At 71.7% G+C, this 41765-nt stretch carries 41 protein-coding genes and 4 pseudogenes; 22 read left to right on the top strand and 23 right to left on the bottom strand.

Annotation, left to right across the window (positions count from 1 at the left end):
• The 3 genes from IF20_RS37750 to gcl all read right to left on the bottom strand — a co-directional run.
• A partial coding sequence (locus IF20_RS37750) for an NAD(P)-binding domain-containing protein (protein WP_234426652.1) occupies positions 1-106 on the bottom strand: 106 nt, incomplete at its 3' end.
• A 53-nt stretch (positions 107-159) separates the two neighbouring features.
• Positions 160-984, bottom strand: a complete 825-nt coding sequence (locus IF20_RS14300; protein WP_052865507.1) for a TIM barrel protein — start codon at positions 982-984, stop codon at positions 160-162.
• Between the two features lie 109 nt (positions 985-1093).
• On the bottom strand, positions 1094-2881 hold the full coding sequence (gcl, locus tag IF20_RS14295) for a glyoxylate carboligase (protein WP_110944149.1): 1788 nt from the start codon (positions 2879-2881) through the stop codon (positions 1094-1096).
• Positions 2882-3348: 467 nt separating this feature from the next.
• On the opposite strand from gcl, the gene IF20_RS14290 reads away from it, so the two are divergent.
• Entirely contained in the window at positions 3349-3882 is a 534-nt protein-coding gene (locus IF20_RS14290; protein ID WP_052865505.1) for a hypothetical protein, read from the top strand.
• 132 nt (positions 3883-4014) lie between these two features.
• On the opposite strand, the gene IF20_RS14285 is transcribed toward IF20_RS14290, so the two are convergent.
• Positions 4015-5244 carry an acyl-CoA dehydrogenase family protein gene (locus IF20_RS14285; RefSeq protein ID WP_052865504.1) on the bottom strand — a complete coding sequence of 410 codons (1230 nt, stop codon included), beginning with the start codon at positions 5242-5244 and terminating at the stop codon, positions 4015-4017.
• A 149-nt stretch (positions 5245-5393) separates the two neighbouring features.
• Between IF20_RS14285 and IF20_RS14280 the strand changes: the two genes are divergently transcribed.
• Complete coding sequence (locus IF20_RS14280; RefSeq protein WP_052865503.1) at positions 5394-6035, top strand: TetR family transcriptional regulator; 642 nt, start codon at positions 5394-5396, stop codon at positions 6033-6035.
• Between the two features lie 202 nt (positions 6036-6237).
• On the opposite strand, the gene def is transcribed toward IF20_RS14280, so the two are convergent.
• Entirely contained in the window at positions 6238-6786 is a 549-nt protein-coding gene (gene def / locus IF20_RS14275; RefSeq protein WP_052865502.1) for a peptide deformylase, read from the bottom strand.
• A gap of 255 nt (positions 6787-7041) precedes the next feature.
• Between def and IF20_RS14270 the strand changes: the two genes are divergently transcribed.
• The 5 genes from IF20_RS14270 to IF20_RS39170 all read left to right on the top strand — a co-directional run bounded on the left by IF20_RS14270 (position 7042) and on the right by IF20_RS39170 (position 11999).
• The gene (locus IF20_RS14270) at positions 7042-8280 is read left to right on the top strand and encodes a MurT ligase domain-containing protein (protein WP_052865501.1); all 1239 of its coding nucleotides are present in this window, start codon (positions 7042-7044) and stop codon (positions 8278-8280) included.
• A 31-nt stretch (positions 8281-8311) separates the two neighbouring features.
• Positions 8312-9040: a type 1 glutamine amidotransferase gene (locus IF20_RS14265; protein ID WP_052865500.1), complete on the top strand. Its 729-nt coding sequence runs from the start codon at positions 8312-8314 to the stop codon at positions 9038-9040.
• A gap of 487 nt (positions 9041-9527) precedes the next feature.
• Positions 9528-10553, top strand: a complete 1026-nt coding sequence (locus IF20_RS14260) for a 6-phosphofructokinase (protein WP_052865499.1) — start codon at positions 9528-9530, stop codon at positions 10551-10553.
• Between the two features lie 176 nt (positions 10554-10729).
• The gene (locus tag IF20_RS14255) at positions 10730-11692 is read left to right on the top strand and encodes a cytochrome c oxidase assembly protein (RefSeq protein WP_052865498.1); all 963 of its coding nucleotides are present in this window, start codon (positions 10730-10732) and stop codon (positions 11690-11692) included.
• 148 nt (positions 11693-11840) lie between these two features.
• Positions 11841-11999 carry a hypothetical protein gene (locus IF20_RS39170; RefSeq protein ID WP_199896595.1) on the top strand — a complete coding sequence of 53 codons (159 nt, stop codon included), beginning with the start codon at positions 11841-11843 and terminating at the stop codon, positions 11997-11999.
• A gap of 33 nt (positions 12000-12032) precedes the next feature.
• Here IF20_RS39170 and IF20_RS14250 read toward each other — a convergent pair whose 3' ends face one another.
• Positions 12033-13385, bottom strand: coding sequence for a cytochrome P450 (locus tag IF20_RS14250; protein WP_052865497.1), 1353 nt, complete (start codon positions 13383-13385; stop codon positions 12033-12035).
• 198 nt (positions 13386-13583) lie between these two features.
• Here IF20_RS14250 and IF20_RS14245 point away from each other — a divergent pair.
• Together IF20_RS14245 and IF20_RS37745 are read left to right on the top strand one after the other, a co-directional pair.
• Positions 13584-13763: pseudogene (locus IF20_RS14245) on the top strand (tRNA (adenosine(37)-N6)-threonylcarbamoyltransferase complex transferase subunit TsaD); the annotation flags it as partial.
• A 113-nt stretch (positions 13764-13876) separates the two neighbouring features.
• A pseudogene (locus IF20_RS37745) lies at positions 13877-15332 on the top strand (alanine--tRNA ligase-related protein).
• 148 nt (positions 15333-15480) lie between these two features.
• Here IF20_RS37745 and gntA read toward each other — a convergent pair.
• Positions 15481-16185 (bottom strand): guanitoxin biosynthesis heme-dependent pre-guanitoxin N-hydroxylase GntA, encoded by a 705-nt coding sequence (gntA, locus tag IF20_RS14230; RefSeq protein WP_052865493.1) that lies wholly within the window; start codon positions 16183-16185, stop codon positions 15481-15483.
• Positions 16186-16669: 484 nt separating this feature from the next.
• Here gntA and IF20_RS14225 point away from each other — a divergent pair, with 484 nt between their 5' ends.
• Positions 16670-17080 (top strand): SRPBCC family protein, encoded by a 411-nt coding sequence (locus IF20_RS14225; protein WP_052865492.1) that lies wholly within the window; start codon positions 16670-16672, stop codon positions 17078-17080.
• Between the two features lie 51 nt (positions 17081-17131).
• Complete coding sequence (locus IF20_RS14220; protein ID WP_052865491.1) at positions 17132-17557, top strand: DUF2267 domain-containing protein; 426 nt, start codon at positions 17132-17134, stop codon at positions 17555-17557.
• 98 nt (positions 17558-17655) lie between these two features.
• Here the strand turns inward: IF20_RS14220 and IF20_RS14215 are convergent, their stop codons facing one another.
• Positions 17656-18693 carry an alpha/beta fold hydrolase gene (locus tag IF20_RS14215; protein WP_052865490.1) on the bottom strand — a complete coding sequence of 346 codons (1038 nt, stop codon included), beginning with the start codon at positions 18691-18693 and terminating at the stop codon, positions 17656-17658.
• A gap of 227 nt (positions 18694-18920) precedes the next feature.
• Between IF20_RS14215 and IF20_RS14210 the strand changes: the two genes are divergently transcribed.
• Positions 18921-20591, top strand: a complete 1671-nt coding sequence (locus tag IF20_RS14210) for an NAD-dependent malic enzyme (protein WP_052865489.1) — start codon at positions 18921-18923, stop codon at positions 20589-20591.
• A gap of 135 nt (positions 20592-20726) precedes the next feature.
• A complete protein-coding gene (locus tag IF20_RS14205) occupies positions 20727-21005 on the top strand; it encodes a DUF6355 family natural product biosynthesis protein (protein WP_052865488.1) in 279 nt (92 codons plus the stop codon).
• Positions 21006-21098: 93 nt separating this feature from the next.
• On the opposite strand, the gene IF20_RS14200 is transcribed toward IF20_RS14205, so the two are convergent.
• Positions 21099-21737 carry a LysE family translocator gene (locus IF20_RS14200; RefSeq protein WP_052865487.1) on the bottom strand — a complete coding sequence of 213 codons (639 nt, stop codon included), beginning with the start codon at positions 21735-21737 and terminating at the stop codon, positions 21099-21101.
• Positions 21738-21759: 22 nt separating this feature from the next.
• The gene (locus IF20_RS14195) at positions 21760-22218 is read right to left on the bottom strand and encodes a nuclear transport factor 2 family protein (protein ID WP_052865486.1); all 459 of its coding nucleotides are present in this window, start codon (positions 22216-22218) and stop codon (positions 21760-21762) included.
• Between the two features lie 130 nt (positions 22219-22348).
• Between IF20_RS14195 and IF20_RS14190 the strand changes: the two genes are divergently transcribed.
• Positions 22349-22924 (top strand): TetR/AcrR family transcriptional regulator, encoded by a 576-nt coding sequence (locus IF20_RS14190; RefSeq protein ID WP_052865485.1) that lies wholly within the window; start codon positions 22349-22351, stop codon positions 22922-22924.
• 159 nt (positions 22925-23083) lie between these two features.
• Here the strand turns inward: IF20_RS14190 and IF20_RS14185 are convergent, their stop codons facing one another.
• Complete coding sequence (locus IF20_RS14185) at positions 23084-23701, bottom strand: TetR/AcrR family transcriptional regulator (RefSeq protein ID WP_052865484.1); 618 nt, start codon at positions 23699-23701, stop codon at positions 23084-23086.
• 148 nt (positions 23702-23849) lie between these two features.
• Between IF20_RS14185 and IF20_RS14180 the strand changes: the two genes are divergently transcribed.
• Both IF20_RS14180 and IF20_RS14175 read left to right on the top strand, forming a co-directional pair.
• Positions 23850-24779 (top strand): alpha/beta fold hydrolase, encoded by a 930-nt coding sequence (locus IF20_RS14180; protein ID WP_052865483.1) that lies wholly within the window; start codon positions 23850-23852, stop codon positions 24777-24779.
• A gap of 218 nt (positions 24780-24997) precedes the next feature.
• Entirely contained in the window at positions 24998-26278 is a 1281-nt protein-coding gene (locus IF20_RS14175; RefSeq protein ID WP_052865482.1) for a glycoside hydrolase family 16 protein, read from the top strand.
• 109 nt (positions 26279-26387) lie between these two features.
• Here the strand turns inward: IF20_RS14175 and IF20_RS14170 are convergent, their stop codons facing one another.
• A complete protein-coding gene (locus IF20_RS14170) occupies positions 26388-27104 on the bottom strand; it encodes an alpha/beta hydrolase (protein WP_110944148.1) in 717 nt (238 codons plus the stop codon).
• 147 nt (positions 27105-27251) lie between these two features.
• On the opposite strand from IF20_RS14170, the gene IF20_RS14165 reads away from it, so the two are divergent.
• Positions 27252-27647 carry a tautomerase family protein gene (locus IF20_RS14165; protein ID WP_052865481.1) on the top strand — a complete coding sequence of 132 codons (396 nt, stop codon included), beginning with the start codon at positions 27252-27254 and terminating at the stop codon, positions 27645-27647.
• Positions 27648-28147: 500 nt separating this feature from the next.
• Here IF20_RS14165 and IF20_RS37735 read toward each other — a convergent pair.
• The 3 genes and pseudogenes from IF20_RS37735 to IF20_RS14150 all read right to left on the bottom strand — a co-directional run.
• Positions 28148-28375 (bottom strand): annotated as a pseudogene (locus IF20_RS37735) (MBL fold metallo-hydrolase); the annotation flags it as partial.
• Positions 28360-28668, bottom strand: coding sequence for a hypothetical protein (locus IF20_RS14155; protein ID WP_052865479.1), 309 nt, complete (start codon positions 28666-28668; stop codon positions 28360-28362). The gene IF20_RS14155 and the pseudogene IF20_RS37735, both read right to left, overlap by 16 nt.
• A 13-nt stretch (positions 28669-28681) precedes the next feature.
• A complete protein-coding gene (locus IF20_RS14150; protein ID WP_052865478.1) occupies positions 28682-30340 on the bottom strand; it encodes a catalase in 1659 nt (552 codons plus the stop codon).
• Between the two features lie 495 nt (positions 30341-30835).
• On the opposite strand from IF20_RS14150, the gene IF20_RS14145 reads away from it, so the two are divergent.
• Positions 30836-31426 (top strand): TetR/AcrR family transcriptional regulator, encoded by a 591-nt coding sequence (locus IF20_RS14145; RefSeq protein WP_052865477.1) that lies wholly within the window; start codon positions 30836-30838, stop codon positions 31424-31426.
• A gap of 169 nt (positions 31427-31595) precedes the next feature.
• Positions 31596-32093, top strand: a pseudogene (locus IF20_RS37730) (lysophospholipid acyltransferase family protein); the annotation flags it as partial.
• A 56-nt stretch (positions 32094-32149) separates the two neighbouring features.
• On the opposite strand, the gene IF20_RS14135 reads toward IF20_RS37730, so the two are convergent.
• The 7 genes from IF20_RS14135 to IF20_RS14105 all read right to left on the bottom strand — a co-directional run bounded on the left by IF20_RS14135 (position 32150) and on the right by IF20_RS14105 (position 38528).
• Positions 32150-33730 carry an alpha/beta hydrolase gene (locus IF20_RS14135; RefSeq protein WP_052865475.1) on the bottom strand — a complete coding sequence of 527 codons (1581 nt, stop codon included), beginning with the start codon at positions 33728-33730 and terminating at the stop codon, positions 32150-32152.
• Between the two features lie 135 nt (positions 33731-33865).
• Positions 33866-34702: an urease accessory protein UreD gene (locus IF20_RS14130; RefSeq protein ID WP_052865541.1), complete on the bottom strand. Its 837-nt coding sequence runs from the start codon at positions 34700-34702 to the stop codon at positions 33866-33868.
• Positions 34699-35415, bottom strand: coding sequence for an urease accessory protein UreG (gene ureG / locus IF20_RS14125; protein WP_052865474.1), 717 nt, complete (start codon positions 35413-35415; stop codon positions 34699-34701). The genes IF20_RS14130 and ureG overlap by 4 nt, the downstream gene beginning before the upstream one ends.
• A 52-nt stretch (positions 35416-35467) precedes the next feature.
• Positions 35468-36142: an urease accessory protein UreF gene (locus tag IF20_RS14120; RefSeq protein ID WP_052865473.1), complete on the bottom strand. Its 675-nt coding sequence runs from the start codon at positions 36140-36142 to the stop codon at positions 35468-35470.
• 40 nt (positions 36143-36182) lie between these two features.
• Positions 36183-37904, bottom strand: coding sequence for an urease subunit alpha (locus tag IF20_RS14115; RefSeq protein WP_052865472.1), 1722 nt, complete (start codon positions 37902-37904; stop codon positions 36183-36185).
• Positions 37897-38208 (bottom strand): urease subunit beta, encoded by a 312-nt coding sequence (locus IF20_RS14110; protein ID WP_052865471.1) that lies wholly within the window; start codon positions 38206-38208, stop codon positions 37897-37899. The genes IF20_RS14115 and IF20_RS14110 overlap by 8 nt, the downstream gene beginning before the upstream one ends.
• Before the next feature lie 17 nt (positions 38209-38225).
• Positions 38226-38528 carry an urease subunit gamma gene (locus IF20_RS14105; protein ID WP_030608360.1) on the bottom strand — a complete coding sequence of 101 codons (303 nt, stop codon included), beginning with the start codon at positions 38526-38528 and terminating at the stop codon, positions 38226-38228.
• Positions 38529-38966: 438 nt separating this feature from the next.
• Between IF20_RS14105 and IF20_RS14100 the strand changes: the two genes are divergently transcribed.
• On the top strand, positions 38967-39914 hold the full coding sequence (locus IF20_RS14100) for a M28 family metallopeptidase (RefSeq protein WP_052865470.1): 948 nt from the start codon (positions 38967-38969) through the stop codon (positions 39912-39914).
• 145 nt (positions 39915-40059) lie between these two features.
• Here the strand turns inward: IF20_RS14100 and IF20_RS14095 are convergent, their stop codons facing one another.
• Entirely contained in the window at positions 40060-40374 is a 315-nt protein-coding gene (locus IF20_RS14095; protein WP_052865469.1) for a type II toxin-antitoxin system Phd/YefM family antitoxin, read from the bottom strand.
• Between the two features lie 65 nt (positions 40375-40439).
• On the opposite strand from IF20_RS14095, the gene IF20_RS14090 reads away from it, so the two are divergent.
• Positions 40440-41087 (top strand): ATP-dependent Clp protease proteolytic subunit, encoded by a 648-nt coding sequence (locus tag IF20_RS14090; protein WP_052865468.1) that lies wholly within the window; start codon positions 40440-40442, stop codon positions 41085-41087.
• A gap of 4 nt (positions 41088-41091) precedes the next feature.
• Positions 41092-41406: a hypothetical protein gene (locus IF20_RS14085; RefSeq protein ID WP_052865467.1), complete on the top strand. Its 315-nt coding sequence runs from the start codon at positions 41092-41094 to the stop codon at positions 41404-41406.
• Positions 41407-41765 lie beyond the last annotated feature (359 nt).

Here is a 41765-nt window from a genome sequence, read left to right as displayed (position 1 = left end):
CCAGGGTGTAGCCGGTGACGGAGTAGCCGGCCTTGATCAGGTTCTCCGCCATCGGGGAGCCCATGATGCCCAGACCGATCCACGCAACCTTGGGAAGAGCGCTCATTGAGGTGCGCAGTCCTTTCTCGTATGGGGTGTTGGGGTAAGGAGGAGGCAGGTTCAGGCGCCGCGCAGCCAGCCGAAGGACTCGTGGCTCGGCCGGTCGCCGGGCTTGTACTCCAGGCCGACCCAGCCGTCGTAACCCGCCTTCTTCAGCCGGCCGAGCAGGTCGGCGAAGTCCAGCTCACCGGTGCCGGGCGCGCCGCGGCCGGGGTTGTCGGCGATCTGCACGTGCCCGGTCTTCTCGGTGTACTTCTCGATGACCTCGCCCAGGTCCTCGCCGTTCATGGCCAGGTGGTACAGGTCCATCAGGAACTTCGCGTTACCCAGCCCCGTGGCCGCGTTGACCTTGTCGACGACCTCGATGGCCTTGGGCGCCGAGACGATCGGGCACAGCGGCGACTCGGGCTGGTTGAGCGCCTCGATCAGCAGCGTCGCGCCGACGCGGTCGGCGGCCCGCGCGGCGAGTACCAGGTTCTCCAGCGCCAGGGTGTCCTGGACCTGCGGGTCGACGCCCTCGACGCGGTTGCCGTAGAGCGCGTTGAGCGCCTTGCAGCCCATCGTGCGGGCGAACTCGGCGGCGACGTCGATGTTCGCGCGGAACTTCTCCGACTCCTCGCCGGGGACGGAGAGCGCGCCGCGGTCCGGGCCCGGCAGCCGGCCGGCGTAGAAGTTCAGCCCGACCAGCTGCGTGCCCGCGTCGTTCAGCGCGTCCCGCAGCGCGTCCAGCTCGGACTGCGCGGGCACCGGCGCGTCGACCCACGGCCACCACAGCTCGACCGCGGTGAAGCCGGCGGCGGCAGCCGCCGCGGGCCGCTCCAGCAGCGGGAGCTCGGTGAAGAGGATCGACAGATTGACGTTGAAACGGGTGTCGGTGAAGCCCATGAGGGGTGGGTTCCTTCCGGTGTGAACGGTACGGAGGCTTACGGGTGCGGGCGGCCCGCACCCGGGTACGGGTCTCCCGCCCGCGGCGCGTACGGGAGACCCGTCGCCGTCAGCTCTTCAGCGGCGCGATCGCGCTCGGCGCGTGCCACGGCTCGGTCGCGATCTCCTCGAACTCGGTGACATCGCTGATGTCCGCGGTCTTGCTCATCGAGATGTTGGTGATCCGCTCCAGGATCGCCTCGACGACGACCGGCACCCGGTGCTCGGCGGCCAGCTTCTTGGCCTGCTCGAAGGCGGCGCCCAGCTCGGCCGGGTCGGTGACGCGGATGGCCTTGCAGCCCAGACCCTCGGCGACCTTGACGTGGTCGACGCCGTAGACGCCCAGCTCCGGCGAGTTGATGTTCTCGAACTCCAGGTTGACCTGGAAGTTGATGTCCAGGCCGATCTGCGCCTGGCGGATCAGGCCCAGGTAGGAGTTGTTGACCAGGACGTGGACGTACGGGATGCGGTGCTGGGCACCGACCGCCAGCTCCTCGATCATGAACTGGAAGTCGTAGTCACCGGAGAGCGCCACGACCTGCGCGTCCGGGTCGGCGGTGGCGACACCGAGCGCGGCCGGGATGGTCCAGCCCAGCGGGCCCGCCTGGCCGCAGTTGATCCAGTGGCGCGGCTTGTAGACGTGCAGCATCTGCGCGCCGGCGATCTGGGAGAGGCCGATGGTGGAGACGTACCGGGTGTCGGCCCCGAACGCCTTGTTCATCTCCTCGTAGACGCGCTGCGGCTTCATCGGGATGTTGTCGAAGTGCGTACGGCGCTGCAGCGTGGCCTTGCGCTCCTGGGTGGCGGCGGCCCACTCGCCGCGGTCGGGCAGCTTGCCCGCGGCCTTCATCTCCTTCGCCACCTCGACGAAGAGCTCCAGCGCGGCCTTGGCGTCGGAGGCGATGCCGTAGTCCGGGGCGAAGATCTTGCCGATCTGGGTGGGCTCGATGTCGACGTGGACGAACTTGCGGCCCTTGCGGTAGACGTCGAGCTTGTAGCCGGTGTGGCGGTTGGCCCAGCGGTTGCCGATGCCGAGGACGAAGTCGGACGCCAGGAAGTTCTCGTTGCCGTAGCGGTGCGAGGTCTGCAGACCCACCATGCCGGCGTTGAGCTCGTGGTCGTCGGGGAGAACGCCCCAGCCCATCAGCGTCGGGATGACCGGGGTGCCGGTCAGCTCGGCGAACTCCACGAAGAGGTCGGAGGCGTCGGCGTTGATGACGCCGCCGCCCGCGATCAGCACGGGCCGCTCGGCCTCGTTCAGCATCGAGAGGGCCTTCTCGATCTGGGCGCGGGTCGCGGCGGGCTTGTAGACGGGGAGCGGCTCGTACGTCTCCGGGTCGAACTCGATCTCGGTCTGCTGGACGTCGATCGGCAGGTCGATCAGGACGGGGCCGGGCCGCCCCGACCGCATCAGGTGGAAGGCCTGCTGGAAGACGCCGGGGACCTGCGCGGCCTCCAGGACGGTGGTCGCGGCCTTGGTGACCGGCTTGGCGATCGAGGCGATGTCGACGGCCTGGAAGTCCTCCTTGTGGATCACGTGGGTCGGCGCCTGGCCGGTGATGCACAGGATCGGGATCGAGTCGCCGATCGCGGAGTAGAGGCCGGTGATCATGTCGGTGCCGGCGGGGCCGGACGTACCGATGCAGACACCGATGTTGCCGGGGTGGGTACGGGTGTACCCCTCGGCCATGTGCGAGGCGCCCTCCACGTGGCGGGCGAGCGTGTGCTGGATGCCGCCGCCGGCCTTCAGGGCCGCGTAGAAGGGGTTGATCGCCGCACCCGGCACGCCGAAGGCGTTCGTCACGCCCTCGCGCTTGAGGATCTCCACTGCCGCACGCGCGGCGGTCATACGAGGCATCGAGTACTCCTGCGTTCCTGCGTCGGCCTGACAAGGGCGGGCTCTCGTACTCCCGAGGGACGTCCCGAAGAACGTCCCGAAGGACATTCCGAAGGGCATTCCGAAGGACCGGAGAGCCGCGCTTTCCGCATTACGGAAACTAAGTTTTGCTTGATGGAATGAGAAGGTAGAGCGCGACGATCCAGCCGTCAAGGGCCGACCTCGACAGGACCGGGAGGGGCGCAGGTGGGGGTGAGAGCGAGAGGGCCGCCTCGAACGGTGGCGGTCGGGTGGCTTTGACGACGCCGAGTTCGCGATTGCCGACTTCGGCGAGGCTGCCGGCTTCTCGCGGGAGGCGGGGTCCCAGGCGCCGGACTTCGGTGGCGTGGCCCGGGACCGTGCGCAGCAGCACGAGGCGCTCCGGGAAGCGGTGCGGGAGGGGCGGATGGCGCCCGGCATCGCCGCCGCACTCAGCGATCCGCAGACCGGTGACCGGTGACCGGCTGCTGTGCCACGGCTTCGAGGTGGTGACGGACCTCGCCGAGCTGCGCGGTGCCGGCGCCGGCACGTATCGACGTCCCGCCCACCTCACCGACCGGGAACTGTCGGCACGTATCGACGTCTCGGAACGGTGGTACTGCCTGCAGCTGTACCGCAAGCTCCTGGTGGAAGGCTCGGCCCGGCACCGGTCCTACAGGTGTGGGGGTCGCGCTTCCCCGAGCTCCGCAGCGGAGCCTAGGTACGGCCGTGGAGCGGGAACACAAGATCTCCGTCGCGCGGGGCTCGAAACACGGGTCGCGGCCAAGGACTGCATCGACCTCGCCGCGCTGCACGCGCGGCTGGGCGACCGCGCGGACCGGTACATCTCGCAGTATGTGAACGGCGTCGCCACGCAGATCCGGAAGGCACCGCCGGAGCGCTTCGCCGGCGAGCTCGCCGACCGGCTCGCCCGGGGCCGGGAGATCCACCAACGTCCCCCCGCACCGCAGGTCCAGCCGGAGCCAGGGGGGTTGGGTCGGTAGACATCGGGAGAGCCGGGCCAGCCGTACAACGGCGCCGGGCGGCACCGCACACAGGCGAATCGCCCTTCCGCATGGCCGGAAGGGCGATTCTTCGATACCCCGCGCTACGCGGGCCGTCGCACGGCGGACGTGTTACCGGATCGGCATGCCCGCCAGCGTGCGCGCGATGACCAGGCGCTGGATCTCGCTGGTGCCTTCGAAGATCGTGTAGATCGCGGCGTCGCGGTGCATGCGCTCGACCGGGTACTCGCGGGTGAAGCCGTTGCCGCCGAGGATCTGGATGGCCTGGCCGGTGACCTTCTTGGCGGTCTCACTCGCGAAGAGCTTGGACTGGGAACCCTCGGCCGCCGTGAAGGGCTTGCCGTTGACCGCCATCCAGGAGGCGCGCCAGACCAGCAGCCGAGCCGCGTCGATCGAGGTGCGCATGTCGGCGAGCTGGAAGGCGACGCCCTGGTTGTCGATGATCGGGCGGCCGAACTGCTCGCGGGTCTTCGCGTACTCCAGGGCCTCCTCGTACGCGGCGCGGGCGGTGCCCACGGCCATCGCGCCGACGGCCGGGCGGGAGGCCTCGAAGGTGGCCATCGCGGCGTTCTTCACGCGCTCGCCGCCGCCGGCCTTGGCGCGCTCCCGGGCGCGGGCGAGGCGCTCGTCGAGCTTCTCCTTGCCGCCGAGCAGGCAGCTGCCGGGGATCCGTACGTCCTCCAGGACGACCTCGGCGGTGTGCGAGGCGCGGATGCCGTGCTTCTGGAACTTCTGGCCCTGTGACAGGCCCGGGGTGTTCGGCGGGACGATGAAGGAGGCGTGCCCCTTGGAGCCGAGCTCGGGGTCGACGACCGCGACGACGACGTGGACGTTGGCGATGCCGCCGTTGGTCGCCCAGGTCTTGGTGCCGTTCAGGACCCACTCGTCCTTGGCCTCGTCGTAGACCGCACGCGTGCGCATCGAGGCGACGTCGGAGCCGGCGTCCGGCTCCGAGGAGCAGAAGGCGGCGACCTTGACGTCGTTCACGTCGCCGTACATCTGCGGGATCCAGGTGCCGATCTGCTCCTCGGTGCCGTTGGCGAGGACACCGACGGCGGCCAGGCCGGTGCCGACGATCGACAGGGCGATGCCCGCGTCGCCCCAGAACAGCTCCTCCATGGCCATGGGTATGCCGAGGCCGGTGGGGTCGAAGTACTGCTGCGCGTAGAAGTCGAGGGAGTAGATTCCGATCTTGGCCGCTTCCTGGATGACCGGCCAGGGGGTCTCCTCGCGCTCGTCCCACTCGGCGGCGGCGGGGCGCATGACGTCCGCGGCGAACCCGTGGATCCAGTCCCGGACTTCCTTCTGCTCGTCGTTGAGTTCCATGATGAACTCGGCCATGACCCCTCCAGCAGTACGTTACTTGCGGTAACAGCAGTGTGTTACTCGCCAGTAAGGGATGTCAACCTCAGCGACCGATATCTCCCGTCCGATGGCAGGGTGTTACGTTGCGCGAACAGCACGAATTCACCAGGGCGGGGAGCCGGACGATGGAAATGACACAGGAGAGCCGCCGTACGGCCAGTGAGCGCCGACGACGCGAGCTGCTGGAGGCCGCGGACCGCGTGGTCCTCCGCGACGGACCCGAGGCGTCCATGAACGCCATCGCGGCCGAGGCCGGGATCACCAAGCCGATCCTCTACCGGCACTTCGGCGACAAGGGCGGCCTCTACCGCGCACTCGCCGTACGCCACACCGATGCCCTCCTGGCCGGACTGCGCGCCGCGCTGGACTCCCCCGTACCGCGAAGGGACCGGGTCGAGGCCACGCTCGACACCTACCTCGCGGCCATCGAGGCCCGGCCCCAGGTGTACCGCTTCCTGATGCACCCGTCCGACGAGGGCCAGACCGGCGACCGCGGCTTCGACGTCGGCCGGCACTCCGCGCCGCTGCTGCGCCGCCTCGGCGAGGAGCTCGCGCAGGTGATCGCCGAGCGGGTGGACCTGGGGCCGGCCGGCGGCGAGCTGGCGCGGGTGTGGGGACACGGCATCGTCGGGATGATGCACGCGGCCGGCGACTGGTGGCTGCGGGAACAGCCGTGTTCGCGAGCGCAACTGGTACAGCATCTCGCGGATCTGCTCTGGGGACGCCTCGCGGCGGCAGGCGACCGGCCGGGCGGCCCGGGGTTCTAGCGCCGGCACGGAACCGTCGGCACGGAACCCGGGACCGGAGGCGACGTTTCCCTCCCGGGCCCCGGCCGGCGTGACGTTTCGCTTCCCGGCCCCCCTTGTACTGGGGAACGCTCCGGCAACTGGCATGGTGCCCGGGCTGCTGCGCGGCCCTCCCAGCTTCGGGCAGCCCGCCCGGCTGTGGGGCGGCCCGCCCACACGCCAGCTACGCGCCGCCCGCCGCCCACGGTGCCTTCGCCGCCGCCCGCAGGGCTCGGCGGCGGCGCAGGCCGGTGAGGTGGTCCACGTAGAGGCCGCCGTCCAGGTGGTCGCACTCGTGCTGCAGGCAGCGGGCGAAGAAGCCGGTACCCGCGATCCGGCAGGGCTCCCCGGCCAGCGTGACGCCCTCGACGACCGCCTCGTCGTGACGCGGCGTACCGGCCTCGATACCGGGCAGCGACAGGCACCCCTCAGGGCCGCGGACGAGCTCGCCGCCCACCGCCACCAGCCGCGGATTGACCACGTGCCCGAGGTGGCGCACGTCCTCGTCGTCCGGGCAGTCGTAGACGAACACCCGCCGGTCCACGCCGATCTGGTTCGCGGCGAGGCCGACACCCCGGGCCGCGTACATCGTCGCGAACATGTCCTCCACCAGCCGGGCCAGCTCGGGCCCGAAGTCGGTGACCTCCTCGCACGGCGCGTGCAGGGTCGGGTCGCCGAGCAGCCGCATCGGGCGGACGCGGCCGGAACTGCCGGGGAGAGAGCGGTGTCGCATGCCGGAAAGGGTACGTTCCGGCCGACGACCAGCCACGTTCCGGTCCCTGCCGGCGGAACCGCCGGACCGCGCCGAACGTCGTCCGAACGGTAACCTTCACACTTCCTCACGGGTGGTCTGGTTCGGGCTGCGGCGCGGAAATCGATAGGCTGATCCCCAACCACAGCCTCCCGGCCGGCCGGGCCGGTACGGAGGGGCGTTCCACCGGCGGCCCAGGGGGCAGGAGGGCGCCGGATGCAAGGAGGATCTAGGACGATGGCAGGCAACACGGACCCGCTGTCGCCGCGGGCCAAGCTGGCCGTGACGGCGGGCAGGGCCGCGGCGGCGGCATCGCGCGCGGTGGGCCGCGGCAGCGGCTCGGTGATCGGTGGCAAGGTCGCGCTCCGGCTCGACCCCGACCTGCTGGCCCGGCTCGCGACCCACCTGGACGTGGTCCTGGTGTCCGCGACCAACGGCAAGACCACCACCACGCGGCTGATCGCGGAAGCACTGCGCGCCAGCGGCCCGGTGGTCTCCAACGCGCTCGGCGCGAACATGCCGGCCGGCATCACCTCGGCACTGGCCGGGGGTTCGGACGCGAAGTACGGCGTCATCGAGGTCGACGAGAAGTACCTCTCGACCGTCGCCCGCGACGTCACCCCCAAGGCCATCGCGCTGCTCAACCTTTCGCGTGACCAGCTCGACCGCGCCGCCGAGACCCGCATGCTCGCGGAGAAGTGGCGCGAGGGGCTGGCCGGCTCCAAGGCGCTCGTCGTCGCCAACGCCGACGACCCGCTGATCGTCTGGGCGGCCTCCTCGTCCGCCAACGTCGTCTGGGTCGCGGCCGGCCAGGAGTGGAAGGACGACGCCTGGTCCTGCCCGTCCTGCGGCGGTGTGATGCAGCGCCCCGGCGACGACTGGTTCTGCGGCGAGTGCGGCTTCCGCCGCCCGACGCCCAGCTGGGCGCTCTCCGGCGACCACGTACTGGACCCGCACGGCTCGGCCTGGCCGATCAAGCTCCAGCTGCCCGGGCGTGCCAACAAGGCCAACGCCACCACCTCGGCCGCGGTCGCCGCCGCGTTCGGCGTGCCGCCGCAGATCGCCCTGGAGCGGATGTACTCGGTCCAGGCGGTCGCCGGCCGGTACGACGTGGTCCCGTTCATGCAGCGCGAGCTGCGACTGCTGCTCGCGAAGAACCCGGCTGGCTGGCTGGAGACGTTCTCGCTGATCGACCCGCCGCCGACCCCGGTGATCCTGTCCGTCAACGCCCGCGGCGCCGACGGCACGGACACCTCCTGGCTCTGGGACGTCGACTACACCCGGCTCGCCGGCCACCCGATCTTCGTGATCGGCGACCGCAAGCTGGACCTGGCCGTCCGGCTGGAGGTCGCGGGCCTGGACTTCCAGGTGTGCGAGGACGTCGACGAGGCCGTACGGCAGGCACCGCCCGGCCGCATCGAGGTCATCGCGAACTACACCGCCTTCCAGGACCTGCGCCGCCGCGTGGGCAACTGACCGGATCCGCGACGGACAAGGACGAGCAAGCATGAGTGAGAACAGCCTGCGTCTGGTGTGGATCTACCCGGACCTGCTGAGCACGTACGGGGACCAGGGCAACGCCCTGGTGGTGGAGCGCCGCGCGCGACAGCGCCGGCTGGACGTCCAGCGCCTGGACGTCCGCTCCGACCAGCAGATCCCCACCTCGGGCGACATCTATCTGATCGGCGGCGGCGAGGACCGGCCGCAGCGCCTGGCGGCCGAGCGGCTGCGCCGGGACGGCGGCCTGAACCGGGCGGTCGCCAACGGCGCGATCGTCTTCTCGGTTTGCGCCGGCTACCAGATCCTGGGCCACGAGTTCATCAACGACCTGGGCGAGCGCGAGCAGGGCCTCGGGCTGCTGGACGTGGTGAGCACCCGCGGCGAGGGCGAGCGGTGCGTCGGCGACGTACTGGCCGACATCGACCCGAGCCTCAACCTCCCGCCGCTGACCGGCTTCGAGAACCACCAGGGCGTCACGCACCTCGGCCAGACCGCCCGGCCGTTCGCGAAGGTACGGTTCGGCAACGGCAACGGCGTGGGTGACGGCTACGAGGGCGCGTGGAACGACACGGTCTTCGGTACGTACATGCACGGCCCTGTCATGGCACGTAATCCGCACATCGCCGACCTGCTGATCAAGCTGGCGCTGGACGTGAACGCGCTGCCGCCGGTGAACGACCACTGGTACGAGGCGCTGCGCCAGGAGCGGATCGCCGCGGCGACGCAGCCGGCGTAGGACGCGCACCGGGGAACGGGAACGGCGCGGGAACGGCTCCCCGGCGCAACGTTTCGGCACACGGCCCCCCTTGCCTGACCAACGGGCGAGGGGGGTTCGACGTGCCTGGGGGAAGTTCGGTGTCCCTGAGGGGGGCGACGTGCCTGGCGGGTCGACGTGCCTAGGGGTCGGCGCGCCTGGGTGGGGGCGGCGTTCCTGGGGGGGCGGCGTTCCTGGGGGGCTAAAAGTTGTCCCCCAGGCGCATCGTTTCGCCACCTGGGCCCCCCTTGTACCGGGGAACGGTTACGGGGTGTGGGAGGTGCCCGGTGGCGCCTGTGAGAGCGGGGGCGGTGCGCGGGTGGCCGGATGTGGGCTCGTTTGTGCGGCCGCGATTTCGAACTGCGGGCGGACCGCGCGCTGGGGGCCCCGGCGCTTGTAGGGTGACCCACATCCCAACCGGACGACGGGGTCCGGTCATCCGGTTGAGTTGCAGAGGTTTCTACGAGCAATGCGTATTGGTGTACTCACCTCCGGAGGCGACTGCCCCGGTCTGAACGCCGTCATCCGCTCCGTCGTGCACCGCGCCGTCGCCGACCACGGTGACGACGTCATCGGGTTCCACGACGGCTGGCGCGGCCTCCTGGAATGCGACTACCGCAAGCTCGACCTCGACGCGGTGGGCGGCATCCTGGCCCGCGGCGGCACCATCCTCGGCTCCTCCCGCGTGCAGCCCGCGCACCTGCGGGACGGCGTCGAGCGGGCCCGCGGCCACGTCGCCGACCTCGGCCTGGACGCGATCATCCCGATCGGCGGCGAGGGCACGCTCAAGGCGGCGCGGCTGCTGTCGGACGCCGGGCTGCCGATCGTCGGCGTGCCGAAGACCATCGACAACGACATCGCGTCGACCGACCTGACCTTCGGGTTCGACACGGCGGTGGGCGTGGCCACCGAGGCGCTGGACCGCCTCAAGACCACCGCCGAGTCGCACCAGCGGGTGCTGATCGTGGAGGTCATGGGCCGGCACACCGGATGGATCGCGCTGCACTCCGGCATGGCGGCCGGCGCGCACGCCGTCGTCGTGCCCGAGCGGCCCTTCGACATCGGGGAGCTGTCGGCGCGGGTCGCGGCGCGTTTCGACGCCGGCAAGAAGTTCGCCATCGTGGTCGTCGCGGAGGGCGCGAAGCCGCGTGCGGGATCGATGGACTTCGAGGTCGGCGGCAAGGACATGTACGGCCACGAGCGGTTCGCGGGCGTCGCCCGGCAGCTGGCCGTCGAGCTGGAGGACCGGCTCGGCAAGGAGGCCCGTGCGGTGATCCTGGGGCACGTGCAGCGCGGCGGCACCCCCACCGCGTACGACCGTGTGCTCGCGACGCGCTTCGGCTGGCACGCGGTGGAGGCGGCGCACCGCGGCGACTTCGGGATGATGACCGCGCTGCGCGGTACGGACATCACGCTGGTGCCGCTGGCGGAGGCCGTGGAGACGCTGAAGACCGTGCCGGGCGACCGGTACGCGGAAGCCGAGTGGGTGCTCTGAGCCGAGGGCCTGTTACGGGCGGCGGGCGTGCCGGGCAGCACGCCGGTCCGCGCAGCCGCCGCGGCGGGTATGCGTGCAGGTGGTTGCCCGTCGTACGAGTCGCCCCCGGTCACCGTTCGTGCCGGGGGCGGCTCTAGTCTGGTCGCGGAGCATTGGTGCGAATCAGGAGCGAGCGGATGGATCACAGCGGGCACGGCATGATGATGGATCTGCCGCCGTTCACGCTGGGGCGCGGGCTGGAATTCGGCGGTGACGCCTTCTTCCTCGTCGGCTGCCTGCTGGGGCTGGCGCTGTACGGCTGGGCCGTGCTGCGGCTGCGGCGGCGCGGTGACAGCTGGCCGGTGGGCCGGATCGTGGCCTGGGTCGTGGGTGTGCTGACCGTCGCGCTGGTGATGTGCACGAAGCTGAACGACTACGGCATGGCCATGTTCAGTGTGCACATGGTGCAGCACATGGTGATCAGCATGCTGTCGCCGATCCTGTTGCTGCTCGGCGCGCCGGTGACGCTGACGCTGCGGGCGCTGCCGACCGCGGGGCGCGGTCACAAGGGTCCGCGCGAGCTGCTGGTGGCGCTGCTGCACAGCCGGTACATGCGGGTCATCACGCATCCGGCGTTCACGATTCCGCTGTTCATCGCGAGCTTGTATGCGCTGTACTTCACGCCGCTGTTCGACTTCCTGATGGAGTCGCGGGCCGGGCACATCGCGATGATGGTGCACTTCCTGGCCGTGGGCCTGGTGTTCTTCTGGCCGATCATGGGGGTGGACCCGGGTCCGCACCGGCCGGGTTACGTGATGCGGATGCTGGAGCTGTTCGCGGGGATGCCGTTCCACGCGTTCTTCGGTATCGCGTTGATGATGGCGTCGGAGACGATGGTGACGACGTTCCAGCACCCGCCGGCTTCGCTGGGGATCGATGCGCTGTCGGATCAGCAGGCGGCGGGCGGTATCGCCTGGGCGTTCAGTGAGATTCCGTCGGTGCTGGTGCTGATCGCGCTGGTCTTCCAGTGGTACACGACGGAGAAGCGGCAGTCGGTGCGGAAGGACCGGGCGGCGGACCGGGACGGTGACAAGGAGCTGGCGGCGTACAACGCGTATCTTGCGTCGCTGAACGCGCGCAGTCAGGGCAGCCAAAGCTGAGGGCAGCCTGAGGGCGGCCCGGTCGGGTACCGGGCGAGCGTGGCGGAATGCCGCGAGAGCTGGCGGCAGGGGCCGCGGCCGGGGAACATGTTCCCAAGGTCGCGGCCCGTGGCATATCCGTGCCCGGGCTGCCGTGAGGAGGTCCAGCATGCCCGGATCGGCCAAGGCAATGGCGGGGTGCACGGTGGGCGGGTTGGTCCTGGCCACGGCTTACACGGTGGCGTTGGGCAGCAGTGGTTGGCTGTGGTTCGCGTGGGTGGTGCTGGCGCTGGTGACGGTCGGGGTGGTGGCCGGCAAGCGCTGGTGAGCCCGTGTGCGGCTCGCCCGGCGGGCGCCGGGGTCAGTGGCGGCGCAGCGTGGCGTGCACGGGTGCGGCCGGCTGGAGGAGCAGGCCGACGCGCGGGGCCGGGTCGATGGGTGCGGCGTCGATGCTCCAGCGCTGGGCGAGGGTGGCGAGCAGCAGTACGGCCTCGACCTGGGCGAAGCGGGCGCCGAGGCAGGCGCGCTGGCCGCCGCCGAAGGGGTACCAGGCGTGGTGGGGGCCGGCGTCGGGCGCTTCCGGGTCCCAGCGTTCGGGGCGGAAGCGGGTGGGGTCGGGGAACCAGCGCGGGTCGCGGTGGGTGGCCCACTGGCTGCACCATACGACGGTGCCGGCGGGGATGCGGGTGCCGGCGATTGCGGCGCCGTCGCGGGCGACGGCGGGGATGAGCCAGGCGGGCGGGTAGAGCCGGAGGGCTTCCTTGACGATCTGGCGGGTCCACTGCAGGCGGTCGTAGTCGTCGATGTCGGGTGGGCGTCCGGCGAGGACCTGGTCGAGTTCGGCGGTGAGCCGTCGGCGGGCTTCGGGCGCGCGGGAGAGCAGGTACCAGATCCAGGTCAGGGCGGTCGAGGTGGTTTCGTGGCCGGCGGCCCAGAGGGTGGTGGCCTCGTCGCGGACTTCCTTGGCGGTCAGTGGCCGGCCTTCTTCGTCGTGGGCGGCGAGGAGCCTGCTCAGCAGGTCGTCGCGGTCCGCGGTGTCGCCGGATCGCTGTCGGGCGCGGATGAGGCGGTGCACTTCGGCGTCGATGGTGGCGACGGCGCGGAGGAGGCGGCGGCGGCCGGGGGTGTGGATCCAGTCGGGCAGGAAGAAGCTCATGTTCCGCAGTTCGACGCCGATGGCGTGCTCGGCCTCGGCCATCGCCTCGCCGAGCGCCGAGGCGCGGTCGCCCAGGTCGTTGCCGAAGAAGGTGCGCACCACGATGCGCTGGGTGATCAGCGTCATCTGCTGCCGTACGTCGATGCGGTCGCCGTCCTGCCACTCGTCGGCCGCGGCCCGCGCGCACTCGACCATGGCCGCGGCGTAGGCGCGGACCTGGCGGGGGCGGACGGCGGGCTGAACCAGGGAGCGTTTGCGGCGCCAGTCGCTGCCCTTGCTGAGGATGAGGCTGCTGCCGACGAGTTGTTTGATGGCCCAGCCGATCTCCAGCAGCTCGAAGGTGCCTTCCCTGGCGGCGAGGAATTCCGCGATGTGTTCGGGGTGGCAGAGGAAGAGGCTGCGTTTGGGGCCGAGGGACCAGGTGACCGCGTCCCCGAAGTCGTCGCGCAGCCGGACGAGGAAGCCGAGGGGGTCGCGGCCGAAGGCGGGGAGGTTGCCGAGCAGGGGCAGGCCGCGGGGTCCGGGGACGGGTTCGAGGGGGACGGTGGACACGGGCATGGGAACTCCCGGAACACGAGGAGGCGCGGAGGGGTGGGGACCGGTCCGCTGCGCTTGCGGGCAGTTGCGCAAGGATTACCCCATTAATCATGTTTTCCACACGGATGCATCCGTCCGTGCTCTCGCGCCGGAGGGGGACGCGCAGGTACCTTATTGCACATTGATTGCAATTACATGAACTATGCGAAAGAGGCTGTCGTGGGCTCTCCGGTGGTGCTCGGGATCGAGTCGTCGTGCGATGAGACCGGCGCGGGGCTGGTGCGGGAGGGGCGGCTGCTGGGCCACGCCGTGGCGTCGAGCGTGGCCGACCACGCCCGGTTCGGCGGAGTGGTGCCGGAGATCGCGGCGCGGGCGCACGTGCACTCCTTCACGCCGGTCGCGCCCGCGCGAGCGGCCTGACCCCGGCGGCCGGCCCGCCCGACCGGCACGCCGCCACCCGTTCGTCCGTCGGCCCCGACCGCCCCTCGGACCCACCCACCGGAGCAGCGACCTTGCGTACCGCCGACATCCGCAGCCGCTTCCTCGACCACTTCGCCGCGCGCGGCCACACGGTCGTGCCCAGCGCTCCCCTGCCCACCCCGGACCCGACGCTGCTCTTCGTCAACGCCGGCATGGTGCCCTTCAAGGCGTACCTGACGGGCACGACCGCTCCCCCGTGGCCACGGGCCACCAGCGTGCAGAGGTGCGTCCGCACGCGCGACATCGAGGAGGTCGGCAGGACCACCCGGCACGGCTCGTTCTTCCAGATGAACGGCAACTTCTCCTTCGGCGACCACTTCAAGGAGGAGGCCATCGGGTACGCCTGGGAACTGTCCACCACCGCGCCTGCCGACGGCGGCTTCGGCCTGGACCCGGACCGCATCTGGGTCACCGTCCACCACTCCGACGCCGAGGCGCGTGTCCTGTGGCGGCGGATCGCCGGCCTGCCGGACGAGCGGATCGTGGCCCGCGGTGACGCGGACAACTTCTGGTCCATGGGCGTGCCGGGGCCCTGCGGGCCGTCCTCCGAGCTGTTCTACGACCGTGGCCCGGCCTTCGGCCCCGAGGGCGGCCCGGCCGTCGACGAGGACCGGTTCGCAGTCCGGCTCGTACAACCGCCCCGGCTGTCTGCGCCTGGATTTCCCCTGGCGCGGCGCCCTCTCCCCCGCCGTGCGCGGCGAGGTGGAGGAGGTCGCGAACCGGGCGCTCCGCCGGGACCTGCCCGTGGAGGTGAAGTGGATGTCGCTCCCGCGGGCCAAGGAGCTGGGGGCGCTGGCCCTGTTCGACGAGGTGTACGGGGACAGCGTCCGCGTCGTGGAGATCGGCGGGGCCTGGTCGCGCGAGCTGTGCGGCGGCACCCATGTCACGCACGCTTCCCAGGTCGGCACCGTCGCGGTGACGTCGGAGGGCTCGGTCGGCGCCGGGCTGCGGCGGCTGGAGGCCGCGGTGGGCCTCGAGGGCTTCGCGTACCTCGCGCGCGAGCGGGACCTGGTCGCGGGGATCGCCGAGCAGCTGGGCGCCCCGCGCGCCGAGCTGCCCGACCGGATCGCGGGTCTGCTGGCGCGGCTCAAGGCCGCCGACCGGGAGAACGCCCGGCTCAGGCGGCAGGCCGTCGTGCAGCGCGCTGCCGAACTGTCGGCCGGTGCGGTGGACGCGGCCGGGGTGCGGGTCGTGACCGCCACCGCCGAGGGCGGCACGGACGAGGCACGGGCCCTGGCCACGGCCGTACGCGACCGGCTTCCGGCGGCGGTGCCGGGCGTGGCCGGCGTCGGTACGGCTGCCGGGGTGGTCGTCCTCGCGCTGAACAAGGCCGCCCGGGAGGCGGGCCTGGACGCGTCCGCGCTGGTCAAGCGGCTCCTGAACGGCCGTGGCGGGGGATCGGGCGAGCTGGCGCAGGGCGGCGGCCTGCCCGCCGGGCGCCTGGCCGGCACGCTGGCGGAGCTGCCCCGCCTCGTCGGCGACCGCTGAGCCGGCGGCGGGCCGTACCGCTGATCGGCGGCCGGCCGCGTCGACGGCTGCCGATCAGCGATACGGCTGGCCGCCAGGGGGTCGGCCGCCGGGGTGTCGAGTGTTCCGCCCGGCGGCCGGCTCCGTTTCGGCAGTCTGCTTACAGGGCTTACGGGGCCGAGGCCGTCGTCAGCTCGCGTTCCTCCGTGTGCGGACGCGCGCTTTCCCGGGCAGCGAAGGGGCACTGCCAATCGGCGGGCTTGGGACGGCCGGAGTAACGGCGGGCCTCGGAGAGCTGCTCGTACTCGTACAGATTCGGATTGATATCGCCCTGCAGCTTGATGTCCTGCTTGCGAATCTTGTCCGCGAGGCGATCCCACATCCCGGCGCCCTTGATGGCGGCGAACTGCTCGTGGGAATTGAAGGCCAGCATCGGGAAGGGCGGCCGGCGACCCCAGCGGACGTGCGTCTCATGGAGGCCGATCACGAAGAAGGGATGGCCGGCCACGGAGAACCCGAACTCACCGGACTGCGGATCGGACGAATAGCCCTCGGCCCAGCGATGGCTTTCCGCGTCCTGTTCGTGGAGCAGCTGCAGCTGTTGCCAGAGCAGCTCTTCGAACCGCAGCTCATCGACTCCGCGAGGTTCCTCGAAGGTCGCGATGAAGCTGGTGAAGGTCCGGGCGCTCCAGTCCGCGCCGTCGACGAATTCAGAGAGGTCGTACGCCATCAGCCGGGCGGCTTCCTCGGTTCCCATCCGGTCGTAGTGCCGGTGCGTGATACCGCCCCGCCGCCAGGCCGAACGGCCTGCCAGGCAGGCGAACCGATCGCCCAGTATGAACTCCTCGACCTCGCCACGCGCATCCGCGGTCATGGCCAGCCTTCCTTCCAATTACGTGCCTCCTCGAAGGGAGATCGCTCCTCCTGTGCGTGTGAAAGCGCCCACCCCCTACCGGCGGCTCCCGGGATCCGCGGGCGGCGGCAAGTCGTCGCCGCACGCGGGCAGGACCGAGACCGCTGAGAACGGGGAAGGGTCGCTGAGTGATTGTGACGGCCAAAGGCCGGTCTGTGAAAATCCGCGCGGAAATTGCCGGCGACGATTCGCTCACATCTCGGGACGACCACGGCTTTTCACGGACGGTGAGCGGACGATTCGGGAGCGACGGACGGGCGAACGGCGGATGGCCGCGTCCTTTCCTGCGGCCGTCCCGCGGCGTCCTGCGGCGTTCTGCCGCGCGAACGGGTGGTTGTGCGGCGCCGCGCGGTCTCGCGGGGCAGGCGTTCCGAGGGGGAGTTCCGGTACGGGGATCCGTGGAACCCGTGCCACGTCCCGGACGACACGAGAGGAGAGGTGCGGCATGAGTGAGTACGAGCGTGCGCGCACGATGCCGGCGCTGCCGGAGCACGTCTTCGACCAGGTGAGCGACGTGTCCCGGCTGGACGCCTGGCTGCCGGCCGAGCTGCACGTACGGGAGGAGCAGCTGCCGGCGGTGACGGTGCACGAGGACCACACCGGGCAGGACGCGTCCGCGCTGTTCCGGGCCGAGAAGGACCAGCAGCGGGTGGAGTGGGGCACCCGGGAGGACGGCAGCTACGCCGGCTGGCTCCAGGTCTCCGGGATCGGCAGCGGCGCGAGCGAGGTGACGATCCACCTGTCCTTCTTCGAGGAGGCCCACGACCCGGGCGAGGAGGCCGTGCACGCCGCGCTGGACCGGAGTCTGGAGCGGCTGGCGGAGCAGGTACGGCTCCGCGTGGACGACGCGGGCTGACGCGCAGCGCGAGTGAAGAGAAGCGAAGAGAGCGAAGAGAGGCAGACCAGCATGCGGCACGAGGAATTCCTGCGGGTGGTGCAGACGGGCGCCGCGCTCCCGGACCGCGCGGCGGCGGAGCGTGCGGTACGGGCGACCCTGGAGACGCTCGCGGAGCGGGTGCCGGACGGTCTCGCGGAGCACCTGGCGGCCCAGCTCCCGCACGAGCTCGGCGAGCACGTCCGGCGGGTGGTCGCCGCGCACGAAGGCGGCCCCGAGGGGCATCACACGGCGGAGCGGTTCGACCTGACGGCCTTCGCCGCACGCATCTCCTGGCGCGGTGGGGTCCCGGAGGACGTCGCGCTGCGGGAGGCGAGCGCGGTCTTCGAGGCCCTCGACGCGGCCCTGGCGCCCGAGCTCTCGGAGAAGCTCGGGAGCGTCCTGCCGCCCGACATCCGCGAGCTGCTGCCGGAGAGCCGGGCGGACGACTCCCCGTAAGGCCGCGGGCCGCCGGGGGCCGGACGACTCCCCGTAAGGCCGCGGGCCGCCGGGGGCCGGACGGCTTCCCGTAAGGCCGCGGGGACGCGGCGGGCGGGTCAGGTGGCGCTGCGCTCGCTCTCGCTCTGGAGCTCCTGCTCGACGGCGCGGTTGCGGGCGTCGTCCGGCCGCCCGACGGTGCTGCCGGGGCGGCCCGCCCTGAGCAGCTCGCGCCAGCGCTCGGGGCTCCAGTCGGCCGGCCGGGTCGTTTCGAGGAAGTGCTCCACCGTGGTTAGGAACCGGGCCGGATCGGCGGTGAAGGGGAAGTGCCCGGCGCCCTCGAAGATCTCCAGTCGGCTGCCGGGCATGGCGGCGTGCGCGCGGTGGGCGTGCCGTACCGGTATCACGCCGTCCCGCGCGCCCCACAGCAGCAGTGTCGGCATGCCCTGGGTCAGGTAGCAGCGGTCCAGCATGGTGATGACCTGGCCCCGCCAGTCCACCACGGCGCGCAGGGTGCGGACGAACGCGTTGCGGGACGCCGCGTCCGGCAACGCGTCGACCAGCCGCATCAGGACCGGCGCGTCCCGGCCGAGGTCCGTGCCGAGCGCCCCGAGCAGGGTGAGGACCAGCCGGGTCTGGCACCGCATGCCCGGCAGGCCGAGGACCGAGAGCAGCGCGGCCGCCACCGGCATCGACGCCACCCGCAGGACGGGGGTGACCTCCCGGCCCACTCCCCCGGCGCTGACCAGCACCAGGCGCTCGGTGCGCTCCGGGAACTGGTACGCGAACTGCATGGCCACGCCGCCCCCGAGCGAGTGCCCGACGAGGCTCGCCCGGTCGATGCCGAGCACGCCGAGCAGGTCGCGGATGCCGTTGGCGTAGGCGGCCACGGAGTAGTCGGCGCGGGGCTTGTCCGAGGCGCCGTGGCCGAGCAGGTCGGGGGCGATGACCGTGTGGCTGCGGGCCAGCGCCGGGATGATGCCGGCCCAGGTCGCCGAGGAGTCGCCGATGCCGTGGACGAGGACGACGGCGGGTCCGCGGCCCGCGTAGCGGTAGGCGCGGCGGTAACCGTGCACCACGTGGTAGCGCAGCTCCACGTCGTCGTGGGCGGTGGCGTGCAGGCGCCCCGCGCGGGGCGGACGCGGTCCGAGGGCCACGGGCGTACCTCCCCCAGGCAGCCGACAGGGTCCGCGTACGAGCGTAGGAGCTGTCGCGCCCCCGCACCGTTACCGGAGCATTTCGCTTCCGCCTCGGCGCACGGCCCGCTGCGGTGCGGGCCGGTGCCTCCGGCGGGATACTGGGCAGTGCGCGTGCGCGGCGGTACGCGCCGGGCGGCGTACGTGGCGGAGGGGCGGCGAGGGCACAGCGAGCGAGGTGAGATCGGATGGCCGGACTGCCATGGGTGATGAGCGACCCCTTGACCAACCACGGAACGGCCTTCACCCGTGCGGAACGCGAACGGCACGGCCTGGTGGGGCGGCTGCCGGACGGCGTGCTCACGCTGGACCAGCAGGCGCGGCGCGCGTACGGGCAGTTGCGGCGGCAACCCACCGACCTGGCGGCCCACATCTACCTGGAGCAGCTGCACGACCGCAACGAAGTGCTCTACCACCGGCTGCTGATGGACCACCTCGAAGAGCTGCTGCCGATCGTCTACGACCCGACCGTGGGGCAGGCGATCAAGGACTACAGCCATGAGTACCGGCGTCCGCGAGGGGTGTTCCTGTCCATCGATCGTCCGCAGGACGTCCGCCGTTCGTTCGAGGCGCTGCACCTGTCGGCGGACGACGTGGACATGGTCGTGGTGACGGATGCGGAGCAGATCCTGGGCATCGGCGACTGGGGCGTACACGGCGTCCAGATCTCGATCGGCAAGCTCGCGGTCTGCACCGCGGCGGCCGGCCTCGACCCCGGACGCTGCCTGCCGGTCGTGCTGGACGTCGGCACCGACAACGCCGCGCTGCTCAACGACCCGCTCTACCTGGGCGTACGCCACAGCCGGGTACGGGGCGAGCGCTACGACCGGTTCGTGGCCGACTACGTGCGGACCGTCGCCGAGCTGTATCCGCACGCCCTGCTGCACTTCGAGGACTTCGGGCCCGGCAACGCCCGCCGCATCCTGGAGACCTACGGCACGCGTCACCGCATGTTCAACGACGACATGCAGGGCACCGGCGCCATCACGCTCGCGGCGACCCTGTCGGCGCTGGAGGTGACCGGCGTCCCGCTCCGCGACCAGCGGGTCGTGGTGTTCGGCGCGGGCACGGCGGGCGTCGGCATCGCCGACCAGCTGCGCGCGGCCATGGTCCGCGACGGCCTGGACGAGGACACGGCGGTCCGGCGCTTCTGGCTCGTCGACAAGCCGGGGCTGCTGCGGGACGACATGCCGGACCTGCGCGACTACCAGCGGGAGTACGCACGGCCCGCCGCCGAGGCGGCCGATCTGTCCGAGGACGGCCGCGTGGACCTGCTGACGACCGTGCGGCACGCCCGTCCGACGCTCCTCGTCGGCACCTCGACGGTCCGCGGCGCCTTCACCCGCGAGGTGGTGGAGGCGATGGCACGCCACGTCGAGCGGCCGGTCGTGCTGCCGCTGTCCAATCCCACCGAGCGTATCGAGGTGCTCCCCTCCGAGCTGCTGTCCTGGACCGACGGCAGGGCGCTGACCGCGGTCGGCGTCCCGGTCGAGCCGGTGGAGGTGGGCGGGGTGCGGCACGTCATCGGCCAGGCCAACAACGCGCTCGTCTACCCCGGCATCGCCCTCGGCGTGCTGGTCTCGCGGGCCGAGCGGGTGACGCCGGGGATGCTGCGGGCCGCCGCCGAGGCGGTCGCGGGGCAGGTCGCGACGGGCGAGCCGGGCGCCCCGCTGCTGCCGGAGGTGTCGAACCTGCGGGCTTCTTCGGCGACGGTGGCGGTGGCGGTGGTCCGTGCGGCCGCCGAGGACGGGGTGGCCACGGTGGTGCCGGACGATCTCGTCCAGGCCGTGCAGGACGCGATGTGGCAGCCGGAGTACGCCCCGCTGCCCGACGCGCCCGACCGGGGATGTGACGAATAGCTGTGCACGATCTGATGGTTCGCCTCACTCGTCCGGGCGAGATCGACTGACACCCTCGCCCGAACGGCGCGACGCTCCTCACACGGCCGAGCCACCGCTGCTCGGCCCTGGACCCTCTGAACAAGGAGTTCCGTCATGAGCGTTCGCCGTTTCCTGACCGGTGCCGTCGGCGCCGCGGCCCTCGTCCTCGGCATGACCGTCTCGACCGCCCCCGGCGCGGCCGCCGATCCCTGCGGTTTCTACGAGACCGGCAGCGACGCGTACTACAACCACTGCACCGACGACGGCTCGCACGTGGTCATCGAGGTGGAGGTGTGGGGCCCCAACTACGAGCGCTGTGTGGTGCCGGGCGTGACCTGGCTGGGCTCCGCCGACGAGATCGACGGCGCGCACTACGTCGGCCGTACCTGCTGATCCGGCGGGCGGCGGGGCCGGCCGGCGGGCGCCGCCGGCCGGCCCCGGCCTCCCACCCCGGTGCCGAGGTACGGCAGAGGCGGCGTGCGGGGTTCAGTCCTTGCGGCCCGTCACGGCGACGGTGACGCCGAGGCCGATCATGGTGAGCCCGCCCGCGCCGCCGACCGCCGCGAGCCGCCGCGGCGAGCGGGCGAACCAGCTTCGCGCCGCGGCGGCGCCCAGCCCCCACACGCTGTCGGAGGCCACCGCGATGGCGTTGAAGACCAGCCCGAGCAGCAGCATCTGCGCCTGGACGTGCCCCTGCCCGCGCTCCACGAACTGCGGCAGGACGGCGGCGAAGAACACGATCGTCTTCGGGTTGGCCACGCCGACCGCGAACCCCTCCGCCAGCGTGCGCAGGCTGCCGTGCGCGGCCGCGTCGGCGGCGAACACGGTCGAGAGGGAGCGTCGCCCGCGCACCGCCTTCACGCCGAGGTACACCAGGTACGCGGCGCCCACGAGTTTCAGGGCCGTGAAGACGAGGACCGAGCGCTCCACCAGCGCGCCGACCCCGAAGGCCACGGCCACCACGAGGACGTACGCACCGAGCGTGTTCCCCACGACGGTGGTCAGCGCGGCGCGCCGCCCCTGCGCCAGCGCCCGCCCGACCACGAACAGCACGCTGGGGCCGGGCACCACGATCAGCAGCAACGACATGAGCGCGAAGGCCAGCAACCGGTCGGTGGACATCATGCCCCCATGCAAGCAGCGCCGGTCACCAGAGCGGTAGGGGATTTCGCTCGCCCGCCGGCCGGGGGCCGGTCAGCCGCCGCTCCGCCGCGCTGATCCGGACGTCGTTGATGCTCGCCTCCCGGCGGCTCATCAGCCCGTCCGGGGCGAACTCCCACAGCTCGTTGCCGTACGCGCGCCACCACTGGCCCGCCGCGTCCCGGCACTCGTACTGGAAGCGGACCGCGATCCGGTCGCCCTCGTAGGCCCACAGTTCCTTGCGCAGTACGTAGTCCAGCTCCCGGGCCCACTTCTCCCGCAGGAAGGCCGTGACCTCGGCCCGCCCGGTGAGGTGCCGGTCCCGGTTCCGCCAGACGGTGTCCTCGGTGTAGGCGAGCGCGACGCGTTCGGGATCGCGGGTGTTCCAGGCGTCCTCGGCGGCCTGCACCTTCTGGCGCGCGGTCCGCTCGTCGAACGGCGGGAACGGGGGCCGGGCTGCTGTCATGGCGGTCTCCTGACGTCGTGCCTGCTCACCTCGCGGAGAACGTTCGTTCTCCGCGTCTCGGCTATCCTAGAGAACGCACGTTCTCGCGGCTAGGGGACGGGGACACGTGACGGGGACACGAGGAGACGCCGTGCATCATGACGAGGCCCGCACCCGGCTGCTCGACGCCGCCGATCGGCTGTTCTACGAGCGTGGCGTGCAGGCCGTCGGCATGGACGAACTCCGCGCCGCCGCCGGAGTGTCACTGAAGCGGCTGTACCAATGCTTCCCCGCCAAGCGCGAGCTGGTGGAGGCGTATCTGCGGCGCCGCGACGAGCGCTGGCGCGCGGCCCTGGCCGAGTACGTCGCCGCGCACGCGGCCACACCGGCGGACCGGGTGCTCGCGGTGTTCGACTGGCTGGCGGAGTGGTTCGCCGGGCCCGGTTTCCGCGGCTGCGCCTTCGTCAACGCGTACGGCGAGCTGGGTGCCGTCTCGGACGGCGTGGCCGCGGCCGCGCACGACCACAAGTACGCCGTCCGCGGATACACGACCGGCCTCGCGGCCGCCCTGGGGGCCGCCGAACCGGAGGTGCTGGGCGGGCAGTTGGCCCTGCTGATCGACGGCGCGATCACCACGGCCGCCCTCAACGGCGACCCGACGGCAGCCCACCTCGCCCGGGACGCCGCCGCGGCCCTCCTCGCGACCGCAACACCCGCCGGCTCCTAGGGCGCGAGGGTCCCGCCCGGCGGCGTCACCGGTGTCACCGGTGCCACTCTCGACGAGCTCCATACCGATGTCCGGGTGCGCGATGCCGCCGCTTTCGAAGGCCCAGGCATCAGGACCTTCATCACGGCGGTGTCGTTGCGCCCCTGTCACCGGGGCACTTCAGGCGCCGTCCCGCGCGGCCGGGAAGATCCGGTCGAGTTGGTGGTCGAGGACGGCGGTGGCGGACCGCGGGCTGCGCTGGCCTACGAGGACGCTGGTGCCGAGCCCGGCGGACAGGGCGAGCAGACCGATCGCCTCCATCCGTGCGTCCAGGCCCGCCGGCGTGCACCCGGCGTCCCGCGCCTGCTGGAGCAGGTCGGCCACCATGTCCTCCGCGGCGTCGGGGTTCTTCATGAACGGCTGGGCGGCGAGGGCTTCGTCGGTCACGGCGAGCACGGCGTACGAGGTGTAGAGGAGGTGGAAGGTGCGGCTCTCCTCGTCGGTCGGCAGTGCGGCCTTCAGCAGCGCCTCGACCGTCGCGCGCGGCCCGGCGTCCGCTCCGGCGGCCCGGACCCGCGCCGCGACCCGTGCGCCGAACCCGTCGACCAGGTACTGCAGCCCGTGGAGCAGCAGCTTCTCCTTGGTCTCGAAGTAGTACTGCACCAGCCGCAGGGACACTCCCGCCTCCGCGGCCACGTCGCGCATCCCCACGGCGTGCAGTCCGCGCCGCCCGGCGACCCGGACGAGGGCCGCGGCGATCTCGGTGCGTCGCATGTCGTGGTCCACGCGTTTGGGCATTGCCGCGCCTCCGCTCGCTGATGTGTCCGGCTGCCGTCGCACGGCGGGCCGCACCGGAGCGGGCCCGCCGTTTTTGATGATACGCCTGTACCACCATCGTGGTACGGTCGTATCACGAAAACCGGAGACGCCCCGGAGGTGGCCGACCATGCCCGAGATCACGACCCGCACCCCGAAGGACGTCGGCCGCTACGTGAACGACGCGCTGCGCGACCGCTACTTCGCCGCCTGCGACGCGGTGTACGCGATGGGAGCGCGGCCACTGGCGGAGACGGACGTGGAGACGGCCTTCGGCACCACGCATGTGTACCGGTACGGCCCCGCGGACCCCGCCGCGCAGGCCCGCACCCCGATCGTCCTGGTGCACGGCGCGGGCGGCTGCTCCGCCATGTGGTACCCCAACACCCCCGCGCTGAGCGCCGATCGCCCCGTCTACGCGATCGACACCCCCGGCGACCCGGGCCGCAGCGTGCAGCGCGCGCCCCTGCACCGGCCGGAGCGGGCCGCGCAGTGGCTGGACGAGGCCCTGGCCGGGCTCGAGCTGGACCGGGTGCACCTCGTCGGCGCCTCCTACGGCGGCTGGCTCGCCCTGAACCAGGCGCACCGCGCGCCCGGCCGGCTGGCCTCGGTCACCCTGCTCGACCCGGGCGGCCTGGAGAAGGTGGGGCTGCGCTTCTTCGCCTGGATCTTCGCCAGCCTCTTCGCGACCTTCGCGCCCAAGGCGCTCCGCCCGCGGCTGGCCGCCTGGCTGGAGCAGCCGGTCCTCGTCGTGCCCGAGCTGCGCGCGATGGTCAGGGCCGGCGTCCGAGCCCACCGGATACGTCGTCCGGCCCCGCTGCCGCTGACCGAGGACGAACTCCGCACCATCCGTACCCCGCTCCTCCTCCTGCTGGGCAGGCGGAGCCTCCTCGTGCATCCGCGGCGGCAGGTCGAGCGCGTGCCGCGGCTGGTGCCGGGAGCCTGTGCCGAGATCATCGCGGACACCGGCCACGGGCCGCAGATCGATCACGCGGAGCAGATCAACGCCCGCATGCTCGCCTTCATGGACACCACCGACCGGCGACCGGCGGCGGAGTAACGGGCCCGCGTTCGGGGCCACTTCTTCGAGAGCGCTCTCACCAACTTATTGACAGGCTCGCGCCAACAGCGCTTCACTTCCCGAAGGCAAGACAGGTCCGGACCAGCTCGGCCCGCACCCACCCGCACCGGTCGGCGCCCCGCGCGCCCCTCGCCACGGCCGCGCTCCCGTCCGGCTGTTGCGGCCCCCCTCCCCGCCCCACACCCCGAGGGAGTCAGATGTCCATACGCGTGCCCCTACGCAGACACCGGCGCTCCGCCCGCGGTACGGCACTGGCCGTCGCCGCACTCACCGCCGCGCTGAGCTGGGCACCCGGTGTCGCCACCGCGGCACCACCACCGGCCGAACACACCGCCGCCACCCAGGCCGCGACGTTCGAGGACAACTTCGACGGCCCGGCCGGCTCGGCCGTCGACGGCAGCAAGTGGCAGATGGAGACCGGCGACAACGTCAGCAACCACGAGCGCCAGTACTACACCGCCGGCAACGCCAACGCCGCCCTGAACGGCCAGGGACAGCTGGTCATCACCGCGCGCAAGGAAAACCCCAACAACTACCAGTGTTGGTACGGCCGTTGTGAGTACACCTCGGCCCGGCTCAACACCTCCGGGAAATACACCGCGCAGTACGGCCACGTCGAGGCGCGGATGAAGGTGCCGCGCGGCCAGGGCATGTGGCCCGCGTTCTGGATGCTCGGCAACGACCTCGGCCAGGTCGGCTGGCCGAACAGCGGCGAGATCGACATCATGGAGAACGTCGGCTTCGAGCCCGGTACGGTGCACGGCACCATCCACGGCCCCGGCTACTCCGGCAGCGGCGGCATCGGCGCCGGCTACACCCTCCCGAACGGGCAGGCCTTCGCCGACGCCTTCCACACCTTCGCCATCGACTGGGCGCCGGACTCGATCACCTGGTCCGTGGACGGCAACGTCTACCAGCGCCGCACCCCCGCCGACCTGGGCGGCAAGCAGTGGGCGTTCAACAAGCCGTTCTTCCTGATCCTCAACCTCGCCGTGGGCGGTTACTGGCCGGGCGACCCCGACGGGTCGACCTCCTTCCCCCAGCAGCTGATCGTCGACCACGTCAAGGTCACCACCTCCGACAGCGCCGGCGCCACGGGCACCTTCCGCGGGCTGTCCGGCAAGTGCCTGGACGTGGCGAACGCCGCCACCGCCAACGGGACCAAGGTGCAGCTCGCCAACTGCAACGGCAACGCCGCGCAGCGCTGGACGACGGGCAGCGACAGCACCGTACGGGCGCTCGGCAAGTGCCTCGACGCCGCCAGCGCCGGCACGGCCGACGGCACCCGCGTACAGCTGTGGGACTGCAACGGCACGGGCGCGCAGCGGTGGTCGTACAACGCGTCGACCAACGACCTGGTCAACCTGCCCGCCAACAAGTGCCTGGACGTCGTCGGCAACAACCCGGCGGACGGCACGCCGACCCAGCTGTGGACGTGCACGGGCGGCGCCAACCAGAAGTGGTCGCTGGTGCCGTGAGCGAGCGGCCGCCGACGCCATGAGCGGCTGACGCGCTACCGCGTACGACTGTAGGAAGCTGACGCGCTGCCGCGTACGACTGTTGAAGACAGTGGTACGCGGCAGCGCGTCACCATTCCAGCGGGTCGGCGTTGCCCGTACCGCCGGACAGCCGGTCCGCCACCCTCGGCGGCAGCGGCTCCGTGCCGAGGAGGCCCGTGACGAGCGAGACGGTGAGCCGGTGCCAGTCGCCGGCTCTGCGCAGCATCGGGTGGTCGCCGCCGCGCATCGTCACAGTGCACGGCCGGGCGCCGGCCTCGGCGGCCCGCGCGGCGAACCGCCAGGAGTCGTGCGGGTCGGTCGTGCGGTCCCGGTCACCGTGCACGAGGACCAGCCGGCGGCCGTCGAGATGCGCCACCGGCTCGCCCTCGGGGCACCAGGGGGCGAGGGCCACGACGGACCGCACGAGTGGATGCCCGGCGGCCCGCAGCGCCGCGCGGCCGCCCATGGAGTGCCCGACCAGGACGACGGGCACCTCCCCCACCCGCTGGACCAGCTCCTCCAGCGCGCGCCGGGCGTCCAGCGCCGCGTCCTCCCGGTCACCGTTCCAGCCGCGGTGGCGGTACCGCACCTGCCCCACGAACACCCCGTCGCCCGCCGTCACCCGCTCGATGGCCCAGGTGAACGGGCGCATGCGGGCACCGGCCAGGTTGCCCCGGCGGGGCGCGCCGAGCCCTTCCTCGCGCCCGCCGTGGAGCAGGAGCACGGCGGCCGTCACCGTCCGTGCCGCGGCGTCCCGCGTCATGAGCGCGGAACCCGTCCCGCGCACCCCCGTTTCCTGCACCATTCCGCCTCGCCTCGCTCTTCGGCATCTGTCGGCGAGTCCTGCCCACATCGGCCGCGCCTCAAGCGGGGCAGGCCGCCCACCTTCTGTAACTACTAGTATGTACGGCGCTGGTGCAGATCCGGCATTCCCCGTCCCGAGGAGACTCCCATGCCACTGGTCCGTATCGACGCGATGGGCACCGCCGGCGCACGCCTGGACGCGCTCGGCCGCGCCGTGCACGACGCCCTGGTGGAAACGGCGGGCTTCCCGCCCGACGACCGCTTCCAGATCCTGACCGGTCACGACGGCACGCGCAGCACACTCCGCTACGACGACCACCTCGGCGTGCACCGCGACGAGGGCATCGTCTACGTCGCCCTCACCATGCGCGCGGGACGCACCGTCGAGCAGAAGACGGCGTTGTACCGGCGCATCGCCGAACTGGCCCAGGAGTACGCCGGTACGGAGCCGCGGAACGTGTTCATCACCCTCACGGAGAACGGACCGGCCGACTGGTCACTCGGCAACGGCGAGGCCCAGTACGTCTCTTCCGCACCCTCGTAGCTCGCGAGCCCGGCGCCGGCCCCGGCAGCCGGCCTCCGGGCAACCGGTCAGGACGCGTCGGCGAGCCGGCCGCGGAGCATGGACTCCATCACCGCCAGGTAGCGGTCCGTGCGCCGGCGGCCGAGGACGAACGGGTTCGGCCCGCCGGGGTCGGTGCGGAGCTGCTCGGCGCGCTGGAGACCGTGGTCGTTGGGGTGGTTGGAGAGTTCCACGTCGGCGCCCGCCCGGCGCGTCCGGTGCCGGAAGGTCCGGAGCGACGTCAGGTAGGTGCGCAGCTCCGCGGGTGTGCCGGGCGGGTTGGCGCCGCCCCACAGCATGGCCGTGTGGCGCGCGCCGGGGCGTCGGGGCGGGGCGCAGACGGCATGGTGATTCTCCCGGTGAACGTGGCGGCACGTGAACCGAATCGCGACCACGATACGGGAGGCGGGATGTCTGCTGGCGCCGCGCCGATGCCCCGTCAGCCGGAGACGGTGACCCGTGCCGCGCCGACCGTGAGGGTCGCCGTCCGGCAGGCGGGTGCCGCCCAGCTGCAGGACGGCCAGGTCGGTGTCGGGGTAGCGGTGGCCGATCTCGTCGAGGCCGTCGAAGAGGAGGGTGTCGCCCGAGAGGTACAGCCGCAGCCGGCACTCGCCGCCGAGGGGCCCGAACTCCAGCCTGCTGCCCATCACCGGCGGCAGCAGGCGCCGCAGTGGTCCGCCCGCGTGCCGGCCCGTCACGGCCGTGGATCGGTGCGGTGCCAGCGGGGGCGGCCGTCGCCGCCGCGGCGGCCGGCGACGGACGCGCAGCGCGGGCACACCCGCTGGACGCGGTCGGCGGCTCCGCCGGATTCGGGGAGGATGTCGGGCCACCCGACGCCGGGGAACCGGGCCAGTTGGGAGCGGCTGAGGGAGAGGCCGCACACGGTTTCGTTGCGGCCCTGTTCCCAGGCGTGCGCCTCGCCCGCCGGCAGCCGGCGCCGGCCCTCCTCCTCGTCCACCCAGCTCCCGGATGCCGCCACCGCGTACCGCTTCGCCTGCGCCATGTGCCGGTGCCCGTCAGCGCGTGACGACATGCCGCTCGTTGGGGACGCAGTGCGTCATGGTGAGGCCGGAGACGTCCCGCGGCGGGTTGTCGCCGAGGTTCGACAGCCGCTTGCGGTCCTCCTCCGTCAGGTCCTGGCTCGCCAGCGGCTTCAGGTGGGCGACGTCCTGCGGGCCGATGCCCAGGCCCTTGCCGACCCGGAGGCCGAGGTCGTTCTCGACCAGCAGGAAGTGCCACACCATCCGCTCCTGGACGGCGCGGTCGGCCTGGGAGATCAGGTCGATGAAGTTCTTCACCAGGTCGTCGCGCTCCCAGTCCTCCATGAGGCAGTACCGCTGACCGGCCTGGAGGTAGTCGTTGGTGCGCGGGATCCGCTTGCGGGTGAGGCGGCCGCGGATCTCCGGGCCCTGCTCGTCGTGGGTGGGGTACTGGGCCTCGTGCAGCCCACCGGTGATCGACGGCTCGTAGTTGACCTCCGGGTTGCCGCCGTGCTGGTCCTGGTCGTACGCCATGAGGCCGTCGCGCTGATTGGTGCGGACGGTGGCGTTCTTGGCCCGGTTGACGGGGAGCTGGAGGTAGTTGGGGCCGACCCGGTAGCGCTGGGTGTCGCTGTAGGAGAAGGTCCGCCCGACGAGCATCTTGTCGTCGGAGAAGTCCAGCCCGTCGACGAGGACGCCGGTGCCGAAGGAGATCTGCTCGTTCTCGGCGAAGTAGTTGTCCGGCATGCGGTCCAGCACCATCCGGCCGACGGGCTGGGGCGGGAAGTCCTGCTCCGGCCAGGTCTTGGTGTCGTCCAGCGGGTCGAAGTCCAGCTCGGAGTGGTCGTGGTCGTCCATCATCTGGACGACCAGCTCCCACTCGGGGTAGTCGCCGCGCCCCACCGCCTCGTACAGGTCCTTGGTGGCGTGGCCGAGCTCCCCGGCCTGCACGTTGGCCGCGTCCTCCTCGGTCATGCTGCGCACGCCCACCGTGGGCAGCCAGTGGTACTTGACCAGGACGGTCTTGCCCTCCTCGTTCACCCACTTGTAGGTGTTGACGCCGAAGCCCTGCATGTGGCGGTAGTCGGAGGGGATGCCGCGGGGGCTGAAGAGGTTGACGAGCATGTGCATCGACTCCGGGGTCTGCGACATGAAGTCGAAGATCCGGGCCGGCTTCTGCTCGTGCGAGACCGGGTCGGGCTTGAGCGCGTGGATGACGTCGGGGAACTTGATCGCGTCCCGGATGAAGAAGACGCCCAGGTTGTTGCCGACCAGGTCCCAGTTGCCGTCCTCGGTGTAGAACTTCACGGCGAAGCCGCGCGGGTCACGGGCGGTCTCGGAGGAGTCCCGGCCGCCGATGACGGTGGAGAACCGCACGGCCACGTCGGTGCGCTTGCCCGCCTCCTGGAACAGCTTGGCCCGGGTGTAGCGGCCGATCGGCTCCTCGCCCCACTTCCCGTAGCTCTCGAAGTAGCCGTAGGCCGTCACGCCGCGGGCGTGTACGACGCGCTCCGGGATGCGCTCGCGGTCGAAGTGGCTGATCTTCTCCAGGAACTGGTAGTTCTCCAGGGTGGCGGGCCCGCGTGCGCCGACCGTCCGCTGGTTCTGGTTGTCGTAGACCGGGTGGCCCTGGCGGTTGGTGAGCACGGGGCGGTCGTCGCCGGGGGCCGGTCCCTGGCTTGCTACGTCTGTCACTGCTCTCGGTTTCCTTCAGCACTCGAAGACGCTCGGTCCGCGCCGTAAGGACAGCGCTCGGGAGAACAGGGGTACCCATTCGGGCGGCATTGGCACAGAAACTCACCCATGTGGTCCGCATCCGTTCGGCCGGGCGGCGGCCGAACCTCAGGAACAGGGCGGCTAGGCCGGCGTCCCCGGCGGCGGCAGCTTGCGCTGGTGGCCGCGGGCTCCCCTTCCCCGTGCGTCTGTTCCGTCGTCCCCGGTGGCTCGGGGGGAGTCGCCTCGCGGCAGGGTCGGGACCGGGGCCGTCCGCCTCCCCCGAGCGGACGGACCCGGTCCGGACACGGGCTTCAGTGTGCGGGACCGAGCGGGAAACTTGGAAGAGTTCGGAAGAGTTCGGAAGAGTTTGGAAGAGTTTTCTAGAAACAGCTTCCGGAAAACCGGGTGCTCTATGCTCCCCGCAGCGGGCCCGTGAGGACACCGCCCCGTACGACTTCCGAGGACGGTCGCCCGATGAGCCCCAAGCAGCAGCGTGGCGAGGCCACCGTCGAGCAGGTGCTGGACGCCGCTCTCGGGGTGTACGCGACCTCGGGCGAACCGGGGCTCACCGTCAGCGCGGTCACCAAGGCCAGCGGCGTCAGTCCGGGCAGCCTGTACCACCACTTCGGGAGCATCGACGGGCTCGTCACCGCGCTCACGCTGCGCTGGCTGAGCCGGTTGCTCGACCGGCTGTCCGGGGCCCTGCAGCGGACCCGTACCGCCCGCACGGGCATCCGTGCCGTCGTCCGGGCCTACCTGGACTTCCTGCGGGAGCATCCGGACGCGGCGCGGCTCGTGCACTCCGCCACCGCCGACCGCTACGGCATGGAGCACGCCCCGCAGATCCGCGCCGCGCAGGAGGCCCGGCTGTCGCCGATCGCCGGCTGGATCCAGGCCCGCACCGCCGCCGGTGAGCTCGCCCCGCTGCCCGGCCCGTTGCTGGAGTCCCTGCTCCTCGGCCCCGTCATCGGCGTCGCCCGCCGCTGGCTCTCCGTCGGGGACGTCGACCTGGACGAGGCCGCCCGCGCCCTCCCCGACCGCATCTGGCGGTCCGTACGCCCGTGAGCAGGCACGCGCAGGCCCCGGCACGGGCCCGCCGCACCGATCCGGTATCCGGCCGGTTGTACGTGGTTACAGCTACCCGGCCACGCGCTTACACTTCTGACCCTCACAACACAGCTGACCTGCGGAAACACTGGTGTTCACCGTGGTCGGCAGAGGGAGGGACAAGAGCGTGTTCTACCAGGTGCTCAAGTACGTCTTCCTGGGACCGCTGTTGCGGGTGGTCTTCCGGCCCAGGGTGGAGGGGCTGGAGCACATACCTGAAGAGGGCGCGGCGATCATCGCCGGCAACCATCTGTCCTTCGCCGATCACTTCGTGATGCCCGCGATCGTGCCGCGCAGGGTCACGTTTCTGGCCAAGTCCGAGTATTTCACCGGACCCGGCCTCAAGGGTCGGCTGACCGCGGCGTTCTTCCGGGGCGTCGGGCAGATCCCGGTGGACCGGTCCGGCGGGAAGGCGTCGCGGGCCGCGATCCGTTCGGGGGTCAACGTGCTCCGCAAGGGGCGGCTGTTGGGTATCTATCCGGAGGGCACCCGCTCGCACGACGGGCGGCTCTACAAGGGCCGTACCGGCGTCGCCGCGATGGCGCTGGAGGCGGGGGTGCCGGTGGTGCCGTGCGCGGTGATCGGCACGTTCGAGGCGCAGCCGGCCGGGCGGCGGCTGCCGCGCGCCATCGCCCGGGATGATCCCGGGCGCCCCGCCTCCTCAGTGGTGCCGGCCGTCGGTCACGGCTTGGGCGTGGCGTGCGGTGCGCAGGTCACGTCCTTGGCATCGGTCCTGCCGTGCACGAAGTACGCGTCGACGCGGTCGTTGATGCAGGGGTTGACCTGGCCGGTGACGCCGTGCGAACCGGCGTCCTTCTCGGTGATCAGGCGCGAGCCGGCCAGTCGCTCGTGCAGCTCGACGGCGCCGCCGTACGGCGTCGCGGCGTCCCGGGTGCTCTGCACGATGAGCACGCTGGGCAGGCCCTTACCGGTCTTGACGTTCACCGGGGTCTGCTGCTTCTCGGGCCACGTGGCGCAGGGCAGGTTCATCCAGGCGTTGGACCACGTCATGAACGGGGCCTGCCGGTGGATGCGGGTGTTGTCGCGGTCCCAACGCTGCCAGCTGGTGGGCCACTTGGCGTCGTTGCACTCCACGGCCGTGTAGACCGCGTTGCTGTTCTCCGAGGAGATGTTGCCGGCCTTGTCGCTCATGTCGGGCGCGGCGTTGTCGATCAGCGGCTGCTCGTTGCCCGCGACGTACGCGCTCCACGCCTTGGCGACGGGGGCCCACATGGAGTCGTAGTACGGCGCGTTCTGGAAGAAGCCGGTGAGTTCGGCCGGGCCGACCTGGCCGCCGAGCGGGGCCTTCTTCGCGGCCGCGCGCAGCTTCTCCCACTGCGCCTGGACCTTCTCGGGGGTGTCGCCGATGTGGTACGTCGCGTCGTTCTTCGCGACCCACTTCTTCCAGTCGCCCCAGCGGGTCTCGAAGGCGATGTCCTGGTCGAGGTTGGCCTCGTACCAGACCTTCTCGCGCGAGGGGTTCACGACCGAGTCGACGAGCATCCGGCGCACGTGGTCGGGGAAGAGCGTGGCGTAGACGGCGCCGATGTAGGTGCCGTAGGAGACGCCGAGGTAGTTGAGCTTCTTGTCGCCCGTGGCCGCGCGGATGACGTCCAGGTCACGCACGGTGTTGGGCGTCGTCAGGGACTTGAGCAGGTCGCCGCTGCGCTCCTTGCAGCCCTCGGCGTACTCCGCGGCGAGCTTGCGCTGGGCGCGCTTGTCGGCCTCGCTGTCCGGCACCGGGTCGGCCTTGGGCGCCTTGACGAACTCCTGCGGGTCCGCGCAGGAGATCGGGGCCGAGTGGCCCACGCCGCGCGGGTCGAAGCCGACGAAGTCGTAGGCCTTGGCCATCTTGGCGTAGATCGGGTTCTTGGTCGTCACCCGGGTCGGGAAGCGGAGGCCCGAGCCGCCGGGGCCGCCGGGATTGTAGACCAGGGAGCCCTGGCGCTCGTCCTTGGTGCCGGTGCTCTCGGCCCGGTCCACCGCAATCTTGATCTTCTTGCCGTCGGGCTTGGCGTAGTCGACCGGGACGGTCACGAACCCGCACTGGATCGGGGCGTTCAGCCCCCAGTCCTTGGGACAGGTCTGCCAGTCGATACCCGCCTTGGCGGCGCGCGCCGCGGCGATTTTGACGCCACGGTCCTCGGCGGAGCCCTTCTGGTGCTGCACGCCCGCGCTGGCGGGCGTGGCGGCGATGGCGCCGGCTATGAGCGCGCCGGCGACCAGGCTGCCGGCGGCGCCGAGCGCTGCTGTACGTCTCACGTGGTTGTTCCCCCTGCATGGTGCGCCACTTGTGGCGGCGATGATCACAGAGCTGCAGGGGGATCCTGTCTCGTACATCCGTCCGATGAAAAGACCGGACGGCCTATTCTTTACCAACCCGTAGGATTCGCGTCTTCACCAACCCGTGGGAATCGCGGCCGCATCGAGCAGCCGCCGGACGGCCAGCGCGTCCGGCGCGACGGCGGTGACCAGAGCGGCCGGCCCGGCGAGCGGCGTGACCACGGCCTCTCCCGCGCCGTCCGGCGCCGCCAGGACCCGTACCGGTACGGGCTCCTCCTCGTACGCCGGGTCGACGACGAGCAGCTGGCCGACGGCGCGGTGGCCGGCGAGCACCGCTGCCGTGTCCCAACCGGGCACCCCGGGACCGTACGCCGTCTCCTGGTCCAGCAGGACCCGGCCGGCGCGCCGCACCGTCAGCCGGGCGGTGAGCCGGCCGGTGTCCTCGCCGGCCCGGCCGAGCACCTGCTCCTCCCGCAGCACCAGCCGGGCCGAGGCCGCGAGGTCGACGGTGGTGGTCTGGATCAGGTCACTGCCGGCCGCGGTGATCAGCGGCTCGGGCAGCCAGTCCAGGCGGGCCCCGTCGGCCACGTCCAGCGCCACGTCGTAGCGGGCCGTCCCCGGGTGGTGGCCGGGCAGCGCGAGGGTCGCGGCCGCGGCGGTGACCCGCAGGTCGCTGCCGGGACCCGCCGCCGCCTCGATGCGCAGCCGGTCGCCGCCCACGGGGGCGCTCATGGCGCCGACCACGCAGACCCGGGCAGCGCCGTCGTGCGAGGCCAGCCGGCGCAGCGCCAGCGGCCCCGCGCCGTCCAGCACCGGCAGCCGGGAGGCCCCGGACGGCGCGGCGACCGCGGCGATACGGGCGGTGGCGCGCAACTGCCGGGCGGCGGCCGGCGGTACGGCGGCGGGTGCCGCGGTTCCGGCGGAGGCGATCGGGGGCGGCGCGAGGGTCATGCCGGGCCCGCGGTCCACTCGGCGAGGCGCTCGCGGACCCAGTCGGCGACCGGGGCCACGCCGTTCTCGGACTTGATCGCGGTGAAGGCGACGGGCAGTTCGCCGCGCTGCGCCTTGGCGTCCCGCGCCATGCCCTCCAGGTCGGAGCCGACGTACGGGGCGAGGTCGGTCTTGTTGATGACGAGCAGGTCGGCGGTGGTGACGCCGGGGCCGCCCTTGCGCGGGATGTCGTCGCCGCCGGCCACGTCGATCACGAAGATCTGGAAGTCGACCAGGCCCTTGGAGAAGGTGGCGGTGAGGTTGTCGCCGCCGGACTCCACCAGGATCAGGTCGAGCGGGCCGCCCTTCCCGGTGGAGAGCGTGTCCTCCAGGTCCTCCACGGCCTCCAGGTTGGCGGAGATGTCGTCGCGGATAGCGGTGTGCGGGCAGGCGCCGGTCTCCACGGCGGTGATCCGCTCCGGGGGCAGTACGGCCTCGCGGAGCAGGAACTCGGCGTCCTCGCGCGTGTAGATGTCGTTCGTCACGACGGCGATGGACAGCTCGTCACGGAGCGCGCGGCAGAGGGCGGCGACGGTGGCGGTCTTGCCGGAGCCGACCGGCCCGCCGAGGCCGATGCGCACGGCGCGGCGGGTGCCGTCGGGGCGCCGGGGCTCGGCGGCGCTGTAGGTGTGGCGGTGCGGGAACTTCTCGTCGAGATCGTGGTCGAGGTGCATGGTCACTCCGTGTGGTGCGTAAGTGGTGGTGGCGGTGCGGCGCCGCGTGCCCTCAGGACGCGAACAGCCGTACCGGCCAGGCGGCGTGCTGCTGTGCGGTGATGTCCAGCAGCGGCGCCGAGCGGGCGGGCAGCGCGCCGATGCCCTCTCGGGGGACGTGCTCGGCGGCGGCGACGGCCTCGGCCACGACCCCGTCGAGGTCGGACGCGAGCCGCGCGAGCACCGCGGTGGCGTCGAACGGGTCCAGGCTCAGCAGGCGGACGACGGCGGTCGCCGGGCCGCTCACGGTCTCGTAGACCACGGCGTACGCGGCGTCCTCCGGCGCCAGGCCCGCCGACCGCGCGGCGAGCCCGAGCACGACCGGCTGGTGCGCGCCCTTGGGGCGGGCGGCGGCGAGCGCGTCCAGCTCGGGCGACGGCCAGGTCGCGCGGGCGGCCCGCATCATCTGGCGGCCCAGCTTGCGGGCGACGGTGCGCAGCGCCGGTACGGGCGTACGGGCGTCGGCCGCATCGTCCAGCGCAAGCGGGTCGCAGCCGCCCGCGGCGGCCGCCGCCAGTCCGGCGGCGACCAGCCCGGCGGTGTGCAGCCGGCCGCGGCAGAACGCCTCCAGCGTCGCCGCGTCCGTGATGCGGCCCGCGGCGACGGCCGCTTCGGCGCCGCCGGAGTGCGCGTGGCCGCCGGCGGGGAAGCGGCCGTCGGCGAGGACGAGCAGCGCGGCGCGGCTCATCGGCCCCGGCCCTTCGGCAGCGGTGACTGGGTGGTACTCATCAGAACAGGAAGTACCTCTGCGCCATGGGCAGTTCGGCCGCCGGGGCGGGCTCGACCACCTCGTCGTCGATGGTCACCGTGAAGGTGTCGGGGTCGACCACGACCTTCGGCAGCGCGTCGTTGTTGCGCATGGCCGCCTTGCCCACCTGGCGGGTGGAGCGGATGGCGGTCAGCTCCTTCGCGACGCCGAGCCGTTCGGCCAGCCCGTCCTCGACCGCCTGCTCGGAGACGAAGTTGAGCGAGTTCGCGCCGGGGGCCTTGCCGATCGCGCCGAACATCGGGCGGGGCAGGACCGGCTGCGGGGTCGGGATGGACGCGTTGGCGTCGCCGATCTGCGCGTACGCGATCTGGCCGCCCTTGATGACCAGCCGCGGCTTGACGCCGAAGAACGCCGGGTCCCACAGCACGAGGTCGGCGAGCTTGCCGGCCTCGACCGAGCCGACGACGTGGTCGATGCCCTGGGCGATCGCCGGGTTGATGGTGTACTTCGCGACGTACCGCCGTACGCGGTTGTTGTCGGCCGCGAAGTCCCCTTCCAGCGCGCCGCGGCGCTTCTTCATCACGTGCGCGGTCTGCCAGGTGCGCATCACGACCTCGCCGATGCGGCCCATCGCCTGCGCGTCGGACGACATCATCGAGATGGCGCCCATGTCGTGCAGGATGTCCTCGGCCGCGATGGTCGAGGGGCGGATGCGGGACTCGGCGAAGGCCAGGTCCTCGGGGACCGCGGGGTTCAGGTGGTGGCAGACCATCAGCATGTCGAGGTGCTCCTCGACGGTGTTGACGGTGTGCGGCCGGGTCGGGTTGGTCGACGCGGGCAGTACGTTCGGCTCCGACACCATGGCGATCATGTCGGGCGCGTGGCCGCCGCCGGCGCCCTCGACGTGGAAGGCGTGGATCGAGCGGCCGGCGATGGCGGCGATGGTGTCGCCGAGGAAGCCGGCCTCGTTCAGGGTGTCGGTGTGGATCGCGAGCTGGGCGCCACTCTCGTCGCAGACGTTCAGGCAGGCGTCGAGCACGGCCGGGGTGGCGCCCCAGTCCTCGTGGATCTTGAAGCCGAGCACGCCGGCCCGCAGTTGGTCGCGCATGGAGGACACCGACACGGTGTTGCCCTTGCCGAGCAGCCCGACGTTGACGGGGAAGGCGTCCATCGCCTCGAAGAGCCGGGAGACGTGCCAGGCGCCGGGGGTGATGGTGGTGGCCTTGCTGCCCTCGGCCGGGCCCGTACCGCCCCCGATCATGGTGGTGACGCCGGAGGCCAGCGCCTCGGTCGCCTGCTCGGGGCAGATGAAGTGCACGTGGGTGTCGATGGCGCCGGCGGTGAGGATCTTGCCCTGGCCGGCGATGATCTCGGTCTCCGGGCCGATCACCAGGTCGGGGTGGACGCCGTCCATGGTGTCGGGGTTGCCGGCCTTGCCGAGGGCCACGATGCGGCCGTCGCGGATGCCGACGTCGGCCTTGACGATGCCCCAGTGGTCGATGACGATCACGCCGGTGATCACGGTGTCCGGCGCGCCGTCCGCGCGGGAGAGCCGGGACTGGCCCATCGACTCGCGGATGACCTTGCCACCGCCGAAGACGGCCTCGTCACCGCTGCGGCCGGGGCCGCCCGACAGGTCCTCGACGATCTCGATCAGCAGGTCGGTGTCGGCCAGCCGCACCAGGTCGCCCGCCGTGGGGCCGAAGAGGTCGGCGTACGCGGCGCGGGAAAGTTCAGCCATCGAGGGTGCCTCCGGTCTCGCCACGCAGGCCCGCGACGATCCGCTTGCCCCCGAGGGGCACGAGTTCGACCTCGGTGGGGATACCGGGCTCGAAGCGCACGGCCGAGCCGGCGGGGACGTTCAGGTGCTTGCCGTGCGCGGCCGCACGGTCGAAGTCGAGGCCGGGGTTGGCCTCGGCGAAGTGGTAGTGCGAGCCGACCTGCACGGGGCGGTCGGCGATGTTCAGGACGGTCATGCGGGTGATGGGCAGGCCCTCGTTGAGGCGCACCGGCTCGTCCGCGTAGACGATCTGTCCCGGGATCATCTTCGGTTCTCCCTGGGTCAGCTGATGGGGTCGTGGACGGTGACGAGCTTGGTGCCGTCCGGGAAGGTCGCCTCGACCTGGACGTCGTGGATCATCTCGGGAACGCCCTCCATGACGTCGTCCCGGGTGAGCACCTTGCGCCCGGAGGACATGAGTTCGGCGACCGTCCGGCCGTCGCGTGCGCCTTCCAGGATGTGCACGGTCAGCAGGGCAATGGCTTCGGGGTGGTTGAGCCGTACGCCGCGGGCCCGGCGCTTTTCGGCAACGTCCGCCGCGACATGAATCATCAGCCGTTCTTGTTCATGCGGAGTCAGTTGCATATTCCACCTCACAATTCTGCGCCTGGACCGCATCGACCCAGGTCACGGGCGTCAACCCACCCGTTTATATAGATGTATCACACATTCAACAAAGGGAAAGCAAACTGATCTCCAGGTAAGTTCCATGAAACGGCACCGACTTCGCAGGCTAGCCCCGCCTGATGACGCCCGCGTTACCTCGGTGAATCCCTTGTTAAATCTGGCGAGCAGGCCCCTCGGGAGCAATTCCCGGCCTAGCCCCCACTTCCCTCGAAAGAGACAAAACAGACCGGCGCCCCGCTCGCCGGAACACCGCGTTCGGTATCCGCTCTTGACTGCCCATCGACAAGTCACGATGCTCATGTCCGCGCGCTCGCACGCCTCACGCGTCGCGCACGCGCTTCCGAACAACAGCAAGCTCCGCAACACCACCCCCCACACCAGTATCGGAGCCACATCGTGACCCGTTCCGTACGAATACGTCGGGCCGTCCTCGCGGCGGGCGCCTGCACCGCCGTCGCCGCCACGCTCTTCACCGCGGCCGGCGCCCAGGCGGGCACCACCCCGCAGGCCGCGCCGGACATCCCCGTCTCCGCCGTCAAGGGCGACCTGGACCAGCTCCAGTCCATCGCCGACGCCAACGGCGGCAACCGCGCCCACGGCCAGCCCGGTTACAAGGCGTCCGTGGACTACATCAAGGGCAAGCTGGACGAGGCCGGATTCACCACGAAGGTCCAGGAGTTCGACGAAGGCGGGAGCACGGGCTACAACCTCATCGCCGACTGGCCCGGCGGCGACGAGAGCAAGACGGTGATGGCCGGCGCCCATCTGGACTCCGTGGACGCGGGCCCGGGCATCAACGACAACGGCTCCGGCTCGGCCGGCATCCTCGAAGTCGCCCTCGCGGTCGCCAAGGCGGACCTCAAGCCCGCCAAGCACCTGCGGTTCGGCTGGTGGGGCGCCGAGGAGCTCGGCATGGTCGGCTCGACGCACTACGTGGACGGCCTGGCCGAGGCCGACCGCGCGAAGTTCGACTCCTACCTGAACTTCGACATGATCGGCTCCCCCAACCCCGGCTACTTCGTCTACGACGACGACACCCGGCTGGAGAAGGTCTTCACGGACTGGTACGCGACCAAGAACATCGTCACGGAGAAGGAGACCGAGGGCGACGGCCGCTCGGACCACGCGCCCTTCAAGGACGCCGGCATCCCCGTCGGCGGCCTCTTCTCCGGCGCGGACTACAAGAAGACCGCGGAGCAGGCCAAGAACTGGGGCGGCACGGAGGGCAAGGCCTTCGACGCCTGCTACCACCGGTCCTGCGACACCTCGAAGAACATCGACGACAAGGCGCTGGACACCAACACCGACGCCATCGCGCACGCCGTCTGGGAGCTCAGCTCCTGACGCCCACCCCTTCGACGGGCTCGTTCAGCTCCTGACGCCCACCCCTTCGACGGGCTCGTTCAGCTCCTGACGCCCACCCCTTCGACGGGCTCGTTCAGCTCCTGAGCCCGCCCTCCCGCAGGGCCGGCTCAGCAGCTGACCCGTCTCACTTCTCGTGGCCCGGTCGCCGATCCCCGGCGGCCGGGCCGCGGTGTTCCGCGGCGATACCGAACCGGCGCCGTTCGCCCGCAGCGGACGCCGGCAGCTGCCGGACCGCGGAGACGGTGCTGATGACCTCCTCCTCGGCACCCGCTTCCGCGCGGTCGAGCTCTTCGAGCCTCTGCAGGTCAGCCGCCGAAACCAGCGCCGCCAAGGGCTTGCCGTGGCGCGTGACGACCACGCGCTCGGAGCCGTACACGACGCGGTTGATCAAATCCGCGAGCTCCGCCCGGGCTTGCGTCACCGGAATCTCGTAGGTCATGCTCCCCATTCTAACGGGATGTACGTCCTGTACATTTTTTACAAACGAACAGAGGAGGAGCCCTCATGCTCGAACCCACGGCCCGCTACGTCCTTCCGGAGTTCACCGAGCGCACGACGCAGGGCACCCGCACGCTCGACCCGTACTCCAAGCTGCTCGACGAGCGCATCGTCTTCCTCGGCACCCCGATCGACGACACCGCGGCCAACGACGTGATGGCGCAGCTGATCCACCTCGAACACGCCGCGCCCGACCAGGCCATCTCCCTCTACATCAACTCCCCCGGCGGCTCCTTCACCGCGATGACCGCGATCTACGACACGATGCAGTTCGTCACCAGCCCCATCGAGACGGTCTGCCTCGGCCAGGCCGCCTCGGCCGCCGCCGTCCTGCTCGCCGCCGGTCAGCCCGGTCGCCGCCTCGCCCTCCCCGGCGCGCGCGTCCTCATCCACCAGCCGTCCTTCAGCGAACCGGTCGAGGGCCAGATCACCGACCTGGACCTGCAAGCCCGCGAACTGCTCCGCACCCGCGCCCTGCTGGAGGAGCTGCTCGCCCGACACACCGGCCGATCGCGCGACCAGATCGCCGCCGACATCGAGCGCGACAAGATCCTCGACGCGCAGGAGGCCGTGGCGTACGGGCTGATCGACGGCCTCACCCGCGGCCGCAAGACGTCGGCCGGCGGCTCCGGTACGGCTCGGGGCGCGAGGTGAGGGAATGGCCGCTCTCCCTCCCGAGCTGCCGCCGCTGCCCGCGCTGACCCGGGCCGAAGGCGCCTTCATCGACAGCTATCTGCACGTCCTGGACCTGCTGGGACGGATCAACCCGGTACGCGGCGACGGCACGTACCGGGGGCTGCGGGCCGCGCAGGCGTTGGTCGGCCGGGCCACGGAGCTGCGGGACGCACTGGCCCTGATGCACGAGCGCGGCGAGACGGAGCTGCACGCCGACACCCTCACCCGTGCGCTGCGTGTGCTGGACGGGGAGCGGCGGGCCGGTCTCGTCGCCGTCCCGCCGCCTGCTGAGGAATGACGGGACGATTCCCTTCCGTACGGGGCCCGGCACCCGATCGGACTCCGCCCGATGGGGTGCCGGCGGATGCGACGGGTGCGGGACTCGACTTGCGCGCTACGCCGACATGTCGACTTGCAGACCGTACGACAGCGCCGGTGCGGGGGTGCGTACGGCGTTCGGTCCGCTCGACGCAACGGGCCTGTCCACCCGAATGGATCAAGCGTGACGACCCTCACACCAGGAATGTTCACTCCGGCTACACCGGTGCCTTGCGGAACGATCCTTTTGACGACAAGCCCCCGCCACAGCGGCGGGGCGGTCCGGGCGGACGCCTAATCCTGCCGCCGTACCCGGGCGTCTGGTCGATACACCTGGAT

The organism is Streptomyces niger, from assembly GCF_000718305.1.
Classification (GTDB): Bacteria; Actinomycetota; Actinomycetes; order Streptomycetales; family Streptomycetaceae; genus Streptomyces; species Streptomyces niger.
This window is presented reverse-complemented; position numbering and strand designations above follow the sequence as displayed.

Excerpts from the sequence above, each read along its gene's own strand:
- IF20_RS14300 (WP_052865507.1), bottom strand. The coding sequence starts at position 984 with ATGGGCTTCACCGACACCCGTTTCAACGTCAATCTGTCGATCCTCTTC.
- gcl (WP_110944149.1), bottom strand. The coding sequence starts at position 2,881 with ATGCCTCGTATGACCGCCGCGCGTGCGGCAGTGGAGATCCTCAAGCGC.
- IF20_RS14285 (WP_052865504.1), bottom strand. The coding sequence starts at position 5,244 with ATGGCCGAGTTCATCATGGAACTCAACGACGAGCAGAAGGAAGTCCGG.
- IF20_RS14280 (WP_052865503.1), top strand. The coding sequence starts at position 5,394 with ATGGAAATGACACAGGAGAGCCGCCGTACGGCCAGTGAGCGCCGACGA.
- def (WP_052865502.1), bottom strand. The coding sequence starts at position 6,786 with ATGCGACACCGCTCTCTCCCCGGCAGTTCCGGCCGCGTCCGCCCGATG.
- IF20_RS14270 (WP_052865501.1), top strand. The coding sequence starts at position 7,042 with ATGGCAGGCAACACGGACCCGCTGTCGCCGCGGGCCAAGCTGGCCGTG.
- IF20_RS14265 (WP_052865500.1), top strand. The coding sequence starts at position 8,312 with ATGAGTGAGAACAGCCTGCGTCTGGTGTGGATCTACCCGGACCTGCTG.
- IF20_RS14260 (WP_052865499.1), top strand. The coding sequence starts at position 9,528 with ATGCGTATTGGTGTACTCACCTCCGGAGGCGACTGCCCCGGTCTGAAC.
- IF20_RS14255 (WP_052865498.1), top strand. The coding sequence starts at position 10,730 with ATGGATCACAGCGGGCACGGCATGATGATGGATCTGCCGCCGTTCACG.
- IF20_RS39170 (WP_199896595.1), top strand. The coding sequence starts at position 11,841 with ATGCCCGGATCGGCCAAGGCAATGGCGGGGTGCACGGTGGGCGGGTTG.
- IF20_RS14250 (WP_052865497.1), bottom strand. The coding sequence starts at position 13,385 with ATGCCCGTGTCCACCGTCCCCCTCGAACCCGTCCCCGGACCCCGCGGC.
- gntA (WP_052865493.1), bottom strand. The coding sequence starts at position 16,185 with ATGACCGCGGATGCGCGTGGCGAGGTCGAGGAGTTCATACTGGGCGAT.
- IF20_RS14225 (WP_052865492.1), top strand. The coding sequence starts at position 16,670 with ATGAGTGAGTACGAGCGTGCGCGCACGATGCCGGCGCTGCCGGAGCAC.
- IF20_RS14220 (WP_052865491.1), top strand. The coding sequence starts at position 17,132 with ATGCGGCACGAGGAATTCCTGCGGGTGGTGCAGACGGGCGCCGCGCTC.
- IF20_RS14210 (WP_052865489.1), top strand. The coding sequence starts at position 18,921 with ATGGCCGGACTGCCATGGGTGATGAGCGACCCCTTGACCAACCACGGA.
- IF20_RS14205 (WP_052865488.1), top strand. The coding sequence starts at position 20,727 with ATGAGCGTTCGCCGTTTCCTGACCGGTGCCGTCGGCGCCGCGGCCCTC.
- IF20_RS14200 (WP_052865487.1), bottom strand. The coding sequence starts at position 21,737 with ATGATGTCCACCGACCGGTTGCTGGCCTTCGCGCTCATGTCGTTGCTG.
- IF20_RS14195 (WP_052865486.1), bottom strand. The coding sequence starts at position 22,218 with ATGACAGCAGCCCGGCCCCCGTTCCCGCCGTTCGACGAGCGGACCGCG.
- IF20_RS14185 (WP_052865484.1), bottom strand. The coding sequence starts at position 23,701 with ATGCCCAAACGCGTGGACCACGACATGCGACGCACCGAGATCGCCGCG.
- IF20_RS14180 (WP_052865483.1), top strand. The coding sequence starts at position 23,850 with ATGCCCGAGATCACGACCCGCACCCCGAAGGACGTCGGCCGCTACGTG.
- IF20_RS14175 (WP_052865482.1), top strand. The coding sequence starts at position 24,998 with ATGTCCATACGCGTGCCCCTACGCAGACACCGGCGCTCCGCCCGCGGT.
- IF20_RS14170 (WP_110944148.1), bottom strand. The coding sequence starts at position 27,104 with ATGGTGCAGGAAACGGGGGTGCGCGGGACGGGTTCCGCGCTCATGACG.
- IF20_RS14165 (WP_052865481.1), top strand. The coding sequence starts at position 27,252 with ATGCCACTGGTCCGTATCGACGCGATGGGCACCGCCGGCGCACGCCTG.
- IF20_RS14155 (WP_052865479.1), bottom strand. The coding sequence starts at position 28,668 with ATGGCGCAGGCGAAGCGGTACGCGGTGGCGGCATCCGGGAGCTGGGTG.
- IF20_RS14145 (WP_052865477.1), top strand. The coding sequence starts at position 30,836 with ATGAGCCCCAAGCAGCAGCGTGGCGAGGCCACCGTCGAGCAGGTGCTG.
- IF20_RS14130 (WP_052865541.1), bottom strand. The coding sequence starts at position 34,702 with ATGACCCTCGCGCCGCCCCCGATCGCCTCCGCCGGAACCGCGGCACCC.
- ureG (WP_052865474.1), bottom strand. The coding sequence starts at position 35,415 with ATGCACCTCGACCACGATCTCGACGAGAAGTTCCCGCACCGCCACACC.
- IF20_RS14120 (WP_052865473.1), bottom strand. The coding sequence starts at position 36,142 with ATGAGCCGCGCCGCGCTGCTCGTCCTCGCCGACGGCCGCTTCCCCGCC.
- IF20_RS14115 (WP_052865472.1), bottom strand. The coding sequence starts at position 37,904 with ATGGCTGAACTTTCCCGCGCCGCGTACGCCGACCTCTTCGGCCCCACG.
- IF20_RS14110 (WP_052865471.1), bottom strand. The coding sequence starts at position 38,208 with ATGATCCCGGGACAGATCGTCTACGCGGACGAGCCGGTGCGCCTCAAC.
- IF20_RS14105 (WP_030608360.1), bottom strand. The coding sequence starts at position 38,528 with ATGCAACTGACTCCGCATGAACAAGAACGGCTGATGATTCATGTCGCG.
- IF20_RS14095 (WP_052865469.1), bottom strand. The coding sequence starts at position 40,374 with ATGACCTACGAGATTCCGGTGACGCAAGCCCGGGCGGAGCTCGCGGAT.
- IF20_RS14090 (WP_052865468.1), top strand. The coding sequence starts at position 40,440 with ATGCTCGAACCCACGGCCCGCTACGTCCTTCCGGAGTTCACCGAGCGC.
- IF20_RS14085 (WP_052865467.1), top strand. The coding sequence starts at position 41,092 with ATGGCCGCTCTCCCTCCCGAGCTGCCGCCGCTGCCCGCGCTGACCCGG.